Consider the following 57,671-nt stretch of genomic DNA (forward strand, 5'->3'; position numbering starts at 1 on the left):
CCCGCCCGTTTCCCCTCTGCACCCGCTCGTTTCCCCTCCGCACCCGCCCGTTTCCCCTCTGCACCCGCTCGTTTCCCTTCCGCACCCGCTCATTTCCCCTCCATACAAAAAAGCCGCCAAAGACTCGGGCAGCTTTCAAATATACGTCGGCATAACTTGCTTCTTCTGTGCATGCTGCCAATCCGTATGCAGGTTCCTCACAATCACCTGGACTTCCGAGACAGCGTCCGCGTCCGCTTTGAGCGAAGCAGTCACTAAGGTTTGATTGGCATAGATGTAAAGGGTGAGGAGACGTTCCCCTTCTATGGAGGTTGCATCGGTCATCGCCATTAATTCGAACATCAATTGTTGGGCGTGCAACAGTCCATCCCGCCACCGTTCGTCATTTTGTCCGAGATGGTGAAGAGAAGCATCCAATTGCTCGTCGATCGCTGCAAGTGCTTGGCATACCGCGGTTAGTGGCGGCAGTGATGTAGCATTCATTTTGCGGTAAGCTGTGACTGCTTGTTTGACAGTGATCATCCACTCCGCCTCCATTCCAGTTTCTTTTCTAATAGGTATATCGGCAAGATCGCATTGAATTTCATGACTTTCGGTCGATATAACGCAGGAAGCGATTATTTACATAGACGAGGTGAACCACGTGCGGATAAACAGCCACGAACAAATTCAAATGGCGGCGAATCGCGGTGTGCGGAATGACAAGCAGATCGAAAAGTCATTGCGCCATTTAGGGTCAGGATTGAAAATTGCAACGAGTGCTGACAACGCAGCAGGGTCAGCGATTTCTGAGACGATGCGTGCTCAGATCCGGGGGATTTCGCAAGCTCAGCGCAATATGCAGGACGGGTTGTCTGTTCTGGAATCTTCGAACGAAGGGATGAACAACGTGAACGGATTGCTGCAGCGGGCGCGTGAATTGGCGGTCCAGTCTGCGAATGGAACGTTTACGGATGCAGATCGTGTTGCAAGCGGATTGGAATTGGAACAGATTTTTGCAGCAATCGATGATACAGCGGATAAACTCGAATTCAATACAAAAAAGATTCTTGGAGAAAATTCGGAGTTGACGCTTCAAGTCGGTGGGAATGCTGCACAGCACATGAAGATCAGCTTATTTGACGTCCATACGGATGCGATCGGTCTGAGTGGAGCGACATTAGCGACTCAAGAGAATGCAGAGAAATTGATCAGTACGATCGATGACGCGCTCGGAACGGTAACAGGCTATTTAGCGAAAATCGGTGCGCAAATGGAATCTCTCGAGCATCATTTATCGAATGCTGGCGTTTTTGAAGTGAATTTGAATAAGTCGCTATCCTTATTGGAAGACGCCGATATGGCAAGAGAGATGATGGACTTCGTCGGCGCGGACATCCGGAAAAAAGGCGATGAGCTGCTGATCAAACATGTGAATAGCACGTTGCAGGAATCTCTAGGATTGTTGAAATGAAACCAAAACACCGAAGCTGAAATACGCTTCGGTGTTTTTTTGCTCTTATTTGTTCACAAACGTCTCACAGCGCGGGCTCTCGGATACGAGTGCTGCCGATTTTGCGATGACGGCTATGATGGTGGTGATTCCTTGATGATCTGCTTCATGGGACGCACGGACATACGGACTGTACTTTGAATTTGCGATGTATCGTGGCGGCAATTCATTAAGAGCGAGTGCCGAAATGTCACTCAGGCATTGCTCACAATCACACGCTAGATTCATATTGTTCTTATAGGACAATAAGGTATCTCGAACGACATCTTCCATTACATTGTGGACTCCCACTGCGTTTTCCTCCATTCGGATCCCCTTCACAACTCCATATTGCTATCCAAGCCTTCAGGGAATCTCGAAAAGTCTGGACAGTTTTCATATACATTCATCTTACAATATTTCCTAAATAGTTGCAATCGCTTTTGTTTTGCTAAAATTCCTAGTCCCGTAAGAAGTTTGTCCACAGACGTCTGTCCATTCTCCAATCCAGCGCCGGAATATAGTAGATGTGTTCGGATGAAACATGCTTGAAACCTACTCATATCAGTATATTGTCTCAAGAAGACAGTTGGCCCCGGACGCTTGTCCAATTGCCGATGATCGAGCTGCATATAGTAGTAATGTTCGGACGATGGTCGCCGCTCAAATCGAACATTTCCACTTGTTAATATCGATAACAATTTGAGAAGTTTGTCCACGGATAGTTGTCCAACTCTCGTAACGACAGCGACATATACTAATCATGTACGGACTAGCAAAATCCCTTTCCTCGATATGTCGTTCGTAACACATCCACAGCAACTTGAGAAGTTTGTCCACGGACGGTTGTCCAACTCTCGTAAAATTAGCGACATAACCTAACATTGTCCGGACGCATCCCATTTAAAGGAGGTGAATGAACATGGACCACGCTAAAATGCTTAATCAACTTCAAGCAGTAGCAGCTGAATCTCTCAATAATCCTCGTGTCACATTAGGTGAGATCACTATCGTTTCTGCATTGCTGACAGAATTCGCAGTTACTCTACTTTTGTTCGAAGAAGTAGAAAAGTTCCGCGAGTTCAACGAAAATGATACGACGCCTTGTGAAAAAATCGAATTCGACAGAGCACTCGCTGATGTGTTAAAAGGCGTTTGTTGTATCGAAGACGCAGTTGTCAAGAAAATCAGAGCAGGCATCGCAATCGATGCAGCCGAAGACTCCGCACCCGTTGTTGGAGAATGCTGCTCACGCTAACCTCTTTCTTCCCCTCCTCATTTCAAAACGCCTGTCCCCTCCCCCGGGACAGGCGTTTTCCTTATGTCACAAATACTTTTCGAACCAACCTGTCAGCTCATTCAACCGTGTAATCCTCAAGTTCGGTTTTCCAGTGCGGGACAAATTATGGTCAGCTTCCGGGAACCGCACAAACTCGGTTTCTTTGTGCATACTCTTAAGAGTGATGTAGAGCTGTTCCGCTTGTTCAATCGGACAGCGCAAGTCATTTTCGGAATGAAGGATGAGCAGTGGTGTCTTCACATGTTCTGCGTATTTCAATGGTGAATGCTTCCATAGTGTGTCGACATCGGTCATATCCGCTTTGATCTGCCAATCGCTGAAGTAGTATCCGATATCCGATACACCGAAGAAACTGATCCAGTTGGAGATGGATCGTTGTGTTACCGCCGCTTTAAAGCGATCCGTATGTCCGACGATCCAATTCGTCATGAAGCCGCCGTAACTGCCCCCTGTTACGCCAAGTCGGTCCTTATCGATCCAGTCCTGCTGTTCAAGAACGTCGTCAAGCGCATCCATAATATCCTGGTAATCGCCACCGCCATAATCTCCGCGTACTGCGTCCACGAATGCTTGGCTATACCCGTGGCTGCCCCGTGGATTGACATACAAAACTCCCCATCCTTGGGCTGCAAGTACTTGCATTTCGTGGAAGAATGAGTTGCCATACATCGCGTGCGGACCCCCGTGGATGTTGACAACAAGTGGATACTTACTGCCTTCCTTGTAATTCGCAGGTTTCATGAGCCAGCCATGGATGTCAAAACCTCCAGCGCCTTCCAGCTGAATCGTGTCCGGCTTTACGAGAATCGTATCTGCCACATAGGTTTCATTGAAAGAAGTCAGTGCTTTTCGTTCACCTGTCGCTATGTCGAGGCGATACAGTTCACCGGGGTTCACCGGATCACTGATTGCAGCAAGTGCGAACTGGCCATTTTTCGCAACGTCATAATCGTAGACATGCTCCGACTCCGGGGACGCTGGATACAGACTCCCATCCAAATCTGCAAAGTAAAGGCGTACATCGCCCATCGTGGTCACTTGGAAGTACAAGTAATTACCTTCCGTCCAGACAGCTTCAGGTGGATTCGGTCCTTGCTGATGATCCGCAACGACTGCGTCCCCAACTGGTGCATCGAGGGCTTCTGTCAGATTAAGCGTCGTCTTGTTTTCGCAGTCATAGACGTACAACGCAGAGTGCGTAGCGTTTTCAAACGTCCGATCTGATCCTCCATAAGCAATATAGCGATCATCTCTAGAGAACGCAGCACCGCCAAAATAACCTTGCTCATCGACCAGTACAGTTTCCTCTTTTGTTTCCACATCAACAAGCACCAACGGCTGACGGAAGTCGAAATCGTTGTTTTCCGCCCGGTTGACACCGATGACGAGTTTTTTGCCACAATGGGAGACTGCTTGGAGCGAATGATGGAAAGGATCTTCTGTGAACGCGGTGATTTCTTCGCTTTCAAGATCGAGGCATCCAATTTGTGAATGCCGGTCGTTTTTCACAAAACCTGCTCCATCGGCTTTATATTTCATCGTCGTGACGCGAAGCGCTTCAGGCTGCTTCTTTTCGTCTTTCTCTTCTTTATCTGTAAACGTTTTTCCGTCTATTACAGTGCTCGTTAGCCAGATTTTCGTCCCGCATGGCGACCACAAGAAGCTGCCCACACCATTCTGATAGTCCGTCAACTTGCGCGCTTCCCCGCCCGTTGAATGCATGACATATAGTTGGTTCTTGTCATCCCGCGTCGACAAAAACGCCAACTGACTCCCGTCCGGTGACCATTTGGGCTGGGAAACACGCTCTTTCCCATACGTCCATTGCGTGGAGTTCCCTGTGTTCACGTCGAGGTGATGCAAATGCGCATGATATATGTTCTCTTCTTTATCGATCTGTGTCACAACAAATACTGCTTCTGAGGAATCCGGCGCCAATACCGGATTCGTCACCGACTTCAATTTAAACAAGTCTTCTTGTTGAACCGTCTGTTTTGCTGTCATTGTCATTCCTCCCCTAATGTCATCTATTTCGACACCCGGAACACTTTCCCTTTTATTCTTGTGAAATTTCATGAAGATTTAGTGTGAATCAACATCCAGCTGCTTTCTCACTTCCCCGTCTCCAGCTCAAACACATCAATCATCGTCTTCAACGACTCTGCCATCTCACTCAGCACATGCGCACTCGCAGAAATTTCCTCCATCGTCGCATTCTGCTCTTCTGCAGCCGCCACGATATTCTGCGCACTCTCCTCGGATTTCTCCGACAACTGCGCCACCTGTCCAACAAGCGCCTTCATCGTATGCGTACTCGCACTAATCTCTTCGCTGATCGCCGATACCTCTTCCGTCTGTGCCGACACTTCGCTGATCATCTCCGCAATTTCACGGAAACGTTCACCTGACCGATTCGCAAGCGTCAATCCCACAGCAACATCCGACTTCGTTACCTGAGTCGCCTGCTGCACACCCGTCACTTCCTTCTGAATCTCTTCGATCAAACGGTTGATCTCACTTGCCGCCTTCGCAGACTCCGCCGCCAAACTTCCCACTTCTCCTGCAACAACCGCGAATCCTTTCCCATGCTCCCCCGCACGCGCGGCTTCAATCGAAGCATTCAACGCCAGCAAATTCGTCTGACCGGCAACATTCGTAATCAGAGCGACGATACTGCCGATTGCCTCAGACTTCTTGGAGAGTTGGTAAACCACACTTGCCGTATGGTCCGTTGATTGTTGAATTCCCTCGATTTTCCGGACCGTCTGATCCATGATCGATGCCCCGTTTTGCGTTTCTTCTGTCGTCGAAATCGCTAAATCCGACACTTTATGGATAGCGGTCGCAGTCTGATCCATGCCTTGCGTAATCTCAGCGACAATCGATGTCGTCGAGTTGGTATGTTCCATTTGTTCGGATGAACCTTCCGAAATGTCGACAATGTCTTCTGTGATTTGTGTCGATGCCTGCGCGGTTTCATCCGCACTAGCCGTCAATTGGCCTGATGTCGATGCGATTGTCGAAATCGACGTCTGTAATTCGGAAATGATTCGATATAAGTTGTCGGAAAGCGTGTTTGCGTCTTTGGTGAGCTGTCCGATTTCATCCGGATCTCCCACTAATAAAGGTTCCGGTGTCAACTTCCCTGCCGCCATGTCGGTCATCCGATTCGTAATGATCGTGATCGGTTTTTGTATTCTATTTTGCAAATAGCGGATTCCGATTCCCGCGAAGATAAGTGCAAGGATCGCACCAGCAATCATGGTGATCAAAACACTTAAGTACAATGCTTTTCCTTCTTCTTCAATTGCATTCAGCTCTTTCTTATGTGCTTTCTCCAGTTCGAGAAGGTCCCCTCTGATCTCATCGATTGTTATGCCAGTTTCATAGGAGTTTTGAATGGCGTCCTGCTTGTTTCCAGCTGCGCTCATCCGGAGCAAGTCATCGATTTGACTGTTGTATTTATCAAGTTGAGCTTGTACCGCGTCGAATGCTGGCCGTTCATCTGACGGGAGCGCTTTCTTATAAGCAGATTCTGTCGCCTTCAGTTGTTCTTGGTTTGCACGGATGGCCTCTTCATATTTCTCTTCAAAAGGTCGATCTTTCGACACAAGATGCCGCTGCATATTACTGAGCATTTGCTGCACAGTCTGTTCAAGGTCGTTGTTGAATTGAATCTTCGGAAGAACCCCTTCATTGATAGCCTTTGTGTTGTCATTCAGCTTATACGAGCTGAACACCCCGATACTGCCAAGCACCAGAATCAAGACCAGAATACTACCAAACACAACATTCAATTTCCCTCTAACCGACTTTTTCATGAGGCACCCCTTTTTCCCTGGTTTCAGTGTATATCGTGTATATCGACACCGATGACATGGGTTTTGACAGGTGTATGAACTTTAATGTTTATGCAATGCAGGGGGTGGGTGGCGGAGGATTGAGCGCTTAACTGAGGGTAATGAACCGATTCCCTCAAAGAGTTTAAATTCCAACAATTTCCGTCCCTGAATGCGCAGCGAAGCGGAGCTCACCAATTAGGTTTGGTTTGGGATATTGGTAAGATGGATTGGTCGCGAGCTTGGGTATGGGTTCAAGAAGGTGGCTTGCCGCGGGAATGGGCGGGGCGGGGCGAGCACGAGAACGGGCGGGTGCCTCGATGTGAAATGAGCGGGTCGAGCGCCAGAACGGGCGGGTGACTCGACGAAACGAGCGGGTCATGCGCCAGAACGGGCGGGTGCCTCGATGTGAAACGAGCGGGTCAAATGCCAGAACGAGCGGGTGCCTCGACGAAACGAGCGGGTCAAATGCCAGAACGGGCGGGTACCTCGACGAAACGGGCGGGTCGAACGCTAGAACGGGCGGGTACCTCGACGAAACGAGCGGGTCGAACGCCAGAACGGGCGAGTACCTCGACGAAATGAGCGGGTCAAGCGCTAGAACGAGAGGGCAGGCCCGTCTTTGCGTACAAAAAAAGAGAACGCAAATGCGCCCCCTTTGTTAGTCCCCATTCCCTTAAACTTTTACGTAATCCTTCAAAGAACGACGCAGGATCTTCCCGGTTGTATTCTTCGGAAGTTCATCCAAAAACTCGATGCGTTTTGGGACTTTGTACTTTGCGAGGCGCTTCTCACAGAACTCGATCAGCTGCTGTTCCGTCACATCCACGCCTTCTTTTGCGACCACATATGCAAGCACCTCTTCCCCGAAATCGGGATCAGGTACGCCGAGCACTGCTGCTTCGACAAGGTCGCGATGTGTGAACAACACTTCTTCCACTTCACGAGGATAGACGTTGTACCCTCCTACAATGATCAAGTCTTTCTTGCGATCGACGATGTAGAAATAGCCGTCTTCGTCTTTGCGCGCGAGGTCCCCCGTGTACAGCCATCCGTCACGAAGAGCAGCCGCGGACTCTTCAGGCATTTTGTAGTAGCCTTTCATGACATTGTCGCCTTGGATGATGAGCTCGCCGACTTGTCCGACAGGCACTTCATCCCCCAGTTCATCGACCACTTTGTTCTTCACATTCAAGATGGACGTTCCGATCGAACCTGGAACCCGTTCCCGATCCAGTGGATTGAAACACGTCACCGGTGACGCTTCCGACAACCCGTAGCCTTCAGAGACTTTCACTTGGAATTTCTTTTCAAAGTTTTCAAGCAGTGCAACTGGCAGGGATGCCCCTCCCGAAATCGCGAGCCGGATGGACGAGAAGTCTTCTTGTGTCGCTTCCGGATATTGCACCATGAAGTTATACATCGTCGGTACCCCTGCAAAGATGGTCGCTTGCTGTTCCTTCACCGCTTTGAACACTTCTGCCGGGCTGAATCTCGGCATGAGGACAATTGTGGCCCCCTTGACGAGTGGTGCATTGACAACAACAGTCAGTGCGAATACATGGAACACTGGCAACGTCGCAATGACCCGATCTTCAGACGAAAACCCGAGATACTCCCCTACGTCACTTGCGTTAGAATATAAATTCCTATGCGTCAGCATGGCACCTTTTGGACGTCCTGTCGTTCCGGACGTATACAAAATGATAGCGGTTTCATTTTCATCCACTTCAACCGGTTCCATATCCGGCTTTCCGCTTCTGAGCACTTGTGTAAACAGATGTGTTTTCGCTTTCGCGCGTGCGGATAATGCCTCCACTTTTTCACTTGTCTCGTCCGTTGTCTCACACACAATATAATGTTCTATCACTGGCAGTTGGACAGATGCTGCTTCCACGAGTGGCAGTAACTGTTCAAGGGCAATCACCATTTTTGCATCACTATCTTGCAAAATGTATGAAATTTCATCCGGCGAGTAGATTGGATTGACAGGAATCGCTGTTGCACCTAACCGCATGGTCGCATAGAGCGATATGAGAAAATGTGGCGTATTCCCAAGTAGCAACGCGACATGATCGCCTTTGTTTACTCCTAAGTCTTGTAAAGCGGATGCAAATAATGCGACTGATTGGTCGAATTCTGCGTACGATGTATCCTTACCTGTGAAATGATAAGCTGTTTTTCCAGGCTGTGACTTAGCGGTTGCCCGGACTCTTTCTACCAAATTCATCGGTTTACCACCTTTCGTAGTTGAATGAATAGTCATTCATTACCATCAACTATTAGTATATAAGAAAAATTTAAATAATTCAATAGCCTTTATTTTAAGACTTTTTAACTTCAAACTGTTTTTCCGTAATAATAAAAGACACCGGAGATTAGTCCGGTGTCCGAATATGCGAAAGGTACCGCCAACGAATTAGATAGAAATACGAGATTTGCAAGAGTGCGAATCCACCTAATACGATCGTCAATTCTTTCACGATCGATATTTCTGCAAGTGCATCCCAAATGACTTGCAATGCGAGGAATGCAAACGCGCTATGAACGAACGCAACTCCCCACGGGATGAAGAACTGTGGCAGCAACTGTCGGTTCACAATCTTTTTCAACTCATTTTCCGTAATGCCCATGCGCCGCAGTACGTCAAACTGTCTGCGGTCTCTGTCAAGTGTCGTATACAAACGGAAATAGACGAAACTGCCTGCAGCGAGAAACAACACTGCGGCGAGCATTAATCCCATAAATAACAGCAGTGAAAACGTCGTTCGGATGATGGAATAGTTTAGACCCGGATTGCCGAATGAAAACAGCGTTCCCGTTTCCCCGCCCAGTAGAATGGACTGCAATTCGTCTTCATGAAGCGCTCGGCCAATGTCTTTCGTCTGCTGCCAGTCTGCGATATTGAATGCGTAATAGCGGAATAACGAGGAATCCGGTCCGTCTTCCCCCATCAACACCCGTTCAAAATCCGCGTCCGAAACAATGATTGCATTGGCACCGATTGCATTCGGTGGAAATAGCTGATGTGGATAAGCCCCTGAAATCGTCACCTTGAGACCGCTTTTTTCCAATGACGTTTTGACAGTGCGCTCTTTCAACTGATGATAGGAAGATACGGATTGCGGCAAAAATAGCGCTTCCCCATCTTTTACGTCAACTGCCGGATAACCGAACGTATAACCGAGTGCGTTCATGCTCGACAAACGAACGATAGATACGTTCATATCGGTGAATGACGATTTTTGTTCGAGCACACGGAATGCAACGACGTTGTAATCGATATCTTTTTCATTTAGCTCATTCGTGAGCTCGCGCACGTGGATCTGCTCCAGCACATTACCTGGATAACTCTTGTAGACGAGTCCTAACGGGTTGATCTCCCGGTATTGGTTCGCAAAGGAGGTGAGAGATGCAAGTAAACCGACGGACATGAACGCAAGCGTCGAAACCATCGTGACGATGAAGAACATACGCGCGTTCTCTTTCAACCGGACTACTCCTTCAGATAGGGACAAGAGCCAGAACGGCCGCCAATAGAGGCGTTTTCGTGTTCGGAATAGCTGAATCATATACGGTAAAGAATCACTAAAGAAGAAATACGTGCCAATCACGGCCGCTGCAGGCAACAAAAAGATGACACGGATGACATATGTATTCGTAGCATACACCGCCATCGTATACGTTGCAGTGAGCAACACAATCCCGGCGAGCGCACGCCATTTCGACGTCGAATACGCATCTTGTTCCGCCGTTTCCCCTTGCAGCAAGTCGTACACTTCCCCCGTGCGGATGAACATCGGGGCGAGCAGAGAAATGATGATAAAGACACTGGCGAAGCTGCCGACTGTCAGCAAAATCGGCTGCCAAGTGAAGTATAGTTGCAACGTTGGAACTTGAATGAGCTCTTTCACAATCATCAAGAAGAATTTTGAGAACACAAATCCAAGAAATGTCCCCACAATGATGGCGACTCCGCCAATCAGCATGGTTTCCAGGAAAATCAGACGCTGCAGCTGGCTTCGTGCCATTCCTAGCAGCAGCAGCACACCGAACTCTTTTGTTCTAGCTTGTAAAAATGCGCGCATCGAGTAGAACAAGAAGAACAGCGTGAAGATGAACAACACGAATTCTGCAATCATCATACCGGTGGATGCAATTTCCTGGACGAATCCTTCTTTCATCGCTGGGTGGAACAGCAACATCGAATACAAGAAAAATACCATGACTGAAAACGCACTCGCCATGAAAAAAGCGGCGTAAATGCGACGGTTCCGGACGACGTTACGGTAAGCGAACTGACGAAAGGTCATTGACGTTCCCTCCGAGCAATGACAGCACGTTCAAAATCTGCTGAAAAAATGTCCGGCGCTGTTCGTCCTTGTACAATTCGTTGAAAAACTCACCGTCTTTGATGAATAACACACGGTCGCAATAACTTGCGGCCAGAGGATCGTGTGTCACCATGATGATGGTTGTACCTGCCGTTTTATTGATTTGAGATAATAATTCCAACACGTCCCGCGCGGATTTCGAGTCCAGATTCCCTGTCGGTTCATCCGCCAGAATCAGCTCAGGCTCATGGATCAGCGCACGTCCGACCGCAGTTCGCTGAGCTTGACCACCCGATAGCTCATCAGGCCGTCTGGATAAAATCTCGTTCAACGACAATTTGTCGGCAAGATTGGCAATTCTGCGTTTCATCTCAGGCACCGCCACTCGATCGAGTGTCAGCGGCAATACCAAGTTCTCTTCCACCGTCAGCATTTGCAATAAGTTGATGGTCTGAAAGACGAACCCTAAATTCCGTCTTCTGAATAACGCAAGATCGTTCTGATTCAGCGTTTCCGGTTCGATTCCATTCACCGCAAGCCGTCCATATGTCGGCAAATCGATCGTCGAAATCAGATTGAGCAATGTCGTCTTCCCACTTCCAGAAGGACCCATAATCGCGATGAATTCCCCTTCTTCCGCCTCAAAATCGAGACGGTTCAACGCCCGGTGCATCACTTTGCCTTCATAGATTTTCGTCACTTCCGTCAATTCGACGATTTTTCGTGCCATCGTTTTCTACCGCCTCTCCATTCAGGAACAACATGGATACCGCTGTCCCTTCGTCCACTTTCGACTCGATTGTCAGCATATGCCCGAGCCGTCCGCTCACTTCAGATGCGATATACAATCCCATCCCAGTCGATTCCCCGGTTTTACGCCCGTTTTCACCGGTGAAAAACGCTCGGGTGACTCGTTTCAAATCGGTCTCAGGAATCCCGATCCCTTCATCTTGTACGATCAACTGAATGCCTTCAGCTGTTTTGCTGGCATTCACATAGACTTTCTTCCCTTTTTCAAACGTATATTTCACTGCGTTGGTGATGAATTGTCCAAGTATGATTTTCAGCCATTTCGGATCGGTCGCGACGACAAACCCTGGATCCACATGGATTTCCGGAAACACACCATTTGTGATGAACAAACGCTTATGCTCTGTAACCACTTGCCGGACAAGATCTTCCAACGCGACCCGTTCAATTCGCATATCATCTTCAAACGTCTCCAGCCGTGCGTTCACAAGTACCGCGTCCAGCCCGTCCTGCAATCGATCCAACTCTTCATGAAAACTTTTCCGGTCGATCTCCTCTTCCTGCAAGAGCAACCCAAGGACCGAAATCGGTGTTTTCATCTGATGCACCCATTGGTTAATGAAATGCAATTGCCGATGTTGTGCAGCATCGAGCTTTTGCACATCACTGTGGTACAGTTTGTACAATTTCCTCATATACTGCGCCGTCATCCGATGTTCCGGTGTTTGTGGGCGGCCGATCAATGCATCTTCCATGCGCCCCGGCTCCCGTTCATACACTTCATAAAAAGAACGCCGTGTGATGAATTTCGCAAACAAGTACCCAATCGTCAGCATGATGCCCATCATCATCGCATAGAGGGCTGTGCCCCAGTCCCTTGCCCCGTCAAGCCAGAATAAGAGGACGATGAATAACAGTAGCACCACCTGGAACAACAAAAACGGAATGTGTTCTTTTACGAATAGCTTGTACTTGTTCATTCTTCTTCCGTCGCCAATACAAATCGGTATCCTGCTCCGCGAACCGTGTCGATTGTCGAAAGGATATCAAAATCCGCCAGTTTTTTACGGACACGAGCAATGTTGACGTTCAATGTGTTTTCATCCACGAACGACTGATCATCCCATAGCTCTTCCAGGAGCGTCTCTCTCGATACCACTTTGGGAGCTGCTTCCATCAGCAATTCCAAGATGATGCATTCCTTTTTCTGCAGGGGAACAACGTTGACGCCTGACTGCAGTTCCATCCGTTCTGCAAATAACGTCAGTGTGCCCACTTTCACAATCCGTTCTGATTGCGCAGGGGCATACTCGCCAAATGAGCGGCGTAAGTGGCTTCTGATTTTCGCTAAAACCACGTCATAATGGAATGGTTTCGTGATGAAATCATCGCCGCCATTTTCAAGCGCGAACACTTGGTCCATGTCACCTGAACGTGCCGAGATGAATAAGATCGGGCAAGTTGTCTGCGTTCTTAGTTGACGGCACCAATAATAGCCATCATATGTCGGCAAGTTGATGTCGAGCAAAATCAGATGCGGATCGAACGACAGACATTCATCCGCTATTTGATCGAAATCCTCCGCTACCGCTACGTCATACTGGTACTTCCTCAGTGTATCTGCAAGCAGTTCCGCGATTTTACGATCATCTTCAACGATAAAAATCCGATGTTTCTCCATACATCCGCGCCTCCTTCATAAGTAGGTTAAGTATACCGCAAATCCGCTTCAATCGCCTTGTTCACACAGTTGAAAAACAGACTCCCTTTGCCGATTGGGCAGAGGGAGTCTGTTTGGATGTTAATAAATAAGATTCACGAATTCTTCTAATGTAATTCCACCGAGCAGCTTCGGAATATCGAGTGTACTCACTGCAGCTGTAATGGACTCACGGTCGTATTGGCAATTCACAAGTCGTTCTTCAATCTCTGTGACACTGCCGATTCCGAAGAAGTCCCCGAAAATGTGCACTTCATGAATCGTCCCTTTTTCAACTTGCAGTCGGACATCTATGCTGCCGACCGGGAATCGATGGGAGTGCTGGACGTTACATTTCGGCGAACGGCCATAGTTCCAATCCCAGTTGCCGTAGCGCTCTTCCGACAATTGGTGAATGTTCTTCCAGTCTTCTTCCGTCAATTCTTTGTATTCTATGTTTTCTTCCCCGCCAAAGATCGATTTCAAAATCTCCAACCGGAACTCTTCAATCGTCATCTTCTTGTCCATATGCTCGGAAATATTCGTCACGCGACTGCGGATCGATTTAATCCCCTTGGATTCGATCTTATCTTTTTTCACTCGCAGCGCATTGACGACTTCCTCGATTTCCGTATCGAACATGAGCGTCCCATGGCTGAACATACGCCCTTGCGTAGCAAACTGCGCATTTCCGGAAACTTTTTTACCATCGACCAATAAGTCGTTGCGTCCAAGCAATTCCGCTTTCACCCCCATATTAGCAAGTGCTTCCACAACAGGCTCTGTGAACTTTTTGAAATTGCGGAATGATTGTCCATCATCTTTTGTAATGAAGCTGAAGTTCAAGTTCCCTTTGTCATGGTACACCGCACCGCCGCCGGAAAGCCTGCGGACGACATGGATACCGTTTGCATCGACGTACTCTGTATCAATTTCTTCCACTGTGTTTTGGTTCTTCCCGATAATGATGGAGGGTTCGTTGATATAGAACAGCAAGTAAGAATCCTCGTCCGTGTCCATCGTATTCAGGACATATTCTTCAATCGCCAGGTTAATCCGCGGATCGGTAATCCCTTGGTTATCTACAAAACGCATAGGTCTCTCTCCTTTATATGAAGCTGATATTGCCATTCTACCATAAGCTGAATCGTTTCGTGATGCAGGAGTACCCGAGTTCTTCCTAGACCAAATGGTTAAAGCAGCCATATGTAAATGGAACCATTTTTCTAAATTATTCAAAAATGATTGACAAAAGTGCATCTGTTATAATACACTAAGTATAACAAGCCGAAGTGCTAGTACAAAGGAGCGGAGCAGTACATTTTTTTGCCCCTCCTGTTGCATAACAACCTTCGCAAGCCAAGGTAGTACTACTACAAAATGAATGGAGCGGATAAGAGATGATTGAAAACGTCGTTGAATTTTTTAAGAATTTGCCTCCGAAACAGTGTGTTACTTGTGGTGAACAGATGGAAGAGCAACATGAGTGCTATCAAACAAAATGTCCATCCTGCTCAGAATAACGAGCTGCTGATATAGTTCAGATTGAACGACTGCCACAGAACGTCAGTGCATACTGACTTCTGTGGCAGTTTTTCAATTTGTCATTCACTGGATTGCTCAGCCGATACAATCCGCTGTTAGTAAACAAGCGAAGCGACACTCATCCACTCTTTTATGCAGGTGAATATACCCCTCATAGCGAGGTAGCCTACTCAATAAGCGAAGCGACACTCATCAACTCTTTTACTTAGATGAATTGTGTCCGGTTATCGAGAAACTTCCCTATGTGTCGGAGAATCTTCCTTATGTGTTAGAGAAACTTCTCTAAGTGACGGAGAATCCTTTCTGCCTGATCGACAACCGTTTCCAAGTGTCCGACATTCCTCCTCCGATGATCGTGAACGTCCCACGCATGCCGATTATGCCCCTCATAGTGAGGCAGCCTACTCAATAAGCGAAGCGACACTAATCAACTCTTTTACTTAGATGAATTATGTCCCGTTATCGAGAAACTCCGCTATGTGTCGGAGAATCTTCTCTAAGTGATGGTGAATCCCCTCTGCGTGATCGACCACCGTTTCCAAGTGTACGACATTCCTCCTCCGATGATCGTGAACGTCCCACGTATGCCAATCCGGAGCCGATTCTTCCATCCTATCGCAAAGAAGCCCATTACAATCTCAACGTAAAAAGACCTCACACATGCCAATATTAGGCCGTGTGAGGAGTACCATTTCACTATTGAATTCACTTAATCAATCGCTGAATTACGCGGTCCACTGCGGCTTTGCCTTGATCGATGCAATCGGGTAAGCCGACGCCTTCGTAAGATGCCCCTGCGAGCTCGACGTTAGGAAATGCCCTGCGCAATTGTTCTTTTGCGTCTGCGATGAGTTTCTTGTGACCGACCCGGTACTGCGGACGGTCATCTTTCCAGCGTGTGACAATGGAGAACTCCGGGTCTTCCTTGATTTCGAAGATTTTCCGAAGATCACTGAGCACGATTTGCTCGATTTCATCGTCCGGTAAATCCACAATCGCTTCTTCGCCGATCCGACCGACGAATGCACGCAACAACACTTTTCCGTCAGGTGTCGTTGTCGGCCATTTCCGGTTTAACCACGTACACGCAGTAATTGAGTAGTCACCGCTGCGGGAGACAAGGAATCCGGTACCTTCCTTATCTTGGACAACAGCACTCTCGGGAAACGCGAGCGTTATCGTCGCGACGGATGAAGTTTTAATCGCTTCTAACTCCTGCAATATCCCGTGCGGCTCGAATAATTGGCGAGCGACCGCATGACCCGTTGTCAGGACGACAGCATCCGCTTCAATAACAGAGCCTTCGTTGAGCGTAACAAATGTCCGCTCTTCCTCTTTTTCGATTTTCTCGATCCGGACGCCTTTGATAAAATTCACCTCAGGCAGCTGTTCTTCAAGAGCTTCCACGATTGTCTCAAGTCCGTTGCGGAACGTGTGGAACGCGCCTTCCTTCTTCGCAGCGTGCCCTTTGTTCGGCAGCTGTTCCGGCTTCGGCTGCGTTTTCTTCATGCCTAAAATAAGACTACGGTGTTTTTCTTCGACACTGACAAATTGCGGGAATGTCGATTCCATGCTCATATGGTCAATATCCCCTGCATAGACTCCAGACAATAAGGGCTCAATGAGATTATTCACGACTTCGTTCCCGAAACGGCGGCGGAAAAAAGCACCTAGCGACTGATCGCCTTGAATGTCAGAGCGTGGTAGGAAAAAGTCCCCTGCTGCACGCAGTTTCCCTGTTAAGGAAAACAGGTTGCTTTTTAGGAATGGAGCAATTTCTGTTGGCACTCCCATAATCGATCCGCCTGGAATGGGATGCAATTCATCGTTCAATAATACATACGATTGTCCCGTTGCATTTTTCACGAGCTGATCGGCGATGCCAAGCTCTCCTGCAAGACGGTCCATGCTTTTTTTCCGTATCAAAAAGGAATCTGGACCGCGTTCTATAATATAGCCGTTGCGTCGGACAGTCTGGATCTTACCACCAAGCCGGTTGGTTGCTTCCACAAGAATCACGTCGATAGGAAGATTCCGATCACGGATTTGCTGCTGCATGTAAAATGCCGCAGATAGCCCCGTAATCCCGCCCCCCGCAATGACAATCTTTTTACGCTGTTCGTCCATTTCCTTCACACGTCCTTTTCAAAAACTTACTTGTTCACTTTTTCAAGTACTGCGTCCGCCACTGCGCCGATAAAGAGTGGATCCGTGTTCGGCATAGCTGGCCGATGATACGTTGCACCGATCTCGTCGCAGACCACTTTACATTCATAGTCATTGTCATAGAGTACTTCTAGGTGATCCGAAACAAAACCTACAGGTGTATAGACAAATGACGTATATCCTTTTTTCTCGTTCAATTCGCGTGTTAAGTCCTGTACATCCGGTCCAAGCCACGGTTCGCCTGTCTGACCTTCACTTTGCCAGCCCACCGCGTATTCTTTTACGTCAGCAGCTTCTGCAAGGAGCTTAGCGGTTTCTTCAAGCTGATCCGGATACGGGTCTCCCGCTTCACGGATTTTTTGTGGAAGTGAGTGCGCCGATACAATAAGAACAGACTTCTCACGCTCTTCATGGCTCATGCTGTCAAAAGTTCCACGGATCTTCTCTTCCCAATACTTCAAGAATTTCGGCTGCTTATACCAGCTTTCAACAGAAGAGAGAGAAATTCCGTATTTATCCGCTTCCTCTTTCGCACGTGTATTGTATGATTTCACCGAGAATGTTGAATAATGAGGAGCCAGTACAACAGTAACCGCTTCTTTGATGCCGTCATTATTCATCTGCTCCACTGCATCTTCGATGAATGGCGTGATGTGCTTCAGACCAATGTATAGCTTGAATTCAATCTCATCTTGCTGGCGGTTCAACGCATCACAAAGTGCTTGTGCCTGGCCATCCGTAATATGGGCAAGTGGTGAGATCCCACCAATCGCTTCATAACGGTTTTTCAGATCTTCAAGTTGTTCGGGCGCTGGTTTACGTCCTCGTCGGATATGAGTGTAATACGGCTCGATGTCCTCTTCTTTGTAAGGCGTTCCATATGCCATTACCAAAAGTCCCATTGTACGTTTTCCCATGTCAATCACCTCAAAGTTAGTTTTTAGTTGCGCGAAGTTCCGCACTATATGTGTGGATGAATTCCGTCAGTTTCTTCAACTTGGCAGGTTCGATTTCCGGGAACACGCCATGTCCTAAATTGAAGATGTGGCTGCCGTGAGCAACCCCTTGCTCAATAATCACTTTTGCACGCTCTTCAATGACGGACCAATCCGCGAGCAGCAACGTAGGATCCAGATTCCCTTGAAGCGGCTTTGTCAATCCACGCTGACCAGCCTCTTCAATGGATAATCTCCAATCCAGTCCTACTACATCCACCGGAAGATCATGCCATTCGTTTGCTAGGTGACTTGCACCTACTCCGAACGTGATCAAAGGTACATTCAACTTACGCAGTTCTGTAAAAATACGTTCCATGACAGGTTTGATGAAAATACGATAATCTGATACGTTCAATGCCCCTACCCATGAATCGAACAGTTGAATCGCTGAGGCACCTGCTTTTACTTGAGCAGTTACATAGACAATCATCGTATCCGCCAGTTTGTCCATGAGCGCGAACCAAGCTTGTGGTTCAGACACCATGAGAGCTTTTGTACGGGCATAGTTTCTAGACGGTCCGCCCTCGATCATGTAACTCGCAAGTGTGAATGGTGCTCCTGCAAATCCGATGAGAGGTACATCCAGTTGTTCTTCCGTCAACATGCGAATCGTTTCAAGTACAAATGGAATATCCTCTTCAGGATGCATCGCTGTCAATTTTTCGATGTCAGCGACCGTTTTGATCGGATTCGAAATAACCGGTCCGATTCCCGCTTTAATCTGTACGTCAACGCCCATTCCTGGAAGTGGTGTTACAATATCTTTATATAAAATTGCAGCATCGACTCCATATTGGTCGACGGGCAACTTTGTCACATATGCACACAATTCAGGCTGATGCGTAATCTCTTCAAGCGAATACTTTTCTTTGATCTTCCGGTATTCCGGTTGTGATCTTCCTGCCTGACGCATATACCAAACCGGTGTGTGACCAATATGTTCCCCACGGGCAGCCCGTAGGAGCGTATCATTTACTATAGTCATGAACAAAATCCCCCATTCTCTGTTAGCCGAACCTCATTCTATAATTCACGTGTAGCTTATCGTTTTCAATATAGACGTAAACTGTTGGGATGTATAGCAATATACTCCTTTTGTCATAAATTTGTGCTGCAATCGGTCATTGTTTTGACATGGATTGTTTTAGGAGCAGCATTCGGGGGAAATACCTAAGAAAGAGCGAACATTGAACAGACCAGCCAAGGAGGACACTTATTATGAAAAATGTATACATCACGCGAGGTACTCCAGAATTCATGGAGAAGATTAAAGAGAAACACGTAAACGAGAACATCATTTTAATGCACGGCAGCGGGTCATCTCAGCTCCTGCACGAAACTGAAGGGAAATCGGTTTTTCAAACTCCTCAGCGATATGAAGTCATAGAAGAAAGTGGTGAGCTCCAAGAACACGGATTTTTTGCGTTGAACAACATAACCGTGTCCGACGAAGGGAAACCCATTTTCGAAGAACGTTTCAAAAGAGATCATCCGGACATGAAACACGCTCCAGGCTTTATCGCCTTCCGATTGTTACGTTCAATCGATTCAGATACGTACATCGTGTTAACAGAGTGGGAAGATAGCAAAGCATTCGATTTGCAAAAGAACACCCCGGCCTTTTCAACCGCTTACGATACTACGAAAAAGGATCTCGTCGCTGGTCCTTCCATTCACATTTTCTCCAGCGCACCTTACATTACACTATTCAGTTCCCTTCATGTTGACGAGTCGCAATAACAATTCCCTAAGAGGCTGTGTGCCTCTTTTTTTGTTGTCAAACAATTGCGAGTTCAAAAACACACTGATATACTGGATACCATATTCGAAAAAGGGGCTGTCTATCATGAACGAAAAACTGTATCAACTTCTCGACAACTCTTTTGATGACATGGTCAGCGTACGCCGCTATTTGCACCAGCATCCAGAAGTGTCATTCCATGAAACCAATACAGCACAATTCATCCAGGATTTCTATCAGGAACTCGGGGTTGAATTCAGGAGCAACGTTGGTGGAAACGGTGTAGTTGCACGTATTGAAGGTGGAAAACCTGGTAAAACAGTTGCACTTCGAGCAGATTTTGATGCACTGCCGATCCAAGACCAAAAAGATGTCCCTTACAAGTCCACCGTTCCTGGTGTCATGCACGCATGTGGTCATGATGGTCACACTTCGACTTTGCTGCATCTTGCTAAAGCGATCCATGAGCTGAAAGACGAACTTGCCGGAACTTATGTCTTCATCCATCAACACGCCGAAGAATATGCTCCAGGCGGTGCAATTTCAATGATTGAAGATGGATGCCTGGACGGTGTGGATGTTATTTTCGGTACTCACTTATGGTCCATGATGGAGCCGAACACCATCCAATACGTTAGCGGTCCGATCATGGCAGCCGCAGACCGTATCGAAATCACGGTTCAAGGCGCTGGCGGTCATGGTGCTTCCCCGCACCAAACAAAAGATGCGATCGTAATCGCCTCCCAACTCGTCACTAACTTCCAACAGCTAGTGTCACGTCGTGTCGACCCGATTGAATCCGCTGTACTGTCGATCGGCTCATTCGTATCCGACAACGCCTTCAATATTATCGCGGATAGCGCTGAGCTGAAAGGAACCGTACGGACGTTTTCTCCGGAAATCCGGGATCTTATGGAATCGGAGATCCACCGGATTGCTGAAGGAACCGCACTTATGAACAACTGTGAAATCAACGTCGCCTATACGCGTGGCTATCCGGCTGTCGTCAATCATGACAAAGAGACAGCATTTTTACGGGACGTTGCGAAAGAAGTGCCAGGAGTGAAAGAAGTCATTCAAACCATCCCTCAAATGGGCGGCGAAGATTTCGCGTACTACTTGGAACAGGTTCCAGGGACGTTCTTCTTCACTGGAGCACAACCTGAAAACGCCTACCCGCATCATCATCCGCGATTCGACTTTGACGAATCCGCCATGTTATCTGCTGCCAAAACGTTAGGGGCAGCAGCTCTTACTTATCAAAAGCAGTAATCACCTACTCTGCGACTTCGCTCCATTTCTTGACTCCCTTTAAACATGAGTCGTCAAGAAATGGCAAGTCCGGAGTTTTTTCGTGTTTTATTTCTGATTATTTAGTTTTTACTGATTGCTTTCCAATATTTATCCTATATAATAGGAAGTATTACTTAGTGAGTAGGAGTGAATAGGATGCAATCACGAAAAAATACCGACAATTACTTGATCAATTCCGATACGTTTGTGTTACAGCCGATTCGAGAAGGGTACAAATTAACGACGCGTGTGATTGAACGCCATACCGAATTCGAACTGCCTAAAAAACCGATTCAAATCGTCAAAAAAACGTGTGAACTTTATGGTGCTTCGTTAAAAACCCGCACATTGACCGCGCGCCATGCACTTGGCAATCGCCATAAGACACCAATCGTAGTCGCTCACGCTTTCGATACGCCTTATATTTTTTTACCGACAATGTCCCCCAATTCCGAAGAGAATGTCTGGATTTCCTATCATGCGATTTCTGACGTCCAGGAAGAGGAGGTCGGATGCAAAATCCTATTTGAGAATGGGTATGAAATGAAAGTGAACGTCTCCACCCCCACTATGTGGCGCCAGTTCGCTTTTGCTGCTTTACTGGAACGGGACTTTGCAAAAAAACAATTTTTGCTGCAGCGCCCTAGGACGTTCCAAGCACAAGAAGGGATGTTCAGATACCCGGTTGCCGAAGATACTGAGTGAGCAATTCCTCTGTTCGGTTGCGTAAGCGCACATTCAAATACCTTCTGCGCTCCTCTTGATGGTCATGCAGAAAAATATACTCTGTGAAGATATCGTCCATTCTCCCCTTTATGACCGATAACTGATTCATACGCAAATATGCGGCCGTATTTCCAAGCTCTTTGTGTACGCACGTTGCGACACTATCCAAGAGCCCCAAATACGGTTTTTTCAATTTGAAATCCCCTTTTTCAATAAGCAGCCGATCTTTCTCCAAAATCGTCAAAATCATAGGCAAGTAAATCATATTTTCCAAATAAGGGATTACTTCATTTTTCAGTGCCGGCATGTCTCCACCTCCGAATAGAACATTTGTTCTTATTTCTATTCTATGTCACCTCCCTAAAAAATGCAACAAAAAACAGAGGATCAGAAGGCGTTTGCCGTCATTGTGATCCTCTGTTTGACCCCCGCATAATTTATTTCGTTTCGGGGTCTCCGATATAATGGACTGCTTTCGCTTTCCATGCGCCGTCCTCATTGACCATGACAGTTACTTGACGACCTGCGCTGACATCTTGTGCACCGCTTTCTTTGTCTTTCACTGCGGTTTCCATAGTTGTAAATACTTGAGCTTCCTCATCTGAATACTTCACGATCGTGACGTCTTCCGGAGTGCGTGTCAGTTCGTGAGTAGCGAGGAGTTGTTCAGTGGCAGCCCGTTCTTCGTCCAAATCATAGCCGTCAGAAGAGAGTGTTTCAAGATAAGCATCCACATCCCCTTCGTTCAACGTTTCGATATACCGATTGAACGCGGCAACAATCGCTTCCTTTTGTTCAGCCGGTACGTCAGCCGCCTCTTCAACACCTCCTCCATCCAAACTGAAACCGATGTCATCGTCCTCTTTGGCTTCTTTTGCACCCGTGTCCCCTTTGTCTGTAACTCCATGGTCAATCGAACCATTTTCGTTCGTCTGTTCACCATCGTTGATTGAACCTGAATTCTTTTCGGTGCTGTCATCATCTCCGCTGCAGGCACTTAGCATAAGAGCAAGCGCAGCCGTTCCGACGAGTCCTGTAATTTTTTTCATGGTTGGTCTCCTTTCATAGCAAAAGGACCATCCGAATGGAGGTCCTTTTATAAGATGCTGCATTACTTCACTTCAACCCAGCCATTTTTAATCGCTGTGACAACAGCTTGTGTCCGGTCATTAACGCTCATCTTCTGTAAAATACTTGAAACGTGGTTTTTAACGGTTTTTTCGGAGATGAACAATGTTTCTCCAATTGCGCGGTTACTTTGCCCATCCGTCAACAATTGCAGGACTTCACATTCGCGCTTTGTCAACAAATGCAAAGGCCGGCGGATTTCGTGCTGATGGAAAGAACCTTTGTATTCCCGTTCGCTCAATCTGCGGTATTCCGTCACCAGATTATGCGTCACTTTCGGATGTAAGTAAGATCCGCCAGCCGCTACAACTTTAATGGCCTGCACAATCGCATCCGCATCCATTTCTTTCAACATGTAGCCAAGCGCACCCGTCTTCAGTGCTTGAGAAACATAAGACTCATCATCATGTATCGATAATACGATAACTTTCGCATCCGGATATTTGGTCATGAGTTGTTCAGTAGCTTCGATTCCATTCATGCGAGGCATATTGATATCCATAAGTACTACATCAGGATTATGCTCTTCGTATAAATTGAAAACTTCGCTGCCATCATCGCCCTCTGCTACAATTTCAAAGGTGTCTTCAAACGCTAAGATGCGCTTGACTCCTTCACGGAATAATTGATGATCATCTACTATCAAGATTTTTGTCATGTCTGTTCCCTCCAAAGCCTCTATTTGCCTATACTATCAGGATTAATCGGAATTTTAAAGAACACGCTTGTCCCTTTACCAACTGCAGAGATGATTTTGAAATCACCCTTCAACAAGTCGATGCGCTCTTTCATCCCGATAATTCCGAATGATTTCTCTTTTACTTCATTTTGATCGAATCCTGATCCATTATCTTTTACAATCGCATTCATCGTCTCCCGTAACCACTCCACCTTCACCCATACATCCCGGCTATTCCCATGTTTAATGGCATTGGTTACGGATTCCTGAACTAAGCGGAACACCGCGATTTCAAAACTCGATTCGAATCGGCGGTCTTCTCCGATGCTTTGAAAGTGGATATGGACATCGGGTTCATATTCCATAAGAGTGGATAAATACTTTTTCAATGTTGGCACTACACCAAGATCATCGATTGCCATCGGGCGAAGATCATAAATGATTCTACGTACTTCATATAATGAATTCCTCACCATCTCTTTTAATCCCTTAAATTCTTCAAGTGCTTGCTTAGGACCTTTTTGTTCATACACTTTTTCGATAAGTCCGGAACGAATGAGGACACTGGCCATCATTTGAGCAGGACCATCGTGGATTTCCCTTGAAACTCGTTTACGTTCCTCTTCTTGTGCTTGAATGATCCGAATCGCAAAGTCTTGCTTATGCCTGGCTGTTTCAAGGGCTTCCCCTACGTCTTTCAAGTCTGAAGTCAGGTAAGTGACAACTGTGGATACTTGGTTGACGAGTTGATCGGCCCGCTCGATCGTTTCCAGCAGTTCAGCCAAACGGCGGTCCAAGTCATCGCGCTGGATACGTAATTGTTTTTCTTCCATTCTGTTTACGGACAGTCTAACAAGAAGGTCATTGGCAACCTCGTACGCTTTTCGCACTTCCTGTTCCGAGTAATTCACAAAGTTTTTCGAGACATCAGCAAGCCTTCTGCGTGAATGACGTGTCATTTCTTCAAGGTGATCTCCTTCGGTTATTACCCGGGAAATATCCTCCTTAACAAGAATGAGCTCGCGTTGCATGGATTCGAAACTTCGACGGCTTTGCTCACTGATCATGAAGATGTCGTTCTTGGACTGATCCATAACATTCACCATGCTATCGAAGATGCCTTCAAGCTTTTGAATATCGATTGCCGCCTTATCCATTGTTCACACTCCTACTAATGCTAAAATCTCCTTGTAGAATCCATAGGCTGTTGCGATTACATTGGATTCACTATACACTTTATTCAGTATAGCATCTTAATGCCCATAACATATTAAAATTGTATTACAGATTAAGGAGGTCTTGCAATGAGATTGGACTATAAGACCGTAAAACAACAAAGTGAAACGGAAATCATTATTAACAAGTCTCGATTCATCACATCCGTGAAACGCACGGAAACGGAACAAGAGGCTCTCGACTTCATCCAGGAAATAAAACAAGCGCATCCATCGGCGAATCATAATTGCTCCGCTTACTTAATAGGCGAACACGACCAGATCCAAAAAGCGAATGATGATGGTGAGCCTTCTGGTACAGCCGGTTTCCCTATGCTGGAAGTATTGAAAAAGCAAGGTTTAAAAGATACAACCGTTGTGATCACCCGATATTTCGGTGGTATCAAACTCGGCGGCGGTGGCCTCATACGTGCATATGGACGTTCAACTTCAGAAGGGGTTGCAGCCGCCGGTACGGTTGAGCGCATACTTCATAGTACAATGCGCGTTACAGTCGACTACACATCACTCGGGAAAGTGGAAAATGAGGTGCGGCAATCCGCTTGGCCGCTTGAGCATATCGAGTACGGCGAACAGGTTACGCTTTTCATATTGGTCCCGATTTCTGACGTAGAAGTATTCCATACGTGGATTGCAGATTTAACGAACGGTCAGGGCGATATAATTGAAGGTGAACAGAAGTTCTTGGAGTTTTCTGTTTGAAAAGGTGTACGCGCTTCCGTAAAGATAGTATACTGTTGATAATTGAAACATTTTGCAGCTAAACAGCCCATTCGACAAGTATAGCAGTCGTTGTCATTTGACAGCATCTACTCCATTACGATGGAGTTCGACATTAAGGACGGATTAACGGAGGCTAGATGAAACATGAAGCGAAAAGAATATATAAAAGCGAAGAGGAGATCTTCAAAAACGAGGCTTGTTTTGAAGATAGGTCTCGTTTTGGCGATTGCGGCTTTTTTGACAGTTGCAGCCTACGGAGTCACACTTCACAAGAAGGCTGAACTCGCAGCAGATAGGGCGTACGAGCCGATTAAGGAGCGCACTTCCCGATCGAATGCAAAAGAAGACAACATCCAACCCGCAAAAGACAATGTATCGGTGCTGCTGATTGGTGTGGATGACAGCGACGACCGGCAGCAGGGGGATAGCAACAGCCGCGCAGATGCATTGCTCGTAGCTACGTTAAATCCGAAACAGAAGACGGTCAAACTGCTCAGTATTCCACGTGATTCTTATGTTTACATTCCAGAAGTGGATTATAAAGATAAAATCACGCATGCGAATGCGTACGGAGGAACAAAAGCAACCATTGAAACGGTTGAAGAAATGCTGGACATTCCGATTGACTACTATTTGAAAACAAACTTCAACGCGTTCATAGATGTAGTGGATGCACTAGGTGGAGTCGAAGTCGAAGTTCCCTATGAACGAATTGAAAAAGATGAAACGGATGCAGGGACGATCCATTTAATGCCGGGTCTTCAAGTATTAGATGGCCGTCATGCACTTGCACTTGCTAGAACACGGAAACTCGATAACGATATCGAGCGTGGGAAACGTCAGCAAATGATTATCCAGGCGATGATGGACCAAGCGAAATCTCCAGCTGCAATTACGAAATTCGGTGATGTCATCGATGCACTCGGAGATAACATTAAAACCGATATGCAGTATAGTGAGATGCTGTCATTCTTAGAGTATGCAAAAGGCGGAATACCATCCGTCGATATGTTAACTCTTGAAGGTGATGACGATTGGTCAACTGGCGTGTACTTTTGGAAATTGAATGATGAAGACCTCCAACAGAAGCGGTTGATTTTGCAATCCCACCTTGAACTGATTTCTTCTTTGGTACCAGATAAAGATGACGAAGCTTCCTCTGGAGATGCAGGAAATACGAATAATATCGTCATTTCTCCTACAACAGGTAGGGATGTTAATTAGTAATTAGCCAAGTGGACGCGTGAAAGGAGAATACTCCTTTCACGTTTTAATTTGTAATAACAACTAAAAGGCTGTCCTAGAGTAATTCTCTAGGACAGCCTTTTAAAATTATTTTCCAATCATGCGGACTAGGTTTAAAATTGGGCGGTAATTCGCCCCGGCAAGACCGATGATTTCGACAAACAATTCGATAGCGAGTAAGATGACGAATAGTAACAAGATCGCTCCCCATACCGTTGCTTGTGAGAACAGCACTGCTGCGATTCCGAAAAGAATGGCAATACCGTAAATGACAAGTACAGTTTGACGATGTGAAAACCCTGCGCGCAGCAAGCAATGATGCAAGTGGGATTTATCCGGCGCGGTAATCGATTGTTTCATGCGAATACGTCTGACAATCGCAAAGAATGTATCAGAAATCGGTACACCTAGCATAATAATCGGGATAACGAGCGATACGACGGCAACGTTCTTGAATCCGAGAAGTGCCAAAACGGAAATCATGAACCCTAAGAACAATGATCCCGTATCGCCCATGAAGATTTTTGCAGGATGGAAGTTGAATAGTAAAAATCCAAGTGAACTAGCCGCAAGGATTGCTGCTGTGACAAGTACAAACGTGTTTCCCATGATAAGTGCCATGACTGAAATGGAGATGAGCGCAATTGTCGAAACACCTGCGGCCAGACCATCCAGTCCGTCGATCAGGTTGATGGCATTCGTTACACCAACAATCCAAAGAATCGTAATAGGAATACTTAAATACCCAAAGTCAATTTGTCCGAGAAATGGTAAGTTTATGAAATCGATTTGCAGATGTCCAACAGTCATTACGACAATTGCGGCAACCAACTGACCTAATGCTTTCGCTTTCGCTGTAATTTCCAGCATATCGTCAAAGAACCCGATCGCGATGATGATTACGGCGCCAATCAAAATACCGGCAGCATGTTCATCTTTAGGCAGCAATATTGCATATCCGATTAAAAACGCTCCAAATATTGCAAGTCCTCCAATACGCGGCATGACCGCAGCATGGACTTTGCGGTAATTCGGTCTATCAACCGCCCCTATACGGAAGGCGAATTTTATGACAAGTGGAGTTAGTATGATGGCGCCGACAAACGCAGCCGCCATTGCAAGGAATAACATGTCCTTCCTCCCTGTAGTACTCAATTTTAGTTGAAGCCTACCGTATTATAACATGCCCACATAAAGAAAGCACTCTGTGAAACAATTTTTCTATGAGAAAACAAACCGGTTAGTTTTCAATACCCGTTATATATACGGTTTACGCCTATTATCTAACACGTTCTTTTATGCACTTCTAGTCTTTTCCGCTCTTGTTTGATAAAATAGAGTCGTGTCCGTCGAATGGACAATATAAAGGAGCGTTAACTATATGCTATCCATTTTCAGACGATCAAACCAAACCAGTGATCGACAACTTAAGAAATACCGGAAAACCGTCGATCGTATAAATAAATTAGAAGCGAATTATGTCGACTTATCCGATGACCAACTTGCTCAGAAAACAGTTGAATTCAAAGAACGCATTGCGAATGGCGAAACGGTCGAGTCCATTCTCCCGGAAGCATTTGCGATTGTTCGCGAAGCTTCAAAACGCGTTCTCCACATGCGTCATTTTGATGTACAAATGATTGGCGGCATGGTATTGACTGAAGGGAATATCGCTGAAATGCCGACTGGCGAAGGAAAAACATTAGTCGCCTCCCTTCCGTCTTATGTACGTGCACTTGAAGGCAAAGGCGTTCACATTATAACGGTGAATGACTATCTGGCACGTCGCGACTTCGAACAGATGGGACAAATCCATCGTTTCCTCGGACTAACTGTCGGATTGAACGTACCGATGATGCAAAGTTTTGAAAAGAAAGAAGCGTATGATGCGGATATTACGTATGGCGTCGGTACCGAGTTCGGCTTTGACTATTTACGCGATAATATGGCACAGCATATCAGCCAGAAAGTGCAGCGTCCTTATCATTACGCGATTATCGATGAAGTCGACAGTGTACTGATCGATGAAGCGAAAACTCCATTGATTGTTGCAGGTAAAATGCAAGCGGATGCGGATCTCCATATGATTGCAGCCCGCCTTGCTAAACGATTTGTACAAGGTGAGGATTTTGACTTTGACGATGAAACCAAGTCGACGTCATTAACAGAAACAGGCATTGAAAAAGTCGAAAAAGCGTTCGGTGTAGATAATTTATATGATCTTGAGCATCAGACACTCTACCATTATATGATTCAAGCGGTTCGAGCCCATGTGATTTTCAAGCGGGATGTGGACTATATCGTACGTGACCAGAAAATCGAATTGGTCGACATGTTCACCGGACGGATCATGGATGGACGGACGTTATCTGACGGACTTCACCAGGCGATCGAAGCGAAAGAAGGTCTTCCGATCACGGATGAAAACAAAGCTCAAGCACAGATCACGATCCAAAACTATTTCCGCATGTATCCAAGACTGTGCGGGATGACAGGGACTGCGAAAACGCAGGAACGGGAATTCCGGGAAGTCTACAACATGCAAGTCATCCAAATTCCGACAAACCGTCCCCACCAGCGTGTCGACCAAGAAGACTTTGTCTTTAAAACAATTGACCAAAAGTATAAAGCGATGGCAAAAGAAGTGGCTGAACGGCACAAAGCCGGACAACCCGTACTTGTCGGAACGACGTCAATTTTGCAGTCAGAAAAAGTGGTCGAGTATTTGGATGAACAAAAACTGGACTACAACTTGTTGAACGCGAAAAGTGTCGAACAAGAAGTCGAACTCATCTCAAATGCAGGTCAAAAAGGTCATATTACAGTTGCGACAAACATGGCAGGACGCGGAACCGACATCGTCCTCGGTGAAGGTGTTGAAGATTTAGGCGGATTGTTCGTACTCGGTACCGAAAAGCATGAAAGCCGACGGATCGATAACCAACTTCGCGGACGTTCAGGTCGTCAAGGGGACAAAGGGGAATCCCGATTCTTCCTATCTCTTGAAGATGACATGTTCAAGAGATTTGCAAAAGATGATATCGAGAAGTTCGAGAAGAAACTTGAAACTGATGAAAACGGACTCGTATTGAATAAAGATGTCAATGAACTGACGGAGCGTACTCAACGGATTGTTGAAGGCGCGCACTATTCGATGCGTGAGTATAATTTGAAGTTGGATGATGTCATCAACGATCAGCGCAATGTGCTATATGGATTGCGTGATAATGTATTGGAACGTAACGATGTGAATGGTCTCTTGCAAACGATGTTGAAAGAGACGACCGAGTTCGTTGTATTCGATAGCTGTCCAGAAGGTGAAACTCCGGACCAATGGGATTTCGAGCGCATCGAGCGCACGTTGAACTCGCTGCTCCGTACGCCTGTTGAATTGCCGCGGACATTTGAAAAACCATCGCAAATCGTCAAATTCTATGCTGAGCCCCTTGACGAATTGGTTGCATACATTCAATCATTTGAGGATAATGAGCAAGTGAACCAACTTATTCCACAAGTCATGCTCAGTCACATAGACACGATGTGGGTGAAGCATCTTGAAGTCATGACACGGTTGAAAGAAGGTATTGGACTTCGCTCCTATGGGCAGGAGGATCCGATGCGCATCTATCAGCGCGAAGGATTGGAACTCTTCGGGAAACATTACCAAAAACTGCGCCGGGATATTGCTTCTGAAGTCATTCACTTCATGAAAATCTTGACAGAACAGCAGCAACAACAATCACAGGAGGTTGACTCATGAAATTTCTTTCCATGTTTAAGAAGACCGAAAAGACAGGAAGCGACAGCACTATCGGCTCTGAAGAACTAATGGCCGGTACTGGCGGACCCGCTGGAGACGAGGTTATTGAAACAGCGCTATCCCTTCACCCCTCATGGGAATTGCCGCAAGAACAGGAATACGTATTCCGTTTTCTTGCAAACGAGCTGGAAGCTCTTAAACCAAACCAAATTTCATTGTCCGGAATAGATATTGACGTGGAACCAGCTACAGGTGAATTTTTAGTCAAAGCATTTTTCCGTTCTTCTCTGGACCAAACGATTACGATTGGTGAAGTGGAATTGATGCTGATGGATGAAGAAGGTAAAACACTTGGTTCTCAACAATTCGACTTGAGTGAACTTGGCGAAATGGCTCCACGCAGCGCACGTCCATGGGTGTTCGTCTTCACAAAAGAGAATCTCTTCGTTGAAGAGCCGCCTGCAGAAAACTGGAAACTTGCGTTCAACGTACAGTCCATGGTTCCACACAAGTTGGAACTTGAAGAATCTTGGGAAACAAGCCTTCCCGCTGAACAAAAAGCAGCGCTTGAAGAGGTTGTCGGCAACTTACCGAAGTTGAAACCACGCGAAGTGAACATCGCTGGATTCCAAGTCGGAAAACAAGACGATGGAAGTATCGCAGCGTCTGTGTTCATCCGCAACGGTCACTCGAAACAGATAAACATCGAGAAGCTGCCGCTTGAACTGATCGATGCGTCAGGTGAAGTCGTAGCAAGCGGTTCGTTTGATATCGGTTCACTTCCAGTGAATGCGAATACAACGAAACCATGGACATTCGTGTACCCAACAGAAATGGTGTCAAAAGAAGATCCCGATTTCTCCCGTTGGACTATCCGAGTTCCTCAGCAAAATGCATAAATGATCTATCCCCGTACATTCGGTTGTACGGGGATTTTTTTGCGTTCAGTAGTATTTGGATACAATGGGTTGAATTTTGCTGCATTATAAAGCAATAACGACATCTGGTAAAGAAACTCTCCCGTCTGTCGTTGAATCCATCCAAAAGTCGGACAATCGTCATGTCCTGATTCAAAACCCACTACTCTCGCCCATAAAAAAAGACTGCCCATTAGGACAGCCTTCCGTTCAATTCTTCTATTACAGTTTCAAATCAGTAATGACTACAACGTCCTGGTGATTCAGCAAATACGTCACTGGCCACTCAGTGGAGACTTCACCAGCGAAGAGTTTCTCGAGAGCTGCGCGTTTTTTCTCGCCAAAAGCAGCAACGATGAGTTTTTTCGCTTGCATAATCGAGGAAATGCCCATTGTTAATGCAGTTACAGGCATCGTTTCACCTTCTTTGAAATACTGGCTGTTCACCGCAATCGTCGATTCCGTCAGTTCGACAACGTGCGTCACAGAGTCTGGGGATGTCCCAGGTTCGTTAAATGCGATGTGCCCGTTCTCGCCGATACCAAGAAACTGAATATCGAGCGGGTTCTCTTTCAATAGTGTTTCGTAGCGCACACACTCCGCATCCAAGTCTTCAGCCATCCCATTTTCGATATGAGTTTCTTTGAATGGCTTTTCTGAGAATAGATGATGGTTCATATAGTACGCATAACTGTTTTCATGAGTAGCAGGAATACCGACGTATTCGTCCAAGTTAAATGCCGTCACATTTGTAAAGTCCAGATCGGATGCTCTCAGTTTTTCATAAACCGGCTCCATCGTACTTCCTGTTGCGAGCCCAAGTACATGTAAACGTCCTGCTTCCAATTCTTCGCGCACCAATCCACAAATTTTCTCTGCGCCTTGCTCCTTACTGTCAACCACGATTGTCTGTATATTCTTCATGTCTATCTCCCAACTTTCTTTAAAAGTCCTTTATTAATTGTAAAGCGTGATGCCCACCTGGTCAACAAACTGTCCCATTCTCACTGTTCGCTTTATTGCCATCTTACAACCTCTGAACTCCCCTATCATTTTCATATGACGATAATGTGGTGACTCTATGAACAAAGTGTGAACTTCTTACCTACTACGAAAGTATTAGGGAATTCCCTAGTATTTTAATTTCCTGGATTCAATATGATGAAAGTAGTTCTTATACAGTAACCAGACATCAAATGAAGGCGGTGAATAATATGGCAAAGAAGCACACTACCAACGATATCCCGGCGTCAGATTCCTCTTCCAATTTAAAAGGAACATTCATCATGGTAATGATGTTAGGACTCCTTATGGTCGGTTCATGGTTTGGCGCTTATTGGCTTTTCATTTCAAGATAACGAGAAAAGAAGGAGGCAGAGGTTATGCATCTGCACAAGTATGAGAAAGTTTGGCTCACGTTCGGTATGGCATCATTAGTTATTTTTCTTTTAATTATAGGTTTTGCAGCGTTTTGGAAAGGCACTCATCCACAAAGTCACTTGGAGACCATCGATCCGAACAATGTGGAAGCACACGATTCGTTCAAACCGGAAAACTTAGGTCTGACAGAAGTCGCAGACGGTAAATACAAAGTCAACATTGTCGCATCCGCATTTAACTATGATTTCGGTGTCGACAAGGATGAAAAACCTGTCAAAACAATCCGTGTCCCCCAAGGCTCCACAATTCTCTTTACAGCGACAACGAAAGACGTCGTTCACGGATTTCAGGTAGCCGGGACAAATGTCAATATGATGTTGGAACCGGGACACATCAGCCGGTTTGAAGCGGTCATGAAAAACAAAGGCGAATTCACGATTGTTTGTAACGAATACTGCGGCATCGGTCATCATCAGATGTTCGGAAAAGTAGAGGTGTATTAATATGGGTGCCACTGATAATAATTTGCGTCTCTTCCCGAAAAAAGATGCACGACTCTATATGTCTTTCATGTATGTCACGTTCGTTTCATTACTAGTTGGGGGTCTTATGGGACTGTTGCAGACATTTGTCCGTTCCGGAAGATTCACCCTTCCCTTCAACATTAACTATTACACGATTCTAACGGTGCACGGAGTCATTCTCGGACTCGTTTTGACCACGTTCTTCATCATCGGATTCCAGTTTGCACTTATGGGGAAAACAGTAGGAATTTCAGACAAACAGCGGAAAGTAGGCTGGTTCTCGTTCTGGATGATGCTCGTCGGTACTGTGATGGCGGCGGTCACAATCCTAGTTGGGCAAGCGAACGTACTGTATACATTCTATGCACCACTTGCAGCCCACCCGGCCTTCTATATCGGTCTTGCTCTCGTCATTGTCGGCAGTTGGATTTCTGCATTCACAAACTTCCGTCAGTTGTATATATGGAAAAAAGCACATAAAGGTGAAAAATCACCATTGCTTGCATTCATGGTTGTCATTAACATGCTCATGTGGGTTATCGCATCCCTCGGTGTTGCGATTGCCGTAGTTGTTCAGTTCATCCCGTGGTCACTCGGTTATACGGAAACGATCAACGTGCTCGTCAGCCGTACGTTGTTCTGGTACTTCGGTCACCCGCTTGTCTATTTCTGGTTATTACCCGCGTATATGGCGTGGTATGCAATCATCCCGAAAATCATCGGAGGCAAACTATTCAGTGATTCACTTGCTCGCCTAGCATTCATTCTGCTCTTACTGTTCTCGATTCCGGTTGGATTCCACCACCAATTGACAGAACCAGGGATTGACCCGACTTGGAAGTTCATTCAAGTAGTCTTGACATTCATGGTCGTCATCCCATCACTCATGACCGCTTTCTCGATTTTTGCAACGTTCGAGATTACAGGCCGCAAAAAAGGATTCTCTAGTCTTTTCGGCTGGTTCAAGAAATTGCCATGGGGCGATGTACGATTCTTCGCACCATTCGTCGGTATGGTGGCCTTCATCCCAGGCGGAATCGGCGGAATCATCAACGCTTCCCACCAGATGAACGCATTGGTCCACAATACGATCTGGGTCACTGGTCACTTCCATTTAACGATTGCAACAACTGTCATTTTGACGTACTTCGGTATTGCATATTGGCTAGTGCCCCACTTGACTGGTCGTCGCCTGACAAAGCAACTGAACAAACTTGGAATCATCCAAACAATCATCTGGTCAGTCGGTATGATGATCATGTCCACTGCGATGCATATTCAAGGTCTCCTCGGAGGACCGCGCCGTTCGGCATACTCTGAATACGCCGGTGGGGCACAGGTCGATACATGGATCGGCTATCAGCTTGCACAAGCTATCGGTGGTACGATTCTATTCGTCGGTATCTTACTTATGACATACATCTTCATCAAGCTTACATTTTTCGCACCTCGCGGAGTGGAGGAATTCCCAATCGCCGAAGAGGATGAAGACGCGCAAACCACACCGAAAGTACTTGAAAACTGGTATTTGTGGATTGGTATTACAATTGCGCTGATCGCATTCGCGTACACGATTCCAATGATTGATATTATTAAACACTCTCCACCAGGTTCCGTTCCATTTAAATGGCCAATCGGAAGAATGTAAAAAACATCCGGATTGTAAGCGACTATGCTTACGGTCCGGATGTTTTCTATTTAAGCAGGTCGTATGGGGAGATATAAGAATGGAAAACCAGGTGATGCAAGCAGCTGGCTGTTCAATTCTTCGATTGGTAACGGTCTGCTGAAATAGTAACCTTGGATTTCAAAGCAGCCTAGCTCTTCCAGTCTCTTCAACTGACCTTCCGTTTCGACTCCTTCTGCCACAGTGTGCATATGCAAGCTTTTCGCAAGAGTTAAAATCGCACGGACAATCGCACGACTTTTAGGATCGGTCTCTAAGTTCGCAACAAACTGTCGGTCCACTTTCACTTCCTGTATCGAGAAACGCTGTAAGTATAGGAATGCAGAGTATCCTGTTCCAAAATCATCAATTGAAATAGGGAACCCCATTTCCTGAACTTTTTTGATTTGAGTTTCCACTAAATCCGAATCCACGATTGCTACATTCTCCGTAATTTCGATAATCAGTTTTTTAGGATCCACCTCATAGTTACGCATGCATTCATCCAAGAACGTCGGAAAGTCAGCATGCAGGAAGTGTCTTGGGGAAATGTTCACCGAAATCGTCAATGCACCCATGCCCATCTGTTCCCAGCTTTTCAACTGCTGACACGCTTGACTTACGACCCATTCTCCAATTTGAATAATGAGTCCCGTCGTTTCTGCAATATTGATGAAGGCAGCTGGAAACAGCAAACCTTTTTCAGGGTGCTGCCATCGGATCAGCGCTTCGACCCCTGTCACTTTGTGCGTCAAACTTTCTACTTGCGGTTGATAAAATAGCCGGAACTCGTCCATGTCCAATCCTTTGCCTAAATTCATCTCCGAATGCATTTCCTCTTCCCACTGTTCAAACATAAGCGGGTCATAGACTGCACGGGTTTTCCGATTCCCCACTCTGAGAGAGGAATCGAGTGCGATTTTCGCCGCATGAATCCCTTCGTAAGCATCTTTCACATGCTTCGGATAGAGGGAGACCCCGTAACTGAACGTCAAAAACAACTCCTGGTCTTTAACCATAATAGGCTTTCGTAACTCGGAAAGAATATGCCCCATGGCGCTTTCATCTTTCTCCTGACCATCCCTATATTCAGAGTAAATGATGAAATGGTCAAAAGCGATTCTCGCAAAGTCCGAACCATCGGGGAAAAGCGAACGCAGCCTATTCGCTATCACTTTCAGAGAACTCTTTGTTCCTTCTGGGCCAAGAACACTTTGAATCGAAATGAATTGGTCAATCTTCATATATAAAAATGCCCCACAAAGCCCACTTTCCGTTTTACGTATTTTCTCATTCACTTTTTCAATGAATGCATTTTCATTGTCGATGCCTGTCACTAAATCAGTATAGGCTAATTCGTGGACACGGCTTTCCATCTCCAAACGGTTCAAGCGATCGAATACAAAAGACAACATGTCTGCACTTGCGGCGATAAACACTTCATCGAGCTTCGTCCAGTTGCGTCTTTCGATGGTTTCACAACAAAGCAGGCCGCCAATCCCCCGACTCATGATAATAGAGGCTTCGAGTAACGATGCAATCGGGGTTTCGTTGAAATAATTGAGCGGAAATGATTCAAGTGCCTCATTTGCAGCAATGTCTTCCACTACATTCACACGTGTTTTACCAATGGTTTCGAAATAGAGCTTTGCTTCCGTTGCGTCAAGTTGGCGAATGCTAGGAATCGCTACTGATTCCGCAGCGTACGTCAAATGCTCCGTGAGTATGGTTTGATCGTCATTGAACAGCCAAATACTCACGCGATCCGCCTTCATGATCATCGCTATATTTTCGCAGAGCTCATACAAAACATCTTTCATGGACTCCGGGGTAAGGTCCAATTGCTTAGCTTGTTTAAACAAATTCTGTTGCTGTTCCTGCATTCTCGATACGAATTCCCTAAGTTCTTCTTTAGAACGTTCCACGCTCAAGCACCTCCTCAAAAGGTTCCTCTAGTAATCTTTATATCGGCATGTATTGTGCTTTTATCATGATTCGAGTCATATCTTCATAATACCATGCTAATTCGACAAACCTATGTTATACCCTTCGGATTTTTCAGTAAAATCTGTACAATCTTTTTATAAGTTTGCTATACTTACACTGAATCACTATTCATTTTTAGGAGGTTGTGAGAGTGGTAATCGAATACGAAAAGGATCTTCAACACACTTGGGACGAAATTGAGCGCCAGCTGAACGATGATTCCGCGCCTATACAAGGGCTGAATGTAAGTTATGGATTTAATTTATCTGGGGACGAAACCGGTAAGTATGTATTGGTATTTGCAGATAACCAAGCAAGCGTGACTGCAAAAGAGACCGACGAGGCTGATTGTATGTTGACGATGAAAGTCGATGATTTCTACAAACTGCTTGCTGGAAAGTTGAACACAACGACCGCGTTCATGATGGGGAAACTGAAAGTGAAAGGCAGCCTCGGTCTTGCACTGAAACTGGAAAACATTTTGACGCAATATCGTTTTTAATCAATGAGAACAGGTAGTAACTTCAAGAAGCACCGTTTATCACTCAATTACAAGTAAAAAAAGACGCCTCCTCATAAATGAGAAGACGTCTTTCCTATTCATTCACCAATTAGCGTGCTGAGAATCCGCCGTCGATGACAAGTTCAGCGCCAGTGATGTAAGAAGCTTCATCAGAAGCAAGGAACATTACCGCGTTGCCTACGTCTTCAGGCTGTCCAAGACGAGCGAGTGGTGTCATTCTGATAAGTCCTTCAAGCGCTGCTTTTGAAGACTCAAGGTTTGCTACCATTGGAGTTTGGATAACGCCTGGGAATACTGCGTTTACGCGGATTCCGTCTTTACCGAACTCAGCTGCAGCTGCACGAGAGATCGCACGAACTGAACCTTTAGATGCTGAATATGGGTTGTAGCCCATACCAACTAGAGCTGTATATGAAGAAATATTGACGATTGAACCTTGTCCAGCTTCCTTCATGTAAGGAACTACTGCGCGCATACCAGCGTAAGTACCGAAACCGTTGATGTCATGCAGACGTTGCCAGTCAGCGAGTGTGATGTCTTCCATACCTTTTTCAGTAGAGATACCAGCACAGTTGATAAGGATATCAAGTTTACCGAACTTATCAGCAGCTGTTTTAACTGCTTCTGCCCAGTTGTCCGCATCTGTAACGTTAAGCTTCACGTAGTCAACGTTTTCAACGCCGTCCCATTTCGCTTTAAGAGCATCTGTGTTAATGTCTGCAGCAACGACTTTAGCGCCTTCTGCCGTGAACAATTTAACCATCATTTCGCCCATGCCTGAAGCTCCACCTGTAATAAATGCTACTTTATCTTGCATTCTACCCATTTAAACCGCTCCTTTGTATGTGTTTAATAAGTTTTAACATCTAAATAGTACTCCTATATTTCGCACATTGCAACAAACGGCTCTCCTCTACGGATATTTCAATTCTTCAAATAAATTACAACTCGCATTCACAAATCCCGCTTTGAAATCATGCGCTTTCAGACATCCAATTACGCTTTAAAACTTGCACATTTCAACGTTTCAGCAAGGATTTTCGCGCCAGTTATAAGCGCCTCCCGATTGAATGTCATCTCAGGATGATGCAAGCCGGGGCCAAGATCCGCACCAAGCCCGATCATCGTCGCTTTCAGCTCTGGATTGCGGATCGTATAGAAGTGAAAATCATCGCTGCCTGATGTGACAACGTCTTCCGCAAGGCCTTCTTCACCAAGGACGTCAAGGATACCCTCCCGTGCGATTGCGGCAGCTTCATCTGATACTTCGGCTGCCGGCGTATAGTCTGCCCATTTCAATTCGATTTCAGTCGTATAAAGTTCTGCAATCTGTTGAATACCGGTGTCGACCCGTTTTTTTAATTGTTGCAGCACATCATTGGACTGAGCACGGATGTCCAATCCGAACTTCGCTGAGCCGGGGATGATGTTGAGACTCTCTCCGCCAGCTTGAATGTTCGTCAATTTCACGGAATATGCTTCGTATGGCGAAAATTGAACGGTCTTCAAAAATTGTCCGATTGCCAGTAATGGATCAATCGCATTAACGCCTTGATGCGGACGCGCACCATGAGCATCGACTCCGCGAATCGTCCCTTCCACAAAATAAGCGGCACCGTGCCGAATCGCGGCAGATGCTTTTCCTAGCGGGAGCTCCTCTTGAGGTCTAAGATGGATGCCGAACATATAACTCACATCATCTACAGCTCCACGGTCAATCATCGCATTCGAGCCATTCCCTTTTTCTTCTGCAGGTTGGAAGACGAAGCGGATTCTGCCACCGAGCTCCTCGTCTTTCAAGTACGCAAGCGCCCCAAGCACCATCGCCATATGTCCATCGTGTCCACAGGAATGATTCGCTTGGTATACACCATTCACTTCTTGCCACAACGCGTCGATATCTGCGCGTACAGCAATGACACGATCCCCTTTCCCTATTTCGGCAACAGCTCCGGTTACATCTTCGAACGTCTTAAATGGAACGTCCATTTCAGTTAAAATACGACCGATTTCCTTAGTCGTTTCATGTTCTTTCCAACTCACTTCCGGATTTGCATGAAAATGTTCAAACCAATTCCTTATTTGTTGTGTGACAGCCATTCCCTTTTCCCCCTTTTAACGTGTGCGTTCTATTTCCCCATAGATCTTCAGCAATTTCTCCAAGATCATCTCGTAGGAATGCTCATGCACAATTTCTTCCCGCTTTGCGACATTTATCGCTCCATCACCAGAAAGTGCTTGAAGCAATCCTTGTTGAAGACTTTCCACTTCCCGCGCTGGAACCAAAATACCTGCTCCATCCGCTAACAAATAAGATAATCCGCCAACATCGGATGCGACAACTGGCGCACCTGCTGCCATCGCTTCAAGGGCAACGAGTCCAAAGCCTTCATGATAGGAAGGCAGAGCAAGGACATCTGCAGCTGCTAGCCATTCCGCAAGTTCTTTCTGTGTTTTTGTCCCTTCGAAGTGGATTCCTTCTATTTGATGGGTCGTGATGTACTCTTTGACCTCTTCGACAAAAGCTGCGGACTTTGCCGAGCCTACTAGCCGAAGTGATGCATCTGGTAACTGTTTCTGTAAAGCCGTGAATGCCTGCACTAACTCCAGCACCCCTTTTTCACGTATCAAGTTACCGATGAACAGGATGACCGGCTCATTCTCAGGCAACCCGAGTTCCTCCCGTATCGCAGCTCTTTCGAGAGGATGAAATACAGTCCGGTCCACCCCCATACTCATCACGGTTACATTTGTTTCGGACACTCCGAAGCTTGTCACAACTTCTTGTTTCAGGCGTTCCCCAACTGTAATTACGTGAGAGGCTTCCTGTAAAATGGTACGGGTGAGTTTAGCAATCCGTGGGCTCTTTTTCGGCATTTTGTCAATATCGCCGCCATGAAGTGTCACGACATACGGAAGTTTGAACAGGCGCTTTCCAACCAATGAAATATAACCTGTAGGAAATGCGTAGTGGGCGTGGGTCAAGGTTAAATTCTTCCGGTTCCCAACCAGATAAATGAGGGAACTGGCAAACCACTTCCCGTATTTCAAAAGAGCGTTCACTTTACCTGCTTTCGGATTATCAATCACTTGAATATCTATCACTACGCCAGAAGCTTTCAGTAATTCAACTTGGTTTTTAACGAAAATCCCATATGTCGGATGTTCGACAGATGGATACATGTTGCTGAATACTACAATTTTCTTCATGTCAGCCCCGTTCTGCCAGATTCATAGTGTCATGTCCCAGCATTTCAATTTGTTTGGTTACAAAGATACCTCATTTTCGTCTTTTTTTCACGCAGAATAGTCATTTAGCGCAAAAATAAAAACGCTTTCATCAGAAACCACTTCCGATAAACTGCGTTAAATCAGCCTTTTATACACCAACCGACCATTTGTAACACCTTTGTAATATAACTGTAACCGAAATAAGGTTTAGCCTATGCTAAGATAATCACAGATAAAGACACTGTCCTTGATACGGTGCGAAAGGGGAAACTGAGAAACTTATGAAACTGAAACGTCTTTTGGCATTAGGAATCGCCAGTTTAGTAATTTCAACGTCCGTACCGTCTATGGCTTCTGCTGCAACACTTTCTGCAACTGACTTAGTTAATACAGCTAAAAATTACATAGGAACTCCTTATCGATACGGTGGGACAAGCCTTACATCCGGCATCGATTGTTCCGCATATACGCAAGTCGTTTTTAAAAAGAACGGGAAATCTCTTCCACGCACGACTGGTCAACAATACCAACAAGGTAAAGCAGTATCCAAAAGCAACCTGACTACTGGCGACCTCGTATTCTTCAACACAAGTGGCAAAGGGATTTCACACGTAGGAATCTACATAGGTTCTAGTAAATTCATTCATGCTTCAACAAGTCAAGGTGTTACAGTTTCATCTATAAATGATCCGTACTACTGGAAAAGCAAGTATGTAGGCGCTAAAAGAGTTTCTAATTTTGGCGGAACAACTGTAGCTGGATCCGACGCAGCTAAACCAGCGGTAACTTATGCTACTCGTGCTGAAGTTGCGGCAGCTATAGCAAAAAAACTCAACCTTACAGCTCAAGGCAATGCCTCTTATAAAGATGTACCTAGCAGTCACCCTCAAGCGTCCGCAATTGCGGCAGTTACTAATGCTGGTATTCTATCAGGAAATAACAACAATGAATTCAAGCCAAATGATCTACTAACTCGTGCAGAAATGGCTAAAGCACTCTCAAATGCATTTGATTTAACACAAAGTTCTAATGTTCCTTTTTCAGACGTCAGTTCAACTTACTGGGCCCTTCCTTTCATTGGTGCTCTTTATAATGAAAATGTAACAAAAGGTTACTCTGATGGAACATACGGAATTAATGGTAAAGTAAAAGACTCGGAGCTTAAGCTCTTCATAGAACGTGCACAATGAAAAAACGTGGAACCCTCTTACTATAGACGGTTCCACGTTTTTGCTTTTATCAAACCTATTTTCGTAAATTCTTTACTTTGTTCTGCTTTAATCGACTAGTAAAAGCGCATTCCCTATTTCTATGAGGGAATGCGCTTTTCAGTTTCTTTTATACTTGAAAGCGACTGACCTCTTGCTTGAGTTCGTCGGCAAGCCGTGTCAGGCTTTGTGCGCTTGCGCTGATTTCTTGGCTTACGGCTAGCTGCTCTTCGGTAGCCGAGCTTGTATCAGTGGCTGAGGCCGCTGCCTGTCCGCTTAACCGTTGGACTTCACGTGCACCCTCTGTCACTTCATCCGCCATCGCTTGAATCTCTTCAATTGCAGCAGAGACCGTTTCAACCTTAGCGGACACATCCCCTACCGCTTGTTGGATGTCTTTGAATACTGCGTTGGACTCCGCCGTCGCTTTCATCCCGTTTTCAACTTTTTCACTGCCCGTTTCAATCGATTTCGTCGCTTTCTTCGAATACACTTGGATGTCACTGACCATCGTTCCAATCTCCGATGCAGACGTTTTGGACTGCTCCGCCAGTTTACGGACTTCATCTGCAACAACTGCGAATCCTTTCCCGGCATCACCGGCACGTGCTGCTTCAATCGCTGCATTCAGTGCCAAAAGGTTTGTTTGCTCGGCAATTCCTGTAATGATTGCCGTCACCTTTTCAATTTCAGAAGAGTGGTCTGCCATCTCTTTCATAATCGACGCAGTTTCCCGGATCGTTTCCCGAATGGTCTTCATCTCTTCGACGACCTCATCCATGGATGCAGAGCCTTTGCCGACAAGTTTTGTAACCGCTTCTGCCGAACGCAGCATGTCCTCATTACTTTCTGAAATCTCTCCAACCCCTAGGGACAGCTCATTCATGGATTGAGTCGATTGGTCTGTGATCCGTTGCTGCCGCTCACTGCCTTCGAGTTGTTTTTCCGCAGTACTGGCAATCAGTTCCGACGAGGCTAAACTTTCTTCTGAACTTGCGGATAACCCTTCCGATTGCGTGGCCAACTGTTCCGCTGAGACATTGATTTTACGGATCATATTCGCTACATCCGCGCCCATTTTGTTGAATGCACTCGCCATTTCCCCGATTTCGTCTTTGCTGCGCACGACGAGCGGATCGATGGAAAAATCCCCATTTGCAATTTGGTGCAATCCTTCCGTCACGATGCCAACTGGTTTCGTGATGGATCTGCTAATGCGCTGCGAAATCAGGATGCCTACCGCTACTCCGATAATTATGATTGCAGCAATGATAATCGTCAGCTGCATCATCATTTCATTAACTTCTTTCCGCTTCTTTTCGAGTGCCTTGTACTGATTATCCTTTATGAGATCTGCACGCGTCATGACAACATTTCCGACATCTTTAGATGCTTCTGACATCCATTTCGCAATATCATCTTTTCCTTGTTCCAAGTTATCGACGATATTATTTTGAAGCGTCATCGATTTTTCGTTCGAATCGACGAGTGCTCCATATTCTTTTTTCATCGTCGCATCATTCATCATCTTCCCCAGTTCGGTCAGGAGTTGTTCGGAACGCTCATAGTTCTCTTGGCGCCTATCAAGCAACGCCTTATCCTGATAGAGCATGTAGCCTCGGATTTCACTTTGCATTTGCTCTTGCTTCAGCACAAATTCATCTATGATATCCACTTTATGCACTTCATCATCGAGCATATTCCGATAATCACTATTCAATTTCACAAGCAACAGAATGCTAGCTACCCCAATAACAACTAGCAGTGCAAGTAATAACCCGAACCCGTTCCTTAACTTCCCAGCAATTGTCCGCTTCACCCATTCCACCCCGATTTTTTCTCTTTTTTCAGAAACGACGAACTTGCCCAATCGTCTGAATAATTATGACTAGTCCAATTATATCTGTTTGTTTCAAATAAATCACTACTTTTCGACCACTTTTAAAGTTTCCATCTTTCCCGTTATGCCTAATTAAATTATGAAGGCGTGAAAAAACCACGCTATTATGACACGTGCGTGGTTTACTGCTTATTTGTGTGCACTTGGTTTCTTGAAATACAGAAGCTGTTTGGTAAGAGTCCTCTATTTTTCATTCATTCCTCAGCACTTGCGCTTTGCAATCATTCCACGTACAGTATCGGGATTCGGTCCTCCGGTGATGCGTCGACGTTCAATGAAAACTGCAGGGTTTATAATTGCTTGCCAGTCTACTTCTGATAGAGCTACGTCCTTTAACCATTCGTTTACGAGCCTAATCGGGATATCATATAGCTCTTTCTGAAGCGCATTCGCTTTTTTCGCGACTAAAGCGGCTTTACTGTGAGCTTTTCTGAACGAAATGTCGTATTCTCTTGCTAATACGTCAGCAAGTTCAGTTATTGTGATCATATTATCTCTCGCTTGCTGATGCGCCCGTTCCTTATTGAACTCCATCGTGATCATCACTGCATTCAATAGTTTCAACACACGATTCGCTTTTTCAAACCCCTTATACAGATGAGGCTGCAAATCATCTTCCGTATCGTTGATATCTCCGAAAGGCGTATTATGGATCATGTGAAGTACGGCAAGCCCTTCTGCTAAAGAGCTGGAAGCAAGCGATCGGGCGTGTTCAAGCGACACAGGATTTCGTTTCTGCGGCATGATGCTGCTAATTTGTACGTATGCATCCGAAACACGCAGTAATCCCACTTCTTTAGATGCCATTCTTAAGAGCTCTTGCACCCACCGGCCGATGTTCGTCATCAGACTGATTAAACTTTGTGCCGCCTCCAGCAAATAATCACCTGCACCAATCGCATCATACGAGTTTTCGATCATCCCATCAAAACCGAGCAGACTTACCATTCGTTCGCGACTAATCGAGAATCCTGTTGTCGTAATTGCAGCTGCTCCCATCGGAGACTGATTGACGGTTCGTCTTGCTCGCTCCAGACGCTCGATGTCCCGGCACAGCCCATCATAGATCGCTACGAGATAATGCCCTAACGTAGTAGGTTGCGCAGGCTGAGTATGCGTATGGGCTGGCATAATCGTTTCAACGTGGTGTTCAGCTTGACTTAAAAGTGTGGATGCCAACTTTTTTGCCAAGCCGATCGTAGCTTGCAAGTGTTCCCGTAATACAATCCGATACATCGCTTCTCCCATATCATTCCGACTCTTCGCGATATGCATCTTCCCTGCTAACTCTTCACCGATCCTCTCACTGATTTTAGATTCCAAGAGGAAAAACAGGTCTTCATAATCTGCATGATAAGTGAAGGTTGCTGGATCCGTGTTCGATATTTCTTCGATTGCCTGCAAGATTTGTTCAGCTTCTGCACATTTAATGATGCTTTGTTCCGCAAGCATGATCGTATGTGCACGATGCACCGCTAGCATTGCGCAGAACAAATGATGTTTCTGTAGTTCAAACAGCGGTTTCAGCAGGACATCCGAGTACGTTTGTCCAGGAAACAACTTCCCGTCGACTTGTTCAAATATCTCCTTTTCTTCCTTCATCTTCCCACTCCATTCCTGTCATTCCGAAGGCTAAGTAAAGGCAACTTCCGACTGTATTCTCTAGTATATGGTTTGATGGCCCGAAGGAAATGGAAGATGCCTAGTGTACTAAAAACCGACCCTCTTTTTTGATAGTCACGAATCTTTTTACGCCGGATGAACCGGAACACAAAAACGCATCGGGTCCACTTGCAGGATCCGATGCGTTTCGTACTTACTTTTCCACATTGCCTATCTCTATTCAAACGTTCCTATCAACTCGGATGGTATCATTTCGCAGATAGCGACCCCAACGTTTCTTGCAATACCGACACTGCATCTTCAACCACGACTTCAAGACCGCTATTTTGCAACGCTTCCCCGATTTTACGAATTGCAGTTTCCAACATCTCCGGGGTCGTATTCCCCATATGACCGATCCTGAACGCTTTTCCAGCTAGATGAGCAAGAGCACCGGATAGGATCACACCTTGTTTCGCAAGCTCTGCACGGAACGCGGCGTCGTCCACTCCTTCCGGATAGTAGAGACAGCTCAAAGTCGGCGCGGCGTCTTTCTCTTCGGCGAGCGGAATCATCCCGTAAACCCGCAAAGCAGAACGAACTGCTCGGCCGTAAGCTTGATGGCGGACAAACCGTTCTTTCAGTCCTTCCTCTTCAACAATCCGTAAGCCTTCTTCGAGTGCATAAATCATATTGACAGGCGGCGTTGCGAAATACTTGGAAGGATCATGCATGACTGGGATCCAGTTATGGATGTCACAATAGTAGGCGGAGACAGATTCCATCTCGTTCCGCGCTTTCAATGCTGCTTGGCTGAATGCCACGATACCAATGCCTGGAGGGACACCGATCGCTTTTTGCGAACCCGTAAGGACAATATCGATTGCAGTGTCCGGTCCTGCATAATTGTGCTGCATATCTTCTGGCATGGCCGTTGTTGCACAGACACCGTCGACAATCGCTAAGGCGCCATGCTGTTTAATGAGAGGGATCAGTTCACCCAAACTCGCTTGAACCCCCGTGGATGTATCTGCATGCGTCAACGTAACCGCCTTGTATTTATTTTTCTCTAAATGTTCTTTTACATGTTTCACTTCGACTTGCTTGCCCCATTCTGCCTGCAGCAAGTCGATCTCAATGCCGAATGCTTGCCCGAGTTTAATGAAACGATCCCCGAAATACCCGTGACTGATGATCAAGAGGCGTTCACCAGGCGTAATCGTGTTGACGAGTGCCATTTCCATTGCAAGCGTTCCAGACCCTGCGACAATGAAGACTTCCCCATCTGTATTCAGAATCCGCTTCGTGCGTTCAATGGCTGTTTTGAATCGGCTCACAAATCGTGGATCCGTATGTGCACGGGTTTCCTCCCCCAATGCATCGTAAATGGACTCGACAACTGGTGTAGGCCCAGGTATGAGTAACAAATCTTCATTTCCCAATCAAATTCCCCCAATAATCAGATTTTTGTGCATCCAAAATTTCGACACGATGACTGGGAAATCCTTCATTACGAAGAAAAAGCCCGTTATCTCAACGGGCCATACGTTCTTCATATGCAGCGATCTGGTCTTCGAATTGGAACGTAAGTGAGATTTCATCCCATCCGTTCAGCAACATCTGACGCGAATACGGATCGATGTCGAACGTAAGGTCATCTCCTGTGTCTGCACGGGTAACGGTCTGTTTTTCCAAATTCACAGTGAGCTCGATTGGTGACCGCTGACCTTCTGCGAGCAAGGAATCGATATGGTGTTGGGCCAGCCGAATCGGTAAAATACCATTCTTGAAACAATTATTATAGAAAATATCCGCAAACCCTGGTGCAATGACCACTCGGAATCCGTAATCCAGAATGGCCCACGGAGCGTGTTCACGGGAAGAGCCGCACCCGAAGTTTTCATCCGCTACTAAAATCCGTGAACCTTCAAATCTGGAATCGTTAAGAACAAAGTCAGTATCCGCTTTACCTTCACTATCGAACCGCCAATGATAGAACAGATACTTGCCGAATCCTGTCCGTTCAATCCGCTTTAAGAATTCTTTGGAAATGATCTGGTCCGTATCGACGTTTTTCCGGTCCAGCGGGGTCATGACACTTGTGACAACATTGATCGGTTCCATGATATGCTCCTCCTTTCAATCCTGCAGCGCAGGTACTTTCCGAATATCGGTAAAGCGCCCTGCAATCGCAGCTGCTGCTGCCATCGCCGGACTTACCAGATGCGTCCTTGCTCCAGCGCCTTGACGTCCTTCGAAGTTCCGGTTCGATGTGGATGCACAGCGTTCACCTGAAGGAACGACATCATCATTCATCGCAAGGCACATACTGCATCCTGATTCCCGCCATTCAAATCCGGCTGCTTTGAACACGGCATCCAGCCCTTCTTGTTCAGCAAGCCGTTTAACGGAACGTGATCCTGGAACGACAATCGCAGTGACGTCCGGATGCACTTGTTGACCTTCTACAATCGCTGCAGCTGCACGCAAGTCGCTTAGACGGGCGTTTGTACAAGATCCGATGAATACATGCTGGATCGAGATATCGGATAGCGGCATGCCTTCTTCGAGCCCCATATAGGCAATCGCTTTTTTCAACGCTTCTTTGTCAGATGAGGATGAATAGTCGTCAGCATATGGGACATGACCGCTTATTCCGGTTCCCATCGCAGGGTTCGTTCCCCACGTTACGTATGGTTCAATGTCAGCTGCATCTAATGTTAGCGTCGTGTCATACACAGCACCTTCGTCTGTCGCGAGCGCCAGCCACTCTGCCGCGGCTTCTTCAAATGCTTCCCCTTCAGGGACTTGGCGACGTCCTCTTAAATACTCGACTGTCGTTTCATCCGGGCTGATCAACCCTGCTTTTGCTCCTGCTTCGATTGACATATTACAAATCGTCATGCGCTCTTCCATCGACAGGTTTCGGATCGCTTCCCCAGTGAATTCAATAATATGTCCCGTTCCCACGTCAATCCCGAATTTCGCAATGACCGCGAGAATGACATCTTTCGCAGTAACCCCAGTTCCTAGCTGCCCGGAAATCTTCACCTCCATCGTTTTAGGACGATTTTGCCAAAGAGTTTGTGTGGATAGAACGTGTTCCACTTCACTCGTACCGATACCGAATGCGATCGCACCGAATGCACCGTGTGTAGATGTATGGCTGTCTCCGCAAACAATGGTTCGGCCTGGTTGTGTAAGCCCTAGTTCAGGTCCGATGATGTGAACGATTCCTTGATCGGGATGCGTCATGTGAGCAAGTTCGATACCGAATTCCTCACAGTTTTTCTCAAGGGTCGTCATCTGTTTTTGAGCAGTAGGATCACTGACCACTTCAATATTCCGTGTCGGTACGTTATGATCCATTGTCGCATAACATCGTTCAGGACGCCGCACTTGCCGTCCCGCAAGTCGTAATCCTTCGAATGCCTGCGGAGACGTCACTTCATGGAGGAGATGGAGGTCGATGTAAAGTAAATCAGGTTTCCCTTCTTCTTCCATCACGACATGCCGATCCCAAACCTTTTCAATAATTGTTTTTGCCATAACCAATTCCCCTTTCCATGAGCGGCAGCATGCGAACGCCGCGATTGACTAGTTACACATATGAAAACATAATGCTGTTTGAAACTGACTGCACATCCACTTCTTCTGCAACACGCGCTGCCCATTGCTCTGTCGTCATCGGACGTACGCCGGGACTTGCTAGATCCGCAGTGCAATGCCCTTCTTCGTAAACTGTCTGAATGGCTAGCTCGATTGCAGCCGCTTCTTCTTCCATTCCGAATGATTGACGCAACATCATCGCAGCCGACAACATGGCTGCTGCTGGATTCGCGAGTCCTTTTCCTGCAACATCCGGGGCAGATCCATGGACCGGTTCGTATAACCCGAAACCATCCGTCCGAACACTAGCTGAAGGCAATAAGCCAAGGGATCCTGTAATGACGGATGCTTCATCACTTAAAATATCGCCGAACATATTCTCCGTTACGATGACGTCAAAAGCAGCTGGATTCGTAATGAGCTTCATCGCAGCGGAATCGACCAACTGGTGCTCGACTTCGATATCCGGATAGCCGGTACGGACTTCTTCGACCACTTCCCTCCACAAGCGGCTGGACTGCAGGACGTTCGCTTTATCGACAGACGTCACTTTTTTGCGTCGCATTCGTGCAAGGTCAAAGGCCGATCGTACAATCCGATCGATTTCCACACGTGTGTACACGAGAGTGTCAACTGCAGCGTCATGTGTTTTCCGGCTCGGTTCTCCGAAATACAGACCGCCTGTCAGCTCACGGACGATGACAAGATCCACGTCATTCACAAGATCCTCTTTTAGAGGAGAGCGATGGAGAATGGCTGGTACCGCCTTTACAGGACGAATGTTTGCAAACAAACCGAAGTGCTTACGGATGGCAAGCAATCCTTTTTCCGGGCGTGTCTCCGAAGGGTTCTGATCCCACTTCGGGCCTCCGACTGCTCCGAGCAGCACTGCATCACTCTTTTCACAAAGGGCAATCGTTTCATCCGGCAGTGGTGTACCGAAGCTGTCTACTGCAGCCCCGCCGATGTAACCTTGGACAAATTCGAACGAATGATGAAACCTTCTAGCAATGACTTCAAGCACCTTCACTGCAGAACCGATTACTTCTGGACCAATCCCGTCACCAGGCAATACTGCGATACGTTTTTCCATCGTCGTCTCCTCCTTGTAGTTTCAGTTTACAACTTTAACTGCGTGCTCTTTTTGCACTTCCAATGACTCACGGACCAATTGTCGATTAATCGCATTCAAATATGCTTTTGCAGATGCTTCCAACACGTCTTGCGCAATTCCTCTTCCTGTCAGCTGCGTCCCATTGAAGTTCAAATTCACAATCGCCTGACCGAGTGCATCCCGCCCTTTGCCAATAGAAGAAACTTGGTAATCGAGAATGTGCACATCACCTTTTACAAGCAGTTCCAAAGTGTTGAAGATCGCTTCCACCGACCCAGCACCCGTCGTTGCGACGCTGATCGTTTCCCCTTCAGGAGTCACACTCGTCACAGTTGCAGTCGGTACATTATTCGTTCCATACTGCACTTGGATACTTTCCAAATCGTATATAGGGGTTTCCGTCTGTTCGAGTTGCTGCCTAGTGAAGAGTACGAATAGATCATCTTCCGTAATCTCTTTCTTCTTATCCGCTAACTCTTTGAATTCCGCAAACACTTCGTTCAACTGCTCATCAGTCAACGTGAATCCCATTGTGACGGCGCGATCCTTAAATGCTGCACGACCCGAGTGTTTTCCTAGAGCTAGCGGCTCTTTCGTCGCACCAATCAGTGCAGGTGTAATAATTTCGTACGTTTCCGGATTTTTCAACATACCATCTTGATGAATCCCTGATTCGTGTGCGAATGCATTTTTGCCGACAACCGCTTTATTCGGCTGGATCATGACACCTGTCAATCGGCTCACTAGTTCGCTCGTTCGTTTGATTTCATTGAGATGGATGCCTGTCTCTAGATTGTAGAAGTCTTTTCGGATGTGCAGTGCTACTGCGATTTCTTCAAGTGCAGCATTGCCTGCCCGTTCGCCGATTCCGTTAATAGTCCCTTCCACTTGATCGGCACCGTTTTCGATCGCAGCAATCGAATTCGCAACTGCCATCCCTAAGTCGTTATGGCAATGTGCAGATAGTTTCACTCGATCAATCCCAAGGACATTCTCTTTCAAGAAGCGGAAAAGTGCTCCATATTCTTGCGGAGAAGCGTATCCGACCGTGTCCGGAATGTTGACCGTCGTTGCTCCAGCTGCGATGACTTCGTTCAAAATCCGGACGAGAAACGCTGGATCTGATCGGAACGCATCTTCAGCAGACCATTGGACGAGCGGGAATTTGGAGCGGGCATATTTGACGGCTTCCACTGCGATGTCCACGACTTGGTCAGGTGTCTTTTTCAACTTGTATTCCATATGAATGGATGATGTTGCGAGGAACACGTGTAAGTGGGGCTGTTCTGCGCCTTTTAACGCATCCCACGAAGTGTCGATATCACTCTTTACAGCACGGGCGAGGCCCGTCACTGTAGAGTTTCTTACGGTTGTTGCAATGCGTTTGACTGCTTCGAAATCGCCGGGGGATGAAGCGGGAAAGCCCGCTTCAATCACCGTTGCGCCAAGACGCTCAAGTTGGCGTGCGATTTCAAGCTTTTCCGCTGTATTCAAGTTGATGCCTGCTGACTGTTCGCCATCCCTCAGTGTCGTATCGAAAAAGTCAATTCGTCGCACCAGCCGTCACCTCTTCCTCTTTTTTCAATCCTTTTGCAACAAACGGCATCATCGCACGGAGTTTTTCACCGACTTCTTCAAGCTGGTGTCCTGCTTCTTCTTTTTCGATTCGGTTGAAGTTCGGACGGCCGTCTTCGTTTTCCTGGATCCATTCTTTTGCAAACTTACCTGATTGGATATCATCCAAAATCGACTTCATGCGAGCTTTCGTATCTGCATCGATGACGCGTGGTCCTGAAACGAAATCGCCCCATTCTGCTGTATCCGATACCGAGTAGCGCATGCCTGCCATACCGCCTTCATACATCAAGTCAACAATCAGCTTCGTTTCATGGAGTGTTTCGAAATACGCGAGTTCCGGCTGGTATCCTGCTTCCACAAGGGTTTCGAAGCCTGCTTTGATGAGGGAAGTCAAGCCACCGCATAGTACCGCTTGTTCTCCGAATAGATCCGTCACGGTCTCTTCCTCGAATGATGTTTCAAGGACGCCGCCTCGAGCAGATCCGATCGCTTTTGCATAAGCAAGTGCAGTTTCACGGGCTGTACCTGAAGGGTCTTGATATACTCCGAATAATGCTGGAACACCCGCTCCTGCTTCAAAAGTCCGTCGAACGAGATGTCCTGGTCCTTTCGGTGCGACGAGGAATACATCGACGTCTGCAGGTGGTTTAATCTGACCGAAGTGGATGTTGAATCCGTGAGCGAATACGAGTGATTTGCCCGCTTTCAGCGCTGGTGCGATTTCCTCTTCATACACTTGTTTTTGGCGCTCATCCGGAAGCAATACCATGATGACGTCTGCTTGTTGTGAAGCTTCCGCAACGGTTGTGACTTCAAGACCGTCCTCTTTCGCCTTATCGAATGACTTTCCAGGACGAATTCCTACGACCACGTCGAAACCGGAGTCTTTCAAGTTTTGTGCATGTGCGTGGCCTTGCGATCCGTACCCGATCACCGCGATTTTCTTGCCGTCCAATACTTTCTCGTTGATGTCCTGGTTATAATACATGTTTGTCATAATGAATTCCTCCTAGGGTTTGTGGGTTATATTTTTTATTTCTTTATCCAAAATAATGAGTGTTGCCGACAAGGTCCGTTGATTGTAACGGAAGGCGGCGACTCCTGCGGAATCAGCGAAGATCGAAGACCCCGCAGAAGCGAAGCGCCGAGGAGGCTGAGATCGAGCCCGCGGAAAGCGTCCGCCTGCAGTGTAAATCAACACTGTTTAACAATTCATTTCAAAATAGATAACAATGGAGATGGAACTTTTTGGACTTCCCGGACAAATGCTGCTGTACCTGTTCGCGTGAGCTCCTTGATGCCATATGGCTTCAGCAAATCGATGAATGCATCAATCTTTTCCGGGTCGCCCGTCACTTGATACGTCACGATGTTTTTGCCGGAATCGACGACTGTCGCCCGGAACGGTTCGACCAGACTGTTCATCTCCCCTCTCGTATGCGGCGGTGACGTGACCTTCACTAACGCCAGCTCCCGCAGCACAATCGACTTGTCGGTAATATCATTCACCTTAATGACATCGATCTGCTTTTGCAGCTGTTTCACGAGCTGCTCGATTTTACGCTCATCCTCCACGTGGACGATGAACGTCATCTTCGACATGCCCGGCTGCTCCGTGTGACCGACTGTAATACTTTCGATGTTGAACTGGCGTTTCATCAGTAAACCGGTCACTCGATTCAGCACGCCACTTTGGTTGATAACCGTTACGGTGATGACTCGTTTCATGGCGCACTCACCCCAATCATTTCTTGAATCCCTTTCCCTGGTGCCACCATCGGATAGACGTTTTCCATACGTTTCACCCGGCAGTCGATCAGAACGGGTTCATCCGATAACAGCGCTTCTGTAAATACCACTTCCGCTTCTGATGAATTCCTGATCCGGTAGCCTTTCACATCATAGGCTTCCGCGAGTTTTACGAAGTCCGGTTGGATGGGGATCAGCGACTGAGAATAGCGTTCTTCGAAAAACGTCTGCTGCCACTGCCTTACCATTCCTAATGCTTCATTGTTCAAGATCACGACTTTCACGGGAATCCGTAATTCTTGCAGCAGTGACAATTCCTGTGCTGTCATTTGGAAACCACCATCACCGACAACCGCAATAACGCGTGCATCCGGTTTTGCGAGCTGCGCACCGATGGCCGCCGGGAATCCGAAGCCCATTGTTCCGAGTCCTCCCGAAGTGACCCATCGATCCGCGTGATTCAGTGCGTAATACTGTGCGGTCCACATTTGGTGCTGTCCGACATCCGTCGTCACAATCGCATTCCCTTCCGTAATTCTATGGATCAGTTCGAGCGCTTGTTGAGGCAGGAGGTGCTCGGAATCTTCTTCATACCAGAGTGGGAAGTTTTTCGTCAGACTCTCGAGTTTTGTTAGCCAAACTTCTGTATCGGGCTTACAAGCTGGATGTTTCAATAGCGCAAGCAGAGCCTGTTTTGCATCTGCCACGATCGGAATCGCAGTCGGAACGTTTTTCCCGATTTCGGCAGGATCGATGTCGATATGGACGACGGTAGCATTTTGGGCAAAACGGTTGAGATTTCCGGTTAATCGGTCGTCAAACCTAGCACCGATATTAATGAGTACATCACATTCACTGATTGCCATGTTCGAGGTGTATGTTCCATGCATGCCCGCCATACCAAGGAAGAGTTCGTGGTCTCCTGAAATACTTCCCAACCCGAGCAGCGTATTGGCAACTGGAATCCGATTCACTTCAGCGAATTCTTTCAGCTCTTCCGTCGCTTTTGCATGTAAGACGCCAGCTCCCGCTAAAATCACCGGCTGCTTTGCTTGTTTGAGTAAGGTGATTGTTTTTTGAATTTGCAGGTAATTCGGATGAACCGTCGGCTGATAACCCGGTAAATAGAGTTCATTTGGTGCGTCCGGGACGTCTTCAGCAGATGCTGTCGCGATATCTTTAGGAATATCGACAACTACAGGTCCCGGTCTGCCAGTAGAAGCAATATGGAATGCTTCTTTAATGATTCGCGGCAAGTCTTCCACACAACTCACTTGATAGTTATGCTTCGTAATCGGCTGCGTAATGCCGATGATATCCGCTTCCTGGAAAGCATCCGTTCCAATGACGCTAGTTGCGACCTGACCGGTAAACACAACGAGTGGGATGGAGTCCATCATGGCATCTGTAATCCCTGTGACAAGGTTGGTTGCACCTGGCCCTGAGGTTGCAATGACAACGCCTGGCTTCCCGGATACTCGTGCATAGCCTTCAGCAGCATGAATCGCTCCTTGTTCGTGGCGGGCCAAAATGTGTTGTATCGGATTTTGATACAGCGCATCGTAAATCGGGAGCACTGCACCGCCAGGGTATCCAAAAATGATTTCAACTTGCTGTTCTTTCAAGGATCTTATCAGTACATCCGATCCATTCGCTGGCCGCATTGGAGTAGCATCATTCTCACTAGCTTCAGGTCCCGTTTTCAACTGCAATTCCGTACTCATTTGCATCTCTCCTTATCCTCATCGATCTAGTAATGCCTATATAGGAAATCCATTTTTCATCAACATAAAAAGCCTTTTCTCCCCGCGCACAAAAATAGATGCGCAAGGGATGAAAAAGCTTTCATGGTACCACCCTTGTTCGCGGTAACGTTCACCGCCTCATGGACGTGAATGAATCACGTCCTTTTCCATAACGGGCACATCTGCCCGAAACAGCCTACTTTGTTCAGCTGTTCACTCCGAGGGGATATCGCGTTGGCTGCACTACCGGTTCTCAGCACCACCGGCTCTCTGGGAATGCAAGATTCCAACCACTTTTACCTCATCATCGAGTTCGTCTATTAAATTTTCATAACGCCGCCTGTGCTGGCGGATGTCACTAATTTAGAATAACGGGCAAGATACCCTTTTTTAATCTTCGGTTCAAATGGTTTCAACTTGCTTTTACGTGTTGCAAGTACCGCTTCATCGACTTCCAATTCGATTGTTCGATTCGTTAAGTCGATTTCGATGATATCTCCATTTTCCACAAGCGCGATCGGCCCGCCTTCAGCTGCTTCAGGAGATATGTGCCCGATGGAAATGCCTCGGGAGGCTCCGGAGAAACGTCCGTCCGTGATGAGCGCGACTTTTGTTCCAAGTCCTCGGCCTGCAATCGCTGCAGTCGGCGCAAGCATTTCCGGCATTCCAGGTCCGCCCTTTGGACCTTCGTAGCGAATGACCACAACATGGCCTGCTTGCACAGTACCATCGTCAATACCTTCCTGAGCCGCTTCCTGGGATTCAAAAACGATGGCTTCACCTCTGAACTTTTTGATGGAAGGATCAACGGCGCCTACTTTGATAACGCCGCCGTCAGGTGCAATATTACCGAACAGGACGGAAAGCCCTCCGACTGGACTATAGGCATTCTCTTTTCTACGGATCACTTGCTCGTTTTTGATAGGCCGGTCTTTCACATTTTCATAGAGTGACTTTCCGGTGATGGTCATCCGATCGGGATGAACCGCTCCTTCAATTTCACAAAGCTCTTTTATAATGGCGCTGACGCCACCTGCCAGATGGACATCGTGCATTGTATAATCGGATGCCGGACTGATTTTGGATAAGTAAGGAATCCGTTTGGCGACTTCGTTGATATCTCGGACGTCGTACTCGATTTCCGCTTCGTGAGCAATAGCGAGAGTGTGGAGTACAGTGTTTGTCGAACCTCCCATCGCCATATCGAGAGCAAATGCGTCGTCAATCGTTTCTTTTGTAATGATGTCTCTTGGTTTAATATCTTCTTTCACCATTCTTACGAGATGGTGAGCAGCCTCTTTGATAAGCCGATGCCGTTCATCGGAAGTGGCAATGATTGTGCCATTATCGGGTACAGTGACACCAAGCATTTCCATGAGCGAGTTCATCGAATTTGCAGTGAACATTCCGGAACAGCTGCCACAAGTCGGGCAAGCACTCTGTTCGATATCGAGGAGTTCTTCTGCAGTCATGGTTCCTTGCTTGTAAGAGCCGACCCCTTCAAACACGGATACGAGAGATAACGGCTTCCCGTCGGAAGAGGTTCCGCCTTCCATCGGGCCGCCTGAGACGAAAACGGAAGGGACATTCGTACGAACTGCCGCCATCAGCATCCCTGGTGTGATTTTGTCACAGTTCGGGATATAGAACACACCGTCAAACCAGTGCGCGTTAATGACAGTTTCCGCAGAATCGGCTATGAGTTCACGACTTGGCAATGAATATCGCATGCCGATATGCCCCATCGCAATTCCGTCATCGACGCCGATCGTATTGAACTCGAACGGAATGCCTCCAGCTTCTCGGATCGCTTCTTTCACGACTTCCGCAAATTTATTTAAGTGCATATGACCGGGAATGATATCAATGTATGAGTTACATACTCCAATGAACGGCTTCTCCATATCTCTCGACCGGACGCCTGTCGCATATAACAGACTTCGATGAGGTGCACGATCGACACCTTTCTTTATCATGTCACTTCTCAATGAAACTCACTCCTCACAATGGCACCAACGGGTGGACGATATTTTCAACAGTCAGGCAGTTGAAACAACCTGTTGCTGAAGTAGATTGTTGTTATCATATAGCGAAAGAAATAAAGAGTCAACAGTGTTTTTCAAATTATTTTTCAATTTAGAATATACAGTGAAAATGTATACGCTTACAATGCCTCAACAGCGCGATATATTGCACATCGCACTTTTTTTATAAAATTTTTTACTCAAGTGCGTGCTAGAAATTCGAAAACCTTTCGACAATATTTGCAAAGCCCCCAGCTGTGCATAACCTTTTCCACGTTATCCC

The 57,671-nt window shown here is 46.5% G+C and carries 51 protein-coding genes and 1 other annotated feature; of the genes, 17 read left to right on the forward strand and 34 right to left on the reverse strand.

The features are described from left to right. Window positions 1–135 precede the first annotated feature (135 nt). A complete protein-coding gene (locus H9659_RS11635; RefSeq protein WP_191690673.1) occupies window positions 136–522 on the reverse strand; it encodes a flagellar protein FliS in 387 nt (128 codons plus the stop codon). A gap of 121 nt (window positions 523–643) precedes the next feature. Here H9659_RS11635 and H9659_RS15680 point away from each other — a divergent pair, with 121 nt between their 5' ends. Beyond that, the gene (locus H9659_RS15680; protein WP_191690675.1) at window positions 644–1,453 is read left to right on the forward strand and encodes a flagellin; all 810 of its coding nucleotides are present in this window, start codon (window positions 644–646) and stop codon (window positions 1,451–1,453) included. A 45-nt stretch (window positions 1,454–1,498) separates the two neighbouring features. Here H9659_RS15680 and H9659_RS11645 read toward each other — a convergent pair whose 3' ends face one another. After that, window positions 1,499–1,798 (reverse strand): late competence development ComFB family protein, encoded by a 300-nt coding sequence (locus H9659_RS11645; protein WP_191690677.1) that lies wholly within the window; start codon window positions 1,796–1,798, stop codon window positions 1,499–1,501. A gap of 595 nt (window positions 1,799–2,393) precedes the next feature. On the opposite strand from H9659_RS11645, the gene H9659_RS11650 reads away from it, so the two are divergent. Beyond that, the gene (locus H9659_RS11650) at window positions 2,394–2,729 is read left to right on the forward strand and encodes a hypothetical protein (protein WP_191690679.1); all 336 of its coding nucleotides are present in this window, start codon (window positions 2,394–2,396) and stop codon (window positions 2,727–2,729) included. Window positions 2,730–2,795: 66 nt separating this feature from the next. On the opposite strand, the gene H9659_RS11655 is transcribed toward H9659_RS11650, so the two are convergent. Both H9659_RS11655 and H9659_RS11660 read right to left on the reverse strand, forming a co-directional pair. Further along, complete coding sequence (locus tag H9659_RS11655; RefSeq protein WP_191690681.1) at window positions 2,796–4,775, reverse strand: S9 family peptidase; 1,980 nt, start codon at window positions 4,773–4,775, stop codon at window positions 2,796–2,798. 107 nt (window positions 4,776–4,882) lie between these two features. After that, entirely contained in the window at window positions 4,883–6,592 is a 1,710-nt protein-coding gene (locus H9659_RS11660) for a methyl-accepting chemotaxis protein (RefSeq protein ID WP_191690683.1), read from the reverse strand. A 243-nt stretch (window positions 6,593–6,835) separates the two neighbouring features. Here H9659_RS11660 and H9659_RS15595 point away from each other — a divergent pair, with 243 nt between their 5' ends. Together H9659_RS15595 and H9659_RS11665 are read left to right on the forward strand one after the other, a co-directional pair. Beyond that, window positions 6,836–6,970 (forward strand): hypothetical protein, encoded by a 135-nt coding sequence (locus H9659_RS15595; protein WP_263618294.1) that lies wholly within the window; start codon window positions 6,836–6,838, stop codon window positions 6,968–6,970. A 48-nt stretch (window positions 6,971–7,018) separates the two neighbouring features. Continuing rightward, window positions 7,019–7,195 (forward strand): hypothetical protein, encoded by a 177-nt coding sequence (locus H9659_RS11665; RefSeq protein ID WP_191690685.1) that lies wholly within the window; start codon window positions 7,019–7,021, stop codon window positions 7,193–7,195. A gap of 91 nt (window positions 7,196–7,286) precedes the next feature. On the opposite strand, the gene H9659_RS11670 is transcribed toward H9659_RS11665, so the two are convergent. The 6 genes from H9659_RS11670 to H9659_RS11695 all read right to left on the reverse strand — a co-directional run bounded on the left by H9659_RS11670 (window position 7,287) and on the right by H9659_RS11695 (window position 14,488). Beyond that, the gene (locus tag H9659_RS11670) at window positions 7,287–8,840 is read right to left on the reverse strand and encodes a fatty acid--CoA ligase family protein (RefSeq protein WP_191690687.1); all 1,554 of its coding nucleotides are present in this window, start codon (window positions 8,838–8,840) and stop codon (window positions 7,287–7,289) included. 148 nt (window positions 8,841–8,988) lie between these two features. After that, entirely contained in the window at window positions 8,989–10,923 is a 1,935-nt protein-coding gene (locus H9659_RS11675) for an FtsX-like permease family protein (protein WP_191690689.1), read from the reverse strand. Then, complete coding sequence (locus H9659_RS11680) at window positions 10,895–11,674, reverse strand: ABC transporter ATP-binding protein (protein WP_191690691.1); 780 nt, start codon at window positions 11,672–11,674, stop codon at window positions 10,895–10,897. The genes H9659_RS11675 and H9659_RS11680 overlap by 29 nt, the downstream gene beginning before the upstream one ends. After that, the gene (locus H9659_RS11685) at window positions 11,628–12,674 is read right to left on the reverse strand and encodes a sensor histidine kinase (protein ID WP_191690693.1); all 1,047 of its coding nucleotides are present in this window, start codon (window positions 12,672–12,674) and stop codon (window positions 11,628–11,630) included. The genes H9659_RS11680 and H9659_RS11685 overlap by 47 nt, the downstream gene beginning before the upstream one ends. Next, complete coding sequence (locus H9659_RS11690) at window positions 12,671–13,375, reverse strand: response regulator transcription factor (protein WP_191690694.1); 705 nt, start codon at window positions 13,373–13,375, stop codon at window positions 12,671–12,673. Before H9659_RS11690 ends, H9659_RS11685 begins: the two co-directional genes overlap by 4 nt. A gap of 120 nt (window positions 13,376–13,495) precedes the next feature. Then, window positions 13,496–14,488 (reverse strand): lipoate--protein ligase, encoded by a 993-nt coding sequence (locus H9659_RS11695; protein WP_191690696.1) that lies wholly within the window; start codon window positions 14,486–14,488, stop codon window positions 13,496–13,498. A 305-nt stretch (window positions 14,489–14,793) separates the two neighbouring features. Between H9659_RS11695 and yhfH the strand changes: the two genes are divergently transcribed. Continuing rightward, window positions 14,794–14,916: a protein YhfH gene (gene yhfH, locus H9659_RS11700; RefSeq protein WP_081760271.1), complete on the forward strand. Its 123-nt coding sequence runs from the start codon at window positions 14,794–14,796 to the stop codon at window positions 14,914–14,916. Window positions 14,917–15,643: 727 nt separating this feature from the next. Here the strand turns inward: yhfH and hemY are convergent. Genes hemY through hemE form a run of 3 tightly spaced genes read right to left on the reverse strand, consistent with a single transcriptional unit; the run spans window position 15,644 to window position 19,087 of the window. Then, the gene (gene hemY / locus H9659_RS11705; RefSeq protein ID WP_191690698.1) at window positions 15,644–17,065 is read right to left on the reverse strand and encodes a protoporphyrinogen oxidase; all 1,422 of its coding nucleotides are present in this window, start codon (window positions 17,063–17,065) and stop codon (window positions 15,644–15,646) included. 26 nt (window positions 17,066–17,091) lie between these two features. Continuing rightward, window positions 17,092–18,021, reverse strand: a complete 930-nt coding sequence (gene hemH / locus H9659_RS11710; RefSeq protein ID WP_191690700.1) for a ferrochelatase — start codon at window positions 18,019–18,021, stop codon at window positions 17,092–17,094. A 16-nt stretch (window positions 18,022–18,037) separates the two neighbouring features. Then, window positions 18,038–19,087: a uroporphyrinogen decarboxylase gene (gene hemE, locus H9659_RS11715; protein WP_191690702.1), complete on the reverse strand. Its 1,050-nt coding sequence runs from the start codon at window positions 19,085–19,087 to the stop codon at window positions 18,038–18,040. 233 nt (window positions 19,088–19,320) lie between these two features. On the opposite strand from hemE, the gene H9659_RS11720 reads away from it, so the two are divergent. The 3 genes from H9659_RS11720 to H9659_RS11730 all read left to right on the forward strand — a co-directional run bounded on the left by H9659_RS11720 (window position 19,321) and on the right by H9659_RS11730 (window position 21,841). After that, complete coding sequence (locus H9659_RS11720) at window positions 19,321–19,842, forward strand: antibiotic biosynthesis monooxygenase family protein (RefSeq protein WP_191690704.1); 522 nt, start codon at window positions 19,321–19,323, stop codon at window positions 19,840–19,842. Between the two features lie 106 nt (window positions 19,843–19,948). Continuing rightward, entirely contained in the window at window positions 19,949–21,115 is a 1,167-nt protein-coding gene (locus H9659_RS11725; protein WP_191690706.1) for a M20 metallopeptidase family protein, read from the forward strand. Between the two features lie 177 nt (window positions 21,116–21,292). Beyond that, window positions 21,293–21,841 (forward strand): competence protein ComK, encoded by a 549-nt coding sequence (locus H9659_RS11730; protein WP_191690708.1) that lies wholly within the window; start codon window positions 21,293–21,295, stop codon window positions 21,839–21,841. Here the strand turns inward: H9659_RS11730 and H9659_RS11735 are convergent. From H9659_RS11735 to H9659_RS11750, 4 genes are all read right to left on the reverse strand, one after another. Beyond that, on the reverse strand, window positions 21,810–22,169 hold the full coding sequence (locus tag H9659_RS11735; RefSeq protein WP_191690710.1) for a hypothetical protein: 360 nt from the start codon (window positions 22,167–22,169) through the stop codon (window positions 21,810–21,812). The genes H9659_RS11730 and H9659_RS11735 overlap by 32 nt on opposite strands. 130 nt (window positions 22,170–22,299) lie before the next feature. Next, window positions 22,300–22,911, reverse strand: coding sequence for a nuclear transport factor 2 family protein (locus tag H9659_RS11740; protein ID WP_191690713.1), 612 nt, complete (start codon window positions 22,909–22,911; stop codon window positions 22,300–22,302). A gap of 62 nt (window positions 22,912–22,973) precedes the next feature. Next, window positions 22,974–23,648 carry a response regulator gene (locus tag H9659_RS11745; protein ID WP_191690715.1) on the reverse strand — a complete coding sequence of 225 codons (675 nt, stop codon included), beginning with the start codon at window positions 23,646–23,648 and terminating at the stop codon, window positions 22,974–22,976. A gap of 20 nt (window positions 23,649–23,668) precedes the next feature. After that, window positions 23,669–24,826 (reverse strand): sensor histidine kinase, encoded by a 1,158-nt coding sequence (locus tag H9659_RS11750; protein WP_191690717.1) that lies wholly within the window; start codon window positions 24,824–24,826, stop codon window positions 23,669–23,671. A 147-nt stretch (window positions 24,827–24,973) separates the two neighbouring features. Here H9659_RS11750 and H9659_RS11755 point away from each other — a divergent pair, with 147 nt between their 5' ends. Together H9659_RS11755 and H9659_RS11760 are read left to right on the forward strand one after the other, a co-directional pair. Continuing rightward, the gene (locus H9659_RS11755) at window positions 24,974–25,606 is read left to right on the forward strand and encodes a YigZ family protein (RefSeq protein WP_191690719.1); all 633 of its coding nucleotides are present in this window, start codon (window positions 24,974–24,976) and stop codon (window positions 25,604–25,606) included. Window positions 25,607–25,771: 165 nt separating this feature from the next. Then, a complete protein-coding gene (locus H9659_RS11760; RefSeq protein WP_191690721.1) occupies window positions 25,772–26,851 on the forward strand; it encodes an LCP family protein in 1,080 nt (359 codons plus the stop codon). 108 nt (window positions 26,852–26,959) lie between these two features. On the opposite strand, the gene H9659_RS11765 is transcribed toward H9659_RS11760, so the two are convergent. Beyond that, entirely contained in the window at window positions 26,960–28,003 is a 1,044-nt protein-coding gene (locus H9659_RS11765; protein ID WP_191690723.1) for a glycosyltransferase family 4 protein, read from the reverse strand. A 250-nt stretch (window positions 28,004–28,253) separates the two neighbouring features. Between H9659_RS11765 and secA2 the strand changes: the two genes are divergently transcribed. Continuing rightward, the gene (gene secA2 / locus H9659_RS11770) at window positions 28,254–30,632 is read left to right on the forward strand and encodes an accessory Sec system translocase SecA2 (RefSeq protein WP_191690725.1); all 2,379 of its coding nucleotides are present in this window, start codon (window positions 28,254–28,256) and stop codon (window positions 30,630–30,632) included. Further along, a complete protein-coding gene (locus H9659_RS11775; RefSeq protein ID WP_191690727.1) occupies window positions 30,629–31,531 on the forward strand; it encodes an accessory Sec system S-layer assembly protein in 903 nt (300 codons plus the stop codon). Before secA2 ends, H9659_RS11775 begins: the two co-directional genes overlap by 4 nt. Before the next feature lie 240 nt (window positions 31,532–31,771). Here H9659_RS11775 and H9659_RS11780 read toward each other — a convergent pair whose 3' ends face one another. Beyond that, window positions 31,772–32,464: a glucosamine-6-phosphate deaminase gene (locus tag H9659_RS11780; RefSeq protein WP_191690918.1), complete on the reverse strand. Its 693-nt coding sequence runs from the start codon at window positions 32,462–32,464 to the stop codon at window positions 31,772–31,774. A 299-nt stretch (window positions 32,465–32,763) separates the two neighbouring features. Between H9659_RS11780 and H9659_RS11785 the strand changes: the two genes are divergently transcribed. From H9659_RS11785 to H9659_RS11795, 3 genes are read left to right on the forward strand one after another with little or no spacing between them, the layout of a single operon-like run. After that, entirely contained in the window at window positions 32,764–32,907 is a 144-nt protein-coding gene (locus H9659_RS11785; RefSeq protein WP_191690730.1) for a cytochrome c oxidase subunit 2A, read from the forward strand. A 24-nt stretch (window positions 32,908–32,931) separates the two neighbouring features. Next, window positions 32,932–33,432: a cytochrome c oxidase subunit II gene (locus H9659_RS11790; protein ID WP_191690732.1), complete on the forward strand. Its 501-nt coding sequence runs from the start codon at window positions 32,932–32,934 to the stop codon at window positions 33,430–33,432. Window position 33,433: 1 nt separating this feature from the next. Beyond that, window positions 33,434–35,101 (forward strand): b(o/a)3-type cytochrome-c oxidase subunit 1, encoded by a 1,668-nt coding sequence (locus tag H9659_RS11795; protein WP_191690734.1) that lies wholly within the window; start codon window positions 33,434–33,436, stop codon window positions 35,099–35,101. 50 nt (window positions 35,102–35,151) lie between these two features. Here the strand turns inward: H9659_RS11795 and H9659_RS11800 are convergent, their stop codons facing one another. Next, on the reverse strand, window positions 35,152–37,044 hold the full coding sequence (locus tag H9659_RS11800; RefSeq protein ID WP_191690736.1) for a putative bifunctional diguanylate cyclase/phosphodiesterase: 1,893 nt from the start codon (window positions 37,042–37,044) through the stop codon (window positions 35,152–35,154). Window positions 37,045–37,256: 212 nt separating this feature from the next. Here H9659_RS11800 and H9659_RS11805 point away from each other — a divergent pair, with 212 nt between their 5' ends. Continuing rightward, window positions 37,257–37,607, forward strand: a complete 351-nt coding sequence (locus H9659_RS11805) for an SCP2 sterol-binding domain-containing protein (RefSeq protein WP_318240726.1) — start codon at window positions 37,257–37,259, stop codon at window positions 37,605–37,607. Between the two features lie 109 nt (window positions 37,608–37,716). Here the strand turns inward: H9659_RS11805 and H9659_RS11810 are convergent, their stop codons facing one another. The 3 genes from H9659_RS11810 to H9659_RS11820 all read right to left on the reverse strand — a co-directional run bounded on the left by H9659_RS11810 (window position 37,717) and on the right by H9659_RS11820 (window position 40,838). Then, a complete protein-coding gene (locus H9659_RS11810) occupies window positions 37,717–38,454 on the reverse strand; it encodes an SDR family NAD(P)-dependent oxidoreductase (protein WP_191690738.1) in 738 nt (245 codons plus the stop codon). 170 nt (window positions 38,455–38,624) lie between these two features. Then, window positions 38,625–39,728: a M20 peptidase aminoacylase family protein gene (locus H9659_RS11815; RefSeq protein WP_191690740.1), complete on the reverse strand. Its 1,104-nt coding sequence runs from the start codon at window positions 39,726–39,728 to the stop codon at window positions 38,625–38,627. Window positions 39,729–39,743: 15 nt separating this feature from the next. Further along, on the reverse strand, window positions 39,744–40,838 hold the full coding sequence (locus H9659_RS11820; protein WP_191690742.1) for a glycosyltransferase: 1,095 nt from the start codon (window positions 40,836–40,838) through the stop codon (window positions 39,744–39,746). Between the two features lie 302 nt (window positions 40,839–41,140). On the opposite strand from H9659_RS11820, the gene H9659_RS11825 reads away from it, so the two are divergent. Continuing rightward, window positions 41,141–42,049 carry a C40 family peptidase gene (locus tag H9659_RS11825; protein ID WP_191690744.1) on the forward strand — a complete coding sequence of 303 codons (909 nt, stop codon included), beginning with the start codon at window positions 41,141–41,143 and terminating at the stop codon, window positions 42,047–42,049. 148 nt (window positions 42,050–42,197) lie between these two features. Here H9659_RS11825 and H9659_RS11830 read toward each other — a convergent pair whose 3' ends face one another. The 11 genes from H9659_RS11830 to ilvD all read right to left on the reverse strand — a co-directional run bounded on the left by H9659_RS11830 (window position 42,198) and on the right by ilvD (window position 57,352). Beyond that, window positions 42,198–43,886, reverse strand: a complete 1,689-nt coding sequence (locus tag H9659_RS11830; RefSeq protein ID WP_191690746.1) for a methyl-accepting chemotaxis protein — start codon at window positions 43,884–43,886, stop codon at window positions 42,198–42,200. Window positions 43,887–44,168: 282 nt separating this feature from the next. After that, a complete protein-coding gene (gene argH, locus H9659_RS11835; protein ID WP_191690748.1) occupies window positions 44,169–45,569 on the reverse strand; it encodes an argininosuccinate lyase in 1,401 nt (466 codons plus the stop codon). Window positions 45,570–45,838: 269 nt separating this feature from the next. Next, the gene (locus H9659_RS11840; protein WP_191690750.1) at window positions 45,839–47,011 is read right to left on the reverse strand and encodes a pyridoxal-phosphate-dependent aminotransferase family protein; all 1,173 of its coding nucleotides are present in this window, start codon (window positions 47,009–47,011) and stop codon (window positions 45,839–45,841) included. A gap of 91 nt (window positions 47,012–47,102) precedes the next feature. Continuing rightward, complete coding sequence (gene leuD / locus H9659_RS11845) at window positions 47,103–47,693, reverse strand: 3-isopropylmalate dehydratase small subunit (RefSeq protein ID WP_191690752.1); 591 nt, start codon at window positions 47,691–47,693, stop codon at window positions 47,103–47,105. Between the two features lie 15 nt (window positions 47,694–47,708). Then, window positions 47,709–49,118: a 3-isopropylmalate dehydratase large subunit gene (leuC, locus tag H9659_RS11850; RefSeq protein WP_191690754.1), complete on the reverse strand. Its 1,410-nt coding sequence runs from the start codon at window positions 49,116–49,118 to the stop codon at window positions 47,709–47,711. A 52-nt stretch (window positions 49,119–49,170) separates the two neighbouring features. Further along, window positions 49,171–50,271 (reverse strand): 3-isopropylmalate dehydrogenase, encoded by a 1,101-nt coding sequence (gene leuB, locus H9659_RS11855; protein WP_191690756.1) that lies wholly within the window; start codon window positions 50,269–50,271, stop codon window positions 49,171–49,173. Between the two features lie 21 nt (window positions 50,272–50,292). Then, window positions 50,293–51,849 (reverse strand): 2-isopropylmalate synthase, encoded by a 1,557-nt coding sequence (locus H9659_RS11860; RefSeq protein ID WP_191690758.1) that lies wholly within the window; start codon window positions 51,847–51,849, stop codon window positions 50,293–50,295. Beyond that, window positions 51,836–52,867 carry a ketol-acid reductoisomerase gene (gene ilvC / locus H9659_RS11865; RefSeq protein WP_191690760.1) on the reverse strand — a complete coding sequence of 344 codons (1,032 nt, stop codon included), beginning with the start codon at window positions 52,865–52,867 and terminating at the stop codon, window positions 51,836–51,838. The genes H9659_RS11860 and ilvC overlap by 14 nt, the downstream gene beginning before the upstream one ends. Window positions 52,868–53,082: 215 nt before the next feature. Next, window positions 53,083–53,598 (reverse strand): acetolactate synthase small subunit, encoded by a 516-nt coding sequence (ilvN, locus tag H9659_RS11870; protein WP_191690767.1) that lies wholly within the window; start codon window positions 53,596–53,598, stop codon window positions 53,083–53,085. Beyond that, complete coding sequence (ilvB, locus tag H9659_RS11875; protein ID WP_225217824.1) at window positions 53,595–55,283, reverse strand: acetolactate synthase large subunit; 1,689 nt, start codon at window positions 55,281–55,283, stop codon at window positions 53,595–53,597. Before ilvB ends, ilvN begins: the two co-directional genes overlap by 4 nt. A gap of 162 nt (window positions 55,284–55,445) precedes the next feature. Beyond that, window positions 55,446–55,681: a binding site (T-box leader), on the reverse strand. A 3-nt stretch (window positions 55,682–55,684) separates the two neighbouring features. Further along, window positions 55,685–57,352: a dihydroxy-acid dehydratase gene (gene ilvD / locus H9659_RS11880; RefSeq protein ID WP_191690771.1), complete on the reverse strand. Its 1,668-nt coding sequence runs from the start codon at window positions 57,350–57,352 to the stop codon at window positions 55,685–55,687. Window positions 57,353–57,671 lie beyond the last annotated feature (319 nt).

The sequence above is a fragment of the Sporosarcina gallistercoris genome (assembly GCF_014836415.1).
GTDB classification, from domain to species: Bacteria; Bacillota; Bacilli; order Bacillales_A; family Planococcaceae; genus Sporosarcina; species Sporosarcina gallistercoris.

Excerpts from the sequence above, each read along its gene's own strand:
- H9659_RS11745 (WP_191690715.1), bottom strand. The coding sequence starts at position 23,648 with ATGACAAAAATCTTGATAGTAGATGATCATCAATTATTCCGTGAAGGA.
- H9659_RS11725 (WP_191690706.1), top strand. The coding sequence starts at position 19,949 with ATGAACGAAAAACTGTATCAACTTCTCGACAACTCTTTTGATGACATG.
- argH (WP_191690748.1), bottom strand. The coding sequence starts at position 45,569 with ATGAAGGAAGAAAAGGAGATATTTGAACAAGTCGACGGGAAGTTGTTT.
- H9659_RS11655 (WP_191690681.1), bottom strand. The coding sequence starts at position 4,775 with ATGACAGCAAAACAGACGGTTCAACAAGAAGACTTGTTTAAATTGAAG.
- hemH (WP_191690700.1), bottom strand. The coding sequence starts at position 18,021 with ATGGGAAAACGTACAATGGGACTTTTGGTAATGGCATATGGAACGCCT.
- H9659_RS11775 (WP_191690727.1), top strand. The coding sequence starts at position 30,629 with ATGAAATTTCTTTCCATGTTTAAGAAGACCGAAAAGACAGGAAGCGAC.
- leuB (WP_191690756.1), bottom strand. The coding sequence starts at position 50,271 with ATGGAAAAACGTATCGCAGTATTGCCTGGTGACGGGATTGGTCCAGAA.
- H9659_RS11810 (WP_191690738.1), bottom strand. The coding sequence starts at position 38,454 with ATGGGTAGAATGCAAGATAAAGTAGCATTTATTACAGGTGGAGCTTCA.
- hemY (WP_191690698.1), bottom strand. The coding sequence starts at position 17,065 with ATGGACGAACAGCGTAAAAAGATTGTCATTGCGGGGGGCGGGATTACG.
- ilvC (WP_191690760.1), bottom strand. The coding sequence starts at position 52,867 with ATGACAAACATGTATTATAACCAGGACATCAACGAGAAAGTATTGGAC.
- yhfH (WP_081760271.1), top strand. The coding sequence starts at position 14,794 with ATGATTGAAAACGTCGTTGAATTTTTTAAGAATTTGCCTCCGAAACAG.
- leuC (WP_191690754.1), bottom strand. The coding sequence starts at position 49,118 with ATGGCAAAAACAATTATTGAAAAGGTTTGGGATCGGCATGTCGTGATG.
- H9659_RS11735 (WP_191690710.1), bottom strand. The coding sequence starts at position 22,169 with ATGCCGGCACTGAAAAATGAAGTAATCCCTTATTTGGAAAATATGATT.
- H9659_RS11820 (WP_191690742.1), bottom strand. The coding sequence starts at position 40,838 with ATGAAGAAAATTGTAGTATTCAGCAACATGTATCCATCTGTCGAACAT.
- H9659_RS11670 (WP_191690687.1), bottom strand. The coding sequence starts at position 8,840 with ATGAATTTGGTAGAAAGAGTCCGGGCAACCGCTAAGTCACAGCCTGGA.
- H9659_RS11650 (WP_191690679.1), top strand. The coding sequence starts at position 2,394 with ATGGACCACGCTAAAATGCTTAATCAACTTCAAGCAGTAGCAGCTGAA.
- H9659_RS11680 (WP_191690691.1), bottom strand. The coding sequence starts at position 11,674 with ATGGCACGAAAAATCGTCGAATTGACGGAAGTGACGAAAATCTATGAA.
- H9659_RS11825 (WP_191690744.1), top strand. The coding sequence starts at position 41,141 with ATGAAACTGAAACGTCTTTTGGCATTAGGAATCGCCAGTTTAGTAATT.
- secA2 (WP_191690725.1), top strand. The coding sequence starts at position 28,254 with ATGCTATCCATTTTCAGACGATCAAACCAAACCAGTGATCGACAACTT.
- H9659_RS11660 (WP_191690683.1), bottom strand. The coding sequence starts at position 6,592 with ATGAAAAAGTCGGTTAGAGGGAAATTGAATGTTGTGTTTGGTAGTATT.
- H9659_RS11760 (WP_191690721.1), top strand. The coding sequence starts at position 25,772 with ATGAAGCGAAAAGAATATATAAAAGCGAAGAGGAGATCTTCAAAAACG.
- H9659_RS11675 (WP_191690689.1), bottom strand. The coding sequence starts at position 10,923 with ATGACCTTTCGTCAGTTCGCTTACCGTAACGTCGTCCGGAACCGTCGC.
- H9659_RS11740 (WP_191690713.1), bottom strand. The coding sequence starts at position 22,911 with ATGAAAAAAATTACAGGACTCGTCGGAACGGCTGCGCTTGCTCTTATG.
- ilvB (WP_225217824.1), bottom strand. The coding sequence starts at position 55,283 with ATGCGGCCAGCGAATGGATCGGATGTACTGATAAGATCCTTGAAAGAA.
- H9659_RS11785 (WP_191690730.1), top strand. The coding sequence starts at position 32,764 with ATGGCAAAGAAGCACACTACCAACGATATCCCGGCGTCAGATTCCTCT.
- leuD (WP_191690752.1), bottom strand. The coding sequence starts at position 47,693 with ATGGAACCGATCAATGTTGTCACAAGTGTCATGACCCCGCTGGACCGG.
- hemE (WP_191690702.1), bottom strand. The coding sequence starts at position 19,087 with ATGACTATAGTAAATGATACGCTCCTACGGGCTGCCCGTGGGGAACAT.
- H9659_RS11695 (WP_191690696.1), bottom strand. The coding sequence starts at position 14,488 with ATGCGTTTTGTAGATAACCAAGGGATTACCGATCCGCGGATTAACCTG.
- H9659_RS11795 (WP_191690734.1), top strand. The coding sequence starts at position 33,434 with ATGGGTGCCACTGATAATAATTTGCGTCTCTTCCCGAAAAAAGATGCA.
- H9659_RS11730 (WP_191690708.1), top strand. The coding sequence starts at position 21,293 with ATGCAATCACGAAAAAATACCGACAATTACTTGATCAATTCCGATACG.
- H9659_RS11765 (WP_191690723.1), bottom strand. The coding sequence starts at position 28,003 with ATGTTATTCCTTGCAATGGCGGCTGCGTTTGTCGGCGCCATCATACTA.
- H9659_RS11750 (WP_191690717.1), bottom strand. The coding sequence starts at position 24,826 with ATGGATAAGGCGGCAATCGATATTCAAAAGCTTGAAGGCATCTTCGAT.
- H9659_RS11720 (WP_191690704.1), top strand. The coding sequence starts at position 19,321 with ATGAAAAATGTATACATCACGCGAGGTACTCCAGAATTCATGGAGAAG.
- H9659_RS11635 (WP_191690673.1), bottom strand. The coding sequence starts at position 522 with ATGATCACTGTCAAACAAGCAGTCACAGCTTACCGCAAAATGAATGCT.
- H9659_RS15595 (WP_263618294.1), top strand. The coding sequence starts at position 6,836 with ATGGATTGGTCGCGAGCTTGGGTATGGGTTCAAGAAGGTGGCTTGCCG.
- H9659_RS11645 (WP_191690677.1), bottom strand. The coding sequence starts at position 1,798 with ATGGAGGAAAACGCAGTGGGAGTCCACAATGTAATGGAAGATGTCGTT.
- H9659_RS11685 (WP_191690693.1), bottom strand. The coding sequence starts at position 12,674 with ATGAACAAGTACAAGCTATTCGTAAAAGAACACATTCCGTTTTTGTTG.
- H9659_RS11790 (WP_191690732.1), top strand. The coding sequence starts at position 32,932 with ATGCATCTGCACAAGTATGAGAAAGTTTGGCTCACGTTCGGTATGGCA.
- ilvN (WP_191690767.1), bottom strand. The coding sequence starts at position 53,598 with ATGAAACGAGTCATCACCGTAACGGTTATCAACCAAAGTGGCGTGCTG.
- H9659_RS11755 (WP_191690719.1), top strand. The coding sequence starts at position 24,974 with ATGAGATTGGACTATAAGACCGTAAAACAACAAAGTGAAACGGAAATC.
- H9659_RS11815 (WP_191690740.1), bottom strand. The coding sequence starts at position 39,728 with ATGGCTGTCACACAACAAATAAGGAATTGGTTTGAACATTTTCATGCA.
- H9659_RS11690 (WP_191690694.1), bottom strand. The coding sequence starts at position 13,375 with ATGGAGAAACATCGGATTTTTATCGTTGAAGATGATCGTAAAATCGCG.